This is a genomic window from Streptomyces sp. CNZ287 (genome assembly GCF_007827615.1).
The window spans coordinates 115343-169253 of sequence record NZ_VISV01000006.1 but is presented as its reverse complement, the minus strand read 5'-3'; the positions used below and the strand labels follow the sequence as shown (position 1 = coordinate 169253).

Below are 53911 nucleotides of genomic sequence, written 5' to 3'. Positions count from 1 at the left end.
CCGGCGCTGGCGCGGCTCTTCCCCGACGCGTACGGCGAGCCGGGCAAGGGCCCGGACGACGAGGAGCGGGCCCGCTCGGCGGAGTTCCGCCGCTACACCGAGCCGGAGCTGCGGGAGAGCAAGCGGGAGAACGCGCTGGCGGTCGTCCGCGGGCTCGACCTGCTCTCCGTGCAGGGCGAGGACGGCGCGGTGCTCAAGGTCGGCCCGGAGGAGTCGCGGCAGTGGCTCGCGACGCTGAACGACCTGCGGCTGGCCATAGGCGCGCGGCTCGACATCCGGGACGACGACGACGGCCAGGAGCTGTTCCGGCTGCCGGACGAGGACGAGCGCAAGCCGATGGTGATGGCGTACCTGTGGCTGGGCGGGCTCCAGGAGACCCTGATCGAGACGCTGATGGGCTAGGCCCACGGGCACCCCCGGGCCCGTTCGGGTGAATGTGCACATAATCACCCTTTTCCCGTGGTAAAGCTGCAGACGGGGGACTGCACGGGAAAGGGCACAACTCCACATGACCACTGCGAAGGTGCCGGAGGGCGGCGCGGCTCCGTCCTCCGAAGAGGGCTACGAGCGCGGGCTCGGCAGCCGCCAGATCCAGATGATAGCCATCGGCGGCGCCATCGGGGTGGGCCTCTTCCTGGGCGCCGGCAAGATCATCGAGAAGGCGGGGCCCAGCCTCATCTTCCTCTACGCGCTCGCCGGCGTGGTGATCTTCTTCATCATGCGGGCCCTGGGCGAACTGCTCCTCTACCGCCCCGTCTCCGGCAGCTTCGCCGAGTACGCCCGCGAGTTCCTCGGCCCCTACTTCGGCTACGTCACGGGCTGGACGTACTGGCTGATGTGGGCCGTCACCGGCATGACCGAGCTGACCGCCGCCGCCATCTACATCAACTACTGGTGGCCGGCCATCCCCCAGTGGGTGAGCGCGCTCGGCTTCCTCCTGCTCCTCTTCGGCGTCAACCTGATCTCGGTGAAGATCTTCGGCGAGCTGGAGTTCTGGTTCTCGATGGTCAAGGTCACCGCGATCATCGGCATGATCGTCATCGGCGTCGGCGTCCTCACCCTGGGCTTCTCCGCCGCCGGCAACACCGCCACCACCACGAACCTCTGGAACCACGGCGGCTTCTTCCCCAACGGCATCGGCGACAGCCTCATGACCCTCCAGGGCGTGATGTTCGCCTACCTCGCCGTCGAACTCGTCGGCGTCACCGCGGGCGAGAGCGCGAACCCCGAGAAGACCCTGCCCAAGGCGATCAACACGCTGCCCTGGCGGATCGTCATCTTCTACGTCGGCTCGCTGATCGTCATCCTGTCTGTGGTCCGGTGGACGGAGTTCAGCGAGGGCATCAGCCCGTTCGTCGCCGCCTTCGGGAAGATCGGCATCCCCCTGGCCGCCGGGATCGTCAACTTCGTCGTGCTCACCGCGGCCCTCTCGTCGTGCAACTCCGGCATGTACTCCACCGGCCGCATGCTGCGCGCCCTTGCCGCCAACGCCGAGGCGCCCAAAGTCTTCGGCCGGCTCAGCCCGCGCCGGGTGCCGGCCGCGGGCATCGCCATGTCGGTCGTGGTCATGTCCGTCGGCGTGGTGCTCAACTACCTCGTGCCGGAGAAGGCGTTCGGCTACGTCATGTCCGTGGCCACCGCCGCCGGCATCTGGACCTGGGCGATGATCCTCGTCAGCCACATCCGCTACCGCCGCCGCGTCGCCGCGGGACTCCTGCCCGCCTCGTCGTTCCCGGCGCCGGGCGGGGTGGTGTGCAGTTGGCTGGCGCTGGTGTTCCTCGCCTTCGTCACCGTGCTCACCGCGCTCGACGCCGACGCCCGCGTCTCGCTGTACGTGGGCGCGGGATGGGCGGTGCTGCTCTCCGGCGGGTGGGCGGTGAGCCGGCGGCGGGCCGCGGTCCGGGAGGCGGCACCGGAGTACGTCGCGGGGGCGCAGTAGCCGGCCGCGCCCCCGTTCCCGCCGCGCGCCCGGCGCGTACGCCGGGTGCTACGCCCAGAGCTGGCCGTGCAGCGCGGCGACGGCCTCCTCCGTGGTCTCCGCGGTGTAGATGCCCGTCGACAGGTACTTCCAGCCGCCGTCCGCGACGAGGAACGCGATGTCCGCGCTCTCCCCGGCCCGTACCGCCTTGCGGCCCACGCCGATCGCGGCGTGCAGCGAGGCGCCGGTGGAGACGCCCGCGAAGATGCCCTCCTCGCGCAGGAGTTCGCGGGTACGGGTCACGGCGTCCTCGGAGCCGACGGAGTAGCGGGTGGTGAGCACCGACTCGTCGTACAGCTCGGGCACGAAGCCCTCGTCGAGGTTGCGCAGCCCGTAGACGAGGTCGTCGTAGCGCGGCTCGGCGGCCACGATCTGCACGCCGGGGCGGTGCTCGCGCAGGAACCGGCCGGCGCCCATGAGCGTGCCCGTGGTGCCGAGGCCGGCCACGAAGTGGGTGATCGACGGCAGGTCCGCCAGGATCTCGGGGCCGGTGGTGGCGTAGTGCGCGCCCGCGTTGCCGGGGTTGCCGTACTGGTAGAGCATCACCCAGTCCGGGTGCTCGGCGGCCAGCTCCTTGGCGACCCGTACGGCGGTGTTGGAGCCGCCGGCCGCGGGCGAGGAGATGATCTCCGCGCCCCACATGGCGAGCAGTTGGCGCCGCTCCGCGCTGGTGTTCTCCGGCATCACGCAGACGATGCGGTAGCCCTTGAGCTTCGCCGCCATGGCCAGCGAGATGCCGGTGTTGCCCGAGGTGGGCTCCAGGATCGTGCAGCCGGGGGTGAGCCGGCCGTCCTTCTCCGCCTGCTCGACCATGAAGAGCGCCGGGCGGTCCTTCACGGAGCCGGTGGGGTTGCGGTCCTCGAGCTTCGCCCAGATCCGCACGTCGGGGGCGGGGGAGAGGCGGGGCAGGTGGACCAGGGGCGTGTCCCCGACGGCCGCGAGGGTGCTCTCGTAACGCATCAGACCGAGCCGCCGGCGACGGCGGGCAGGATCGTCACGCTGTCGCCGTCGGTGAGCTTGGTGGCGATGCCGTCGAGGAAGCGGACGTCCTCGTCGTTGAGGTAGACGTTGACGAACCGGCGCAGGTCGTCGCCGTCGACCAGGCGCGCGCGGATCCCGGTGTGCCGGGACTCCAGGTCGTCGATCAGCTCGGCCAGCGTGGTGCCGTCGCCCTCGACGGCCTTCTCGCCGTCGGTGTAGCTGCGGAGGATGGTCGGGATGCGGACCTCGATGGCCATTTCGGGGCTCCTGTGGGATGCGGGGAGTCGGGCTGCGGGCGCTTGCGGACGCGGGCCGGCCGCGCCGCAGGCGGGCGGGGGACATACGCGGACGGGGCCGCCGGACGCCGGGTCGGCGGAGTCAGGCGCGGCCGGCCGCGCGGGGCGGCGCGGTCGTACAGGCGGCGCTGGCGAGACGGCAGAGGTCGACGTGCAGACGGGCGACGAGCAGCACCTGCCTGCCCGGGGGTTTCCGGGTCACGTCGTGGACAACCATGGGCTCATGGTATCGATTCCCCGTCCGCCCGCCGGATCGCCGTTTCATGATGCGGACCGGGGTCTCAGCCCGCGGGGGCGTCGTCGTACGAGGCGATCACGGTGACGTCCTCTTCGGTGATCACACCGTCCACGATGCGGAACGAGCGGAAGGAGACCGGCCCTTCGCCGTCGCCGGACTCGGCGGTGGAGACCAGGACGTAGTGGGCGCCGGGCTCGTTGGCGTAGGAGACGTCGGTGCGGGAGGGGTACGCCTCGGTGGCGGTGTGCGAGTGGTAGATCACCACCGGCTCCTCGTCGCGGTCGTCCATCTCCCGGTAGAGCCGGAGCAGGTCCTGCGAGTCGAACTCGTAGAACGTGGGGGAGCGGGCGGCGTTGAGCATGGGGATGAAGCGCTGCGGCCGGCCGTCGGCGGGCGCCGGCGCCGGGCCCGCGACCACGCCGCACGCCTCGTCGGGGTGGTCCTTGCGGGCGTGGGCGACGATCTGCTCGTACAGCTCCTCCGTGATGGTCAGCATGGGGGAAGGATGGCACGGCCGCGGCGGGCTTACCTCGTACGTTCCGAACACTGAGACGAATCTGCTCGGATGCCGGGAGACTTCCCGGGGCGTCAGGTGTCGGACAGGTGCCGGACCCGGTCCCACACCGCCGGGTCCACGGGACCGGCGCCGCGGCGGAGGTCCCGGAAGGCGACCTCGTGCAGCTCGTCCGTCTCCAGGAACGCCGGGCGGTCCGCCCCGGCGCCGGCGGAGCCGGGCGGCAGCGGAATCCGGTCCGGCCGGCCGCCGTCCGCCCGGGTGGTGATCCAGGCCACCGTCACCGTCTCGCCCGCGGTCCTCAGCACCAGGCAGGGCCGGTCCTCGCCGTCCGCCGTCTCCGCGTTCCCGTACGGCACGGCCGCCCACCACACCTCGCCGGGCTCCGGCGCCCGCGCCGGGCCCGCGCCCGGCTCGCTTTCGCCCTCCGGCCCGGCCGGGCGCCGGTGCGCGCGCCGCACCCGGCCGAAGCTGTCGACGAGCCCGGCGATCACGGCCAGCACCACCACGGCCACGATGGCCGGCCACCACGAGGCGTCCATGCGCCGATCGTAGATGCCGCCCGCCTGCACGGGCGGCATCTGCGCCCGCGTGCCCGGGCGGCGCCGCGCAGGCCGGCACGCGGGCCCTGCTCTGTCGCCATACTGGTGATTCCGCCCACAACCGGGATGGCCGGGGGACCGCTCCGGTCCGTCCCGGCTTACCCTCGGCAGAGCCGGCGGGGCATCGTCGCCCCGTCCCGACCGTGCCGGAGGTCCCTCCCCGATGAAGCTCACCGTCGTCGGTTGCTCGGGCTCGTTCCCGTCCGCGGACTCCGCGTGTTCGAGCTACCTGGTCGAGGCGGAGGGGTACGCGCTCCTGCTCGACATGGGCAACGGCGCGCTGGGGGCACTGCAGCAGCACTGCGGACTGTACGACCTCGACGCCGTCCTCCTGAGCCATTTGCACGCGGACCACTGCATCGACATGTGCGCCTACTTCGTCGCGCGCTACTACCGCCATGACGGCGGCCCCGCGGAAGTGCTCCCCGTCTACGGCCCCAAGGGCACGGAGCAGCGGCTCACCACCGCGTACGCGGACACCCCCTCGGAGACGTCGATGAGCGAGGTCTTCGACTTCCGGGCGCTGGAGCGGGGCGCGTTCGAGATCGGCCCGTTCCGGGTGCACGCGGACCGGGTGAGCCACCCGGTCGAGGCGTACGCCTTCCGCATCGAGCACGACGACCGCAGCCTCGTCTACTCCGGCGACACCGGCCCCTGCGAGGCGCTGACCGAACTGAGCGCGGACGCCGATCTGCTGCTCTGCGAGGCGGCGTTCACCCACGGCCGCGAGCAGATCCCCGACCTGCACCTCAACGGCCGCGAGGCGGGCGAGGCCGCCGCGGCGGCGGGCGTGGGGCGGCTGGTGCTCACGCACATCCCGCCGTGGACCGACCCGCAGGTCAACCTGCGGGACGCGAAGGACATGTACGGGGGTCCGGTCGAACTGGCGCGCGCGGGCGCGGTGTACGAGGTCTGAGGATCGCCCCGCCGGTCTCCCGGCCCGGGGCGGGCGGGCCGAACTCGACGACGGCGAACCGGAAGAGCACGCGGTAGGGGCGCACCCCGGGCGGGGTCCACAGGGGCACCGCGGAACGGTCCGCGGGGCCTTTGGTCCGGGGGCGGGGACGGGGGGCCGGCCTTCATGAAGGGCCTATAGGGTCGGGGGCATGGCTACCTCTGAGACCTCCGCCGGCTTCGGCCGTATCGACGGACGTACCCCCGCCGAGCTGCGCCCCGTGGCGCTGGAACGCGGCTGGAGCATGCACGCCGAGGGGTCCGTGCTGGTGTCCTTCGGCGACACCCGGGTGCTCTGCACCGCCAGCTTCACCGAGGGCGTGCCGCGCTGGCGCAAGGGCAGCGGCGAGGGGTGGGTCACCGCGGAGTACGCGATGCTGCCGCGGTCCACCAACACCCGGGGCGACCGGGAGTCCGTACGCGGCAAGATCGGCGGCCGCACGCACGAGATCTCCCGGCTGATCGGCCGGTCGCTGCGCGCCGTCATCGACTTCAAGGCCCTCGGCGAGAACACCGTCGTCCTCGACTGCGACGTCCTCCAGGCCGACGGCGGCACCCGTACCGCCGCCATCACCGGGGCGTACGTCGCCCTCGCCGACGCCGTCGCGTGGGGCCGGCGGAACAAGCTGATCAAGTCCAGGGCGACACCGCTGACCGGCACCGTGGCCGCCGTCAGCGTCGGCATCGTGGGCTCCGTGCCGCTGCTCGACCTCTGCTACGAGGAGGACGTGCGGGCGGAGACCGACATGAACGTCGTCTGCACCGGCGACGGACGCTTCGTCGAGGTGCAGGGCACCGCGGAGGGCGAGCCGTTCGCCCGCGCCGAACTCGACGCGCTGCTCGACCTCGCGGTCGGCGGCTGCGCGCAGCTCGACGGGCTGCAGCGCACGGCACTGGAGGGAGACCAGTGAGAGGGAAGAGGCTCTGGACCCGCGCGGGCGTCGCGCTGGCGGCGGGCGCCGTCGCGGTGACGCTCACCGGCGCGTGTGACGCCGTGAGCAAGGCCATAGACTGCGGCCAGCTCGCCACCAGGATCGCGGCCGACGTCGACCAGTTGCAGGAAGCCGTCTCCGGCGCGAATGAGAACCCGCAGGCCGCCGCGGACGCCCTCAACGAGATCGACAAGAACCTCGACGACTTCGGCGACCAGGCCGACAACGCCGACGTCGGCAAGGCGGTCGACGACCTCCAGCGGGCGGTCGACAACGCCCAGCAGGCCACCGACCGCGGCGAGGTACCCGACTTCCGGCCGGTCGGCGACGCCGCCGGCGAACTGACGAACGTCTGCACCTCGTGACCGCGCACCGTCTCGTCCTCGCCACCCGCAACGCGGGCAAGATCACCGAGCTGCGCGCCATCCTCGGCGAGGCGGGCGTCGACGCCGAACTCCTCGGCGCCGCCGACTTCCCCGACGTCCCGGACGTGCCCGAGACCGGCGTCACCTTCGCCGGGAACGCGCTCCTCAAGGCGCACGCGCTCGCCCGGGCCACCGGGCTCCCCGCGGTCGCCGACGACTCCGGCCTCTGCGTCGACGTCCTCGGCGGCGCCCCCGGCATCTTCTCCGCCCGCTGGGCGGGCCGGCACGGCGACGACGCCGCGAACCTCGCCCTGCTCCTTGCCCAGCTCTCCGACGTCGGCCCCGGGCACCGTGCCGCGCACTTCGCCTGCGCCGCGGCGCTCGCGCTGCCGGACGGCACGGAGCGGGTCGCGGAGGGGAAGCTGGAGGGCACGCTGCGGTACGAGCCGGCGGGCACCGGGGGCTTCGGGTACGACCCGGTCCTCCAGCCGCTCGGGGAGGACCGCACCTGCGCCGAGCTCACCCCCGAGGAGAAGAACGCCATCAGCCACCGCGGCAAGGCGTTCCGCGCGCTGGCCCCGGCGGTGCGGGAGTTGCTCAAGGGCTGAGCGCCGCATACGGGCCGTCTCGCCCGGCTCGTACGGACGCCGCCGTACGGACACGCCCGTACAGACGCCGAGGGCGCCGCCGGATCCCTCCGGCGGCGCCCTCGGCGTCGTCCTGCGCCTACGCGCCCTTGATCTCCTGCCGCTGCCGGCCGAGGCCGTCGACCTCCAGCTCCACGACGTCGCCCGCGCGCAGATACGGCTTCGGCTCCGCCATGCCCAGCGCGACCCCCGCCGGCGTACCGGTGTTGATCACGTCGCCCGGGTACAGCGTCATGAACCGGCTCAGATACCGCACCACATGGGCCACCGGGAAGATCTGGTCCGCCGTCGTGCCGTCCTGCCGCTTCTCGCCGTTCACCCACAGCCGCAGCCCCAGGGCCTGCGGGTCCGGCACCTCGTCCGCCGTCACCAGCCACGGGCCCAGCGGGTTGAACGTCTCGCAGTTCTTGCCCTTGTCCCACTGCCCGCCGCGCTCCAACTGGAACTCGCGCTCGGAGACGTCGTGCGCCACGGCGTAGCCGGCGACCGCGGCCAGCGCGTCCGCGTCGGACTCCAGGTAGCGGGCCGTACGGCCGATGACCACCGCCAGCTCCACCTCCCAGTCCGTCTTCTCGCTGCCGCGCGGCACGAGGACGGTGTCCTCGGGGCCCACCACCGTGTCCGGGGCCTTCATGAAGAGGATCGGCTCGGCCGGGATGGCCGCGCCGGTCTCGGCCGCGTGGTCGTGGTAGTTCAGCCCGATGCACACGATCTTGCCGATCCCGGCCACCGGCGGCCCCGTGCGCAGCCCCTCGGCGTCGAGCGCCGGCAGGTCGCCGGCCGCGTCGGCGTCCCGTACGCGGGCGAGCGCCGCGTCGTCGGACAGCAGCGCTCCGTCCACGTCGGACACGACTCCGGAGAGGTCCCGCAGGGTCCCTCCGTCGTCGAGCAGGGCCGGGCGCTCGCTCCCCGGCGGTCCGACACGCAGCAGCTTCATGTGATGACTCCCCTCTCCGCGGTCGATCGATCATCCGTTGACGGCTGTTCATTCCGCAATACCCTGTTCAGCCCGTGGACCCGGGCGGCGGTAGAGGAGGGTGCGTTCCGCGGCGGTCCATGCGGCGGTGGTCGCCAGGTAGAGGCCCGCGGCGAGCGGCACGATCGCGGCCGTGACCAGGGTGCCGAAGGAGAGCAGGGGCAGCCAGCGGGTCAGTCCCGCGGCGGGGCCCGGGAGTCCGGGCGGCGGCGCGGCGGCCTGCGCCTTCCCGCCCTTCTTCCCGCCCTTCCCGTTCTTCCCGCTTCCCGCGCCCTTCGCGGTCGCCGCCTTGCGTATCGCCTCCGCCCCGGCCTTGCGCTCGGCCATCATCCGGCGGCTGCGCCAGAACGTGTACGCGGCCACCCCCGCGATCACCGCGAAGAGCCCCGCGTAGACCATGCCGTGCGCTCCGAACACCCCGCCGTCCGCGAGCGCGTCGGACCACCGCCCGCCCAGCGGGGCGCCGAGCAGGGTGTGGGTGAGCAGGTCGTGGTCGTGGCCGGTGAAGAGCCGGTACATCACCATGAACACCGGGATCTGCAGCACCATCGGGCCGCAGCCCGCCAGCGGCGAGGCGCCTGCCTCCGCGTACGTCTCGGTGAGCGCGCGACGCAGCCGCTCGGGGTCGTGGCGGTGCTTGCGCCGGATCTCCGCCACCTGCGGCGCGAGGTCCCTGCGCACCCGGTCGCCGCGCGCGGCGGCGCGCGCGAGGGGGTGCAGGGCGAGGCGTACGCACAGGGTGAAGACGATGATCGCGACGCCGGTGGCGGAGGCGCCGAAAAAGGGGTCGAGGGTGCCGGCGAGGCCGGACAGAAGGGCGGAGAGCGCGCCGAATACGGACATGGAAGGGCTCCACAGGTCTCGTCGTGCCGGAAGAGGGGCGGCGTGACGAGCCGTGCGGGGCGCCCGCGGGCGGCGCGCGGGTAGCGGGCAGCGCACGGCCGGGGGCCATACTGCGGGCTACGGGCGGTGTGCGGCGGGGCGCCTACACGGCCGTCGCGGTGCGACGGCCGGGCGCCCTGGGCCGCGGGCGGCCCGCGGCGTCCGGGTCCCGCTGGGGCAGGAAGGCGGTGCGCCGCGCGCGTTCGCGCAGCGCGGTGCGGATTCCGGCGGCCGACGCGGGCGCCGCGGCGGCGGCGCAGAGCGCGAGCCCGGCGAGCAGCGACAGGGCGGCGGACGCGGCCGAGGCCGCGGCACCGGCGAGGCCGGTGGCGACGCCCGTCTCGTCGAGCACGAGGTCGGCGGCGAGGAGGAGCAGGGCGACGGCGACCATGCGCCAGCGCGTGGCGGCATCGAGGATGCGGAGCATCGGGGCCGTCCTCCCTTCCGTTCACCGTCCCGTACGAGGCGCACGCGGCGTCTGCGCGCATCCTCACGCGGCGCCGCCCCGCCCGGGCCGGGCGGCGAGCGCCCCGCTCAGCCCGCGACCGCCCGGTACACCGTGTAGATGACCAGCCCCGCGAGCGAGCCCACCACCGTGCCGTTGATGCGGATGAACTGCAGGTCCCGGCCGATGTTCGCCTCGATCTTACGCGACGTCTGGTCCGCGTCCCAGCCCGCGACCGTGTCCGAGATCAGCGACGTGATCTGGTGCTGGTACGTCGTCACCACGTGCGTCGCGACGTCCTCCGCCCAGCCGTCGACCTTCGCCTGGAGCCGCTCGTCTGCCGCCATCCGCTGCCCGAACGACAGCAGCGCCGCCCGCGCCCGCAGCCGCAGCTCGCTGCGCTCGTCCTCGGCCGCGCCGACGATCATGCCGCGCAGCGACGTCCACGCCGCGGCGATGAAGTCCTGCAGCTCGTCGCGGGCCAGCAGCTCACCCTTGAGCCGCTCGACGCGCGCCCGGGTCGCGGTGTCGCCCTGGAGGTCGGCGGCGAAGTCGGAGAGGAACCGGTCGAGCGCGCCGCGCGCCGGGTGGTCCGGCGACTCCCGCATCTCGCCGATGAACCGCAGCAGTTCCTTGTAGACCCGCTCGCCGACCCGGCGGTCGACGAACCTCGGGGTCCAGCCGGGGGCGCCGCCGGTGACGGCGCCGACGACCGAGGGGCCGTTGAGGATCAGCCAGGACTCGGCGCGCTCGCAGATCAGGTCGACGACGCGGCGGTGGCCGTCGTCCGCGACGATCCTCTCCAGCAGCTTGCCGAGCCCGGGACCGACCTCCAGGGCGGCGGCCCGGCGGTTGATGGCCTCGCCGACGACGGCCTGCACGTCGTTGTCCCGCAGTACGGTCAGCGCGCCGCGCAGCACGGTCGACGCCTCGGCGGTGACCCGGTCGGCGTTGTCGGGCTCGGCGAGCCAGCCGCCGACGCGGCTGCCGAGGCCGAGCGCGTGCAGCCGGGCGCGTACGACGTCGGCGGAGAGGAAGTTCTCGCCGACGAAGTCGCCGAGACTCTGGCCGAGCTGGTCCTTCTTGGTGGGGATGATCGCGGTGTGCGGGATGGGCAGCCCGAGGGGCCGCTTGAAGAGCGCCGTGACCGCGAACCAGTCCGCCAGCGCGCCGACCATGCCCGCCTCCGCCGCCGCGGCGACGTAGCCCGACCAGGCGCCGGCGCCGTTGTGCTGCGCCCAGCGGGCGAGCGTGAAGACCACGGCGGCCAGCAGCAGCAGGCCGGTCGCGATGGTCTTCATCCGGCGCACGCCGCGCCGCTTCTCCGCGTCGGCGTCCGTGTAGGCAAAGCCCCCCGGTCCTTCCGCTGCCGGCCGATCCATCGCGCTCCGTCCGCTCACACCGTTCCCGAGGGCCATTGTCCCCGGGCCCGGCACCATCTTTCACTCAGAGAACGGATCAGGGGTTCCCGGTGTCCCGGGGATGCCGGGGCTGTGACCGGAACGTCTCCCTCCCCTCGCTAGGATGGCGGACCGCCGAGACGGCGCGTACGACGAACTTCCGGGGGAGCAGGCTGACGTGAGGAACAGGACGGGCTACGCCGTGCTCGCCGCCCTGGTGGCGGTCGTGGCCCTGCTCGTCGCCGGCGTGCACGCCCTCACCGACCGCCCGGGCGTGCCCGCGGCCGCGGGCGCCGGCGGCAGCGCGGACGCCGCCGCCCCCGCCTCCGTCGGCGGCTGGGCCGGCACCTGGGCCGCCGCGCAGGCCGGGGCGGAGCCGGGCACCCGGGACGGCTTCGCCGGGATGTCCCTGCGCAACGTCGTGCACACCTCCATCGGCGGCGCCCGGGCCCGGATACACCTGTCCAACGAGTACGGCGAGACGCCGCTGACCCTCACCCGCTCCAGCGTCGCCGTCGCCGCCGGGGCGGGCGCCCCGGCGGCGCAGCCGGAGACGATGCGGCCGCTGACCTTCGCCGGCGCCGCCGCGGTGACGATCCCCGCCGGCCGGACCGTGACCAGCGACCCCGTACGGCTGCGGGTGCCGGCCGACACCGACCTGCTGGTGACGACGTACGCGCCGGCGCCTGCCGGCCCGGTCACGTACCACCCGCACGCGCTGCAGACCTCCTACCTGGCCGCCGGCGACCACACCCGGGACGCCGAAGGGACGGCGTACGACCGGGAGTTCCGGTCCTGGCGCTACGTCACCGCCGTCGACGTCTGGAGCGAGCACGCCACCGGCGCCGTCGCCGTCCTCGGCGACTCGCTCACCGACGGCACCACCTCCACGCCCGACGCCAACCGCCGCTGGACCGACTACCTCGCCGTCCGCCTGCGCGAGGAGCCCGGCGCCCCGCGCTACGGGGTGCTCAACCTCGGCCTCAGCGGCAACAGGATCCTCACCGACGGCGGCACCGAGTTTCCCGGCAACGGCCCCTCCGGGCGGGGCCGCCTCGACCGCGACGTGCTCTCCCGCACCGGCGTCAAGGCCGTCATCGTCGAACTGGGCATCAACGACATCCTCAAGTCCCCCGCGACCGCCGACGCGGACGCGATCGTCGCCGGCCTGCGCGAGATCGCACGGCAGTCCCGCGACCGGGGCCTCAGGGTGCTCGGCGCGACGCTGATGCCGTTCCGGGGACACCCGGCGTACACGCCGCGGGCGGAGCGCGTACGGCAGGAGGTCAACGAGCTGATACGCGCGGGCGGCGTCTTCGACGCGGTCCTCGACTTCGACGCCGCCCTGCGCGACCCGGACCGGCCCGCGCGCCTGCACCCGGCGTACGACTCGGGCGACCATCTGCACCTGACGGACCTGGGCTTCCACGAGATGGCCCTGACCCTGGACCCCGCGGACCTCAAGCCCCGCGCCCAGGCCGTGCTCTGACCCGCCGGACGCGGCAACGCCCGTACTACTCCAGCCGCTTGCGGCGCTCCTCGCGCGCCAGGCGCCGCTCCTCCCTGGCCAGCCGCCGCTGCTCCCTGGCCGCCTCCGCCTCCGCGCGCCTGGCCGCCTTGGTCTTCTTCCGGCTCGTCCCCACGCCGCCCCAGAAGGCGAAGCCGGTCAGCGTGACGCGCGGGGCGCCCGGGGCGTGGGGGACGCCGGTCTGGGAGTGGTCGAAGCCGCCCATGATGCCGATGCCGCGCACTTCCAGCGCCATGTCGGGCGGCAGGATGACGTGCGCGCCACCCATGATCGAGATGCAGCGGATCTCCACCTCCGCGGCCTCGAAGTCCGCCTCGCGCAGGTCCAGTTCGCCGCCGCCCCAGAACGAGAACATGGTGAACCGCCGCGGCACCGTCCAGGCCCCCTTGCGCTGGAAGCCGCTCATGATCGCGATGCCCCGGCGCGACGTCGCCTCGCCGCCGACGCGGCCGGCCCAGCCGGCCGCGGGCCGGGCCGCGGGGGCCGCCTCACGCGCCGCGGGCGCGGCGCCCGCGGCGGGCAGGTCGCGGGTGAGCGGTTCGAGCTGGGCGTAGGTCTTCGCCCGGTACGTCTCCTCCAGGCGCTCCTCGAACTCGTCCATGGCGAGCCGGCCCTCCGCCAGCGCGTCACGCAGGATGTCGGCGACCCGCTCCCGGTCGGCGTCCGAGGCACGCAGCTCCGGCAGGTGCTCATCGCTCGTCATGGCGTCGAGCTTACGGCCCCGCCCGCGGGAGGACGCGGGCTCCACGTCCTCCCGCGGGCGGGGCCGTCATGCGTACATGCGGGCGATGACGTCCTCGATGTCGGGCTCCCGCACCGAGAGGTCCACCAGCGGCCACCGCGCGGCCACCTCCGCGACGAGCGGCGCCGCGCTGGCCCCCGCCGGGAAGGCGAGCCACTGCCGCGGGCCCTCCACCTTCACCGTGCGGCAGCCGGCGAGGTCGATGGGCGGCAGCTCGCGCTCCAGGTCGACGACGAGCATCCGCTCGCTCTCGCCGACCGCGTGCAGCCCGTCGAGGCCGCCGTCGTACATCAGCCGGCCGTGGTCGATGACCATGACCCGCTTGCAGAGCTGCTCGATGTCGGACAGGTCGTGCGTGGTGAGCAGCACGGTCGTGCCGCGCTCCGCGTTCAGCTCGCGCAGGAACTCCCGCACCTTCGCCTTGCTCAGCACGTCCAGGCCGATCGTCGGCTCGTCCAGATACAGCACCTCGGGGTCGTGCAGCAGGGCGGCGGCGATGTCGCCGCGCATCCGCTGGCCGAGCGAGAGCTGCCGCACCGGCACCTCCAGCAGGTCGCCGAGGCCCAGCAGTTCGGTGCAGCGCTCCAGGTTCTCGCGGTAACGGTCGCCGGGGATGCGGTACATGCGGCGCATCACCCGGTACGAGTCGAGCAGCGGCAGGTCCCACCACAGGGTGGTGCGCTGGCCGAAGACGACGCCGATGCGCCGGGCCAGCTTCGTCCGCTCGCGCGCCGGGTCGATGCCCGCGACGCGCAGCCGGCCGCCGCTGGGGGTGAGGATGCCGGTGAGCATCTTGATAGTGGTGGACTTGCCCGCGCCGTTGGGGCCGATGTAGCCGACCATCTCGCCGCGCGGCACGGAGAAGCTGATGCCGCCGACGGCGCGCACCTCGTGCCGCGTACGGCGCAGCCGGCCCGCCCGGCGGCGTACGACGAAGACCTTCTCCAGGTCCTCGACCTCGATCACGTGCCCCTCCTTCGCGTCGTGTGCACCGTCGCGTCAGCTTCCCGTGCTGCGGTACCCGCGCAGCCCCGTGCGCCACGCCAGCCCGGCCAGCGCGCAGCACACGGCGGCGACCAGCGGCGAGGCGAAGTCGACCCAGCCGGGCAGGCCCAGCGGGTCGTCCCGGCCGAGGATGTGCAGGGCAGGCAGCCAGTTGACGAACGCCAGCGGCACGGCGAACGTCACGCCGCGCACCAGTTCCTTGCTGAAGATCGTCGGCGGGTACTGGGTGAGCGTGTTGCCGCCGTACGTGAAGGAGTTCTGGACCTCGGCCGCGTCCGTGGCCCAGAACTGGAACGCCGCGCCGCACGCGAACACCGCCCCGAAGATCGCCGCCCCGGACAGCACCATCACGGGGACCAGCAGCACCGCGACCGGCGTCCACGCCACGCCTTCCAGCGCGGTCAGCGACCAGACCAGCACGATCAGCCCCTGGAGCACCCGCCCGATCCGGCGCAGCGCGAAGCGGTCGGCGGCTATCTGCGCGAACACCGGCACCGGCCGGACCAGCAGCGTGTCCATCGTGCCGTCGCGGATCCTGCTGCCGATCCGGTCCAGGTTGCCCAGCAGCAGGTCGGCCAGGCCCAGGGAGGTGGAGGTGGTGCCGTAGAGGAGCCCGACCTCGGCGAAGGTAAAGCCGCCGAGCACGTCGGTGTGCGAGAACATGATCGCGATCGCGGCGAAGTCGGCTGCGGTCATCAGCAGGTTGCCGAGCGCGGTCATGGCGAACGACATGCGGTACGTCATCGTCGTACGCACCCACATGGCGACGATCAGCCCGTACCCCCGCACCCCCGCGGCCAGATCAGCCACCCTGCACCACCACCTTGCGGGTCGCGAGCGCCTGCATCGCCCGCCCGGCGGCCAGCAGCGCCGCCGCCCAGGCCGCCTGGAACGCCAGCGCCCCGGCGAGACCCGCGCCGGTGTGCCGGCCGAGCAGCACGTCCGCGGGGACCTGGAGCATCGCCGCCCACGGCAGCGCCTGCGCGAGGTCGCCGGCGGCGCCGGGGAAGACGGTCAGCGGCAGCAGGGTGCCGGACAGGAGCATCGCCACCAGCGAGTTCATCAGGTTGATCCCCTGGCCGTCGAGCAGCCAGAACGCGGCGAGGCCGACCAGGTAGCGGATGGCGAAGCTCACCAGGCGGCCCAGCGTCACGGAGAGGAGGAAGAGCAGCCAGGTGTGCGCCGCCGTGGGCAGCGCCAGCTCGAACGCCAGCGCGCCCACCGCCATCGGCACGATGCCGCGGCCGAGCAGTTGGAACGCGGCCCGGCCCAGGTCGTGGGCCAACCACCAGAGCTGCAGGTCCGCGGGCCGGTAGAGGTCCACGGCCACGTCGCCGGAGCGGATGCGCTCCTGGAGGTCCTCCTGGAAGCCGTAGCCGAGGAGGGCGGCGGGCGCCAGCAGCGCCTGGCCGATCCAGACGAAGGTGAGCGCCTGCGCCTCGTCGTACCCGCCGAGCTGCGGGCGCTCGTGCCAGAGCGCGATGAACGTGTAGGCCAGGATGAAGCCGAAGACGGTGTTGGTGAAGACGCCGGCGGCGGTGGCCGCGCGGTACGTCGAGAAGCGGCGGAAGCCGCCGGCCGCCACCAGCCCGTACAGCCGCAGCGCCTGCACGGCGGGCGCGTCCCGCAGGGCACCGGACCCGCGCATGCTCCCGCCACCCCCGCTCTCCCCGGGGGCCCCGCCGCCGGGCCCCGCACAAAGGACCCGACTCTAGTCCAGTCGGGTTGAGCCCTGCGACTGATTATCCACACCTACCGGATATCTGCATTCTTAATGACAAACTGCTCGCAAGTGTCATATCAGATGGATCGAGCCCACGGACGGCAGATGAGCCACACGGAGATGCGACAGGGCACCCGGAGCTTCGGCCCCCAGGCGGAACCGGAGGACACCGAGCGCACGGACCTCGAACCGGCGCCCCCGCCCGCCCCGCCCGCCGGCCGCCCCGCGAAGGAACGCCGCCGGCGCACGTACCGCAGGACCTGGTGGAAGGTGCTGCTGGGTGCCGCGATGCTGACGGTGGCGCTGGCCTCCGGGGCGTTCGCCGTCGGCTACCTGACCGTCGACATCCCGCGGCCCAACGACATGGCGACCGCGCAGAGCAACCACTACTTCTACGCCGACGGCACCAAGCTCGCCGACAAGGGCGAGGTCGACCGCGAGAGCGTGGAGCTGCAGCGCGTCCCCGACCACGTGCGGATGGCCGTCCTGGCCGCCGAGGACCGCGAGTTCTACTCCGACTCCGCGGTCAACCCGATGGCGATGGTGAGGGCCGGCTTCAACACCCTGACCGGCAAGGGCACCCAGTCGGGCTCGACCATCACCCAGCAGTACGTGAAGAACTACTACCTCGACCAGGAGCAGACGATCAGCCGCAAGCTCCGCGAGGCGTTCATCGCCATCAAGCTGGACCGCGAGGTCACCAAGGACGACGTCCTGGAGGGCTACCTCAACACCAGCTACTTCGGCCGCAACGCCTACGGCGTGCAGGCCGCCGCCCAGGCGTACTACGACAAGGACGTCGAGGAACTGACCGTACCCGAGGGCGCGTTCCTCGCGACGCTGCTCCAGGCCCCGAGCACGTACGACGTGGCCGTGCACCCCGGCAACCGGCCCGCCGCCGAGGCCCGCTGGAACTATGTGCTGGACGGCATGGTCAAGGAGGGCTGGCTCGCACCCGGCAGCCGCGGCAGCCTGGAGTTCCCCGTGCCCGAGCCGTCCCGGCTCGACCCCGGCCTGTCCGGGCAGCGCGGCTATCTCGTCGAGGCCATCAACGGCTACCTCACCGAGCACCGCATCATCGACGAGAAGACCCTCGCCGCCGGCGGCTTCCGCATCGTCACCACGCTCCAGCCCGAGAAGCAGGACGCCTTCGTCGGCGCCGTCGAGGAGCAACTGACGTACCAGCTCGACCCCGAGTCCAACCCGGCCGACGCCTACGTGCGCGTCGGCGGCGCCTCTATCGACGTCGCCAGCGGCAAGGTCGTCGCGCTCTACGGCGGCACCGACTACACCCAGCAGTACGTCTCCAACGCCACCCGCCGCGACTATCAGGCCGGCTCCACCTTCAAGCCGTTCGTCTTCGCCGCCGCCGTGCAGGAGAAGGCGGAGAACTGGGAGGGCAAGCCGATCACGCCGCGGACGATGTACGACGGCGACACCGCCCGCCGGGTGATCGGCAAGAAGGGCAAGGCGCTCCGCTACGCGCCGAGCAACCAGGACGACGTCTCGTACGGCCGCCTCAACGTCGCCGACGCCACCAACGACTCGGTCAACTCCGTCTACGCGCAGATGGCCCAGGACGTCGGGCCCCGGAAGGTCCGCGCCACCGCCGTCCGCCTCGGCCTGCCGTCCGCCACCCCGGAGCTGAAGGCCCACCCCTCGATCGGCCTCGGCACCGCCACCCCCAGCGCGCTCGACCTCGCGCAGGCGTACGCCACGCTCGCCGGCCACGGCGACCACGGCGGGTACCGGCTCGTGGACGAGCTCAGCCGCAACGGCGAGATCTTCCAGCTCCCGCCGCGGCGCCCGCACCCCGTGATCTCCCGCAACGCGGCGGACGCGACGACCGCGATGCTGCAGAACGTCGTCGAGAACGGCTCCGGCGAGGAGGCGCAGAGCGCCGAACGCCCGGCGGCCGGCAAGACCGGCACCGGGGAGCACGACCGCTCGGCGTGGTTCGCGGGCTACACCCCCGAGCTGGCGACCGTGGTCGGCGTGATGGGGCAGGACCCGGAGACGGGCGCGCAGAAGTCGCTGCACGGGGTGCTGGGCGAGGACCGGATCAGCGGCGGCGGGGTGCCGGCGAAGATCTGGGGCGCGTACACCAGGGACGCGCTGTGGGACGTGCCCGCGAGCGACTTCGACCTGGAGGTCAGCCACCGGCAGCGGATGCCGTACGTGCCGCCCCCGGCGCCCGACCCGGCCGAGGTACCGATGCCGGCCCCCGCGGCGTTCCCGGCCCCGCCCGTCCCGGCCCCGCCCGTCCCGGCCGCGCCGCCCGTCCCGGCCCCGCCCGTCCCGGCCGCGCCGCCCGTCCCGGCCCCGCCCGTCCCGGCCGCGCCGCCCGTCCCGGCCCCGCCGCCGGTCCCGGCGGCACCCGCGGGCGCGGCACCGCCGGTGCCGCAGTAGGGAGCGGGCCGGGGGAGAAGGGCGGGGGAGCGGGTCGGGCGCCGGGGGCACGCGGTGGACGTACGGGGATCAGTGCCCCGACGTCGCCCTCAGCCCGACCACGGCGACCAGCAGCAGGGCGACGAAGAACACCCGCGCCACCGTCGCGGGCTCGCCCAGCACCACCATGCCGAGCAGCGCCGCGCCGCCGGCACCGATGCCCACCCACACGCCGTACGCGGTGCCGATGGGCAGCGTCTTCGCGGCCTGCGCGAGCAGCATCATGCTCGCGGCGATGCCGGCGATGGTGAACACGCTGGGCCAGAGGCGGGTGAAGCCTTCGGTGTACTTCATGCCGATTGCCCAGCCCACTTCGAGCAGGCCGGCGGCGAGCAGCAGAATCCAGGCCATGAGACGGACCTCCGTAGTCGGACTGACGGGGGTGCGTCGTCTTTGCGTGACCCGGTACGGCGCGTCTCGTCGGGTTCCTCCCACCGTAGCAAGCCGCGGGAGAAGGCCGCGTGGGTGCCCGTGCCGCCTCTGCCGGAGGCGGTTGAGGGGGGCGTTACAGGTACAGGCCGGTCGAGTCCTCGGTGCCCTCCAGCCGCTCCGAGGCGACCGCGTGCAGGTCGCGCTCGCGCAGCAGCACGTAGCCCACGCCCCGCACCTCGACCTCGCCGCGGTCCTCCGGGTCGAACAGCACCCGGTCCCCCGGCTCGACCGTCCGCACGTTCTGCCCCGTGGCCACCACTTCGGCCCAGGTCAGCCTCCGGCCCACGGCCGCGGTCGCGGGGATGACGATGCCGCCGCTCGACCGGCGCTCGCCCTCCGCGGAGTCGGTACGGACGAGCACCCGGTCGTGGAGCATCCGGATGGGCAGCTTGTCGTCGGGCGTATTCACGGACTCGACGGTACCCGCGCCGCTAACGGCGCCGTCGCCTGCCCCGGTACTTCCCGGGCCGGCGCGATCCCAGCGCCAGCAGCCCGGCCACCGCCACCAGGGTCACCGCGACCGGAACGATGCGCTCCATCCGGGGGCCGCCGTCGGGCGAGACCAGCACGCCGCGGGCGCTGTCGACGGCGCGGTTCGCGACCACGAACGCCTGCCCCGCCGTGCGGTCGACCGCACCCTTCGTCCGGGCCTTGGCCTCGTCCACCAGGTTCTTGGGGCTCACCCGCAGCGAGATCTCGTCGAGCGTCGCGGCGAGATCCTGCCGCCGGCGGGCGATGTCCGCCTCGATCTGCGCGGGAGTCCTGCCGTCCGACACCGCGGTGCCTCCGTCCTCGCCGTCCGTCTGCTTTTCGACAGTCTGTCAGCCGTTACGCTCGGGTGCGACATCCGCCCCGCACCGAGGAGTAGGGAAAGCACCATGAGCGAGCGACTGCAGCCCGGCGACACCGCCCCCGACTTCACCCTGCCCGACGCGGATGGCAAGGATGTGTCCCTCGCCGACCGCCGGGGCCGCAAGGTCATCGTCTACTTCTACCCGGCCGCGCTCACCCCGGGCTGCACCAAGCAGGCGTGCGACTTCACCGACAACCTCGACGTGCTCGCCGCCGCCGGCTACGACGTCATCGGCGTCTCGCCCGACAAGCCGGCCAAGCTGGCGAAGTTCCGGGAGAAGGAGTCGCTGAAGGTGACGCTCGTGGGCGACCCCGACAAGGCGGTGCTGGAGGCGTACGGCGCCTTCGGCGAGAAGAAGCTCTACGGCAAGACGGTGACCGGCGTCATCCGCTCCACCGTCGTCGTCGACGAGCACGGCAAGGTCGAGCGGGCGCTGTACAACGTCAAGGCCACCGGTCATGTCGCGAAGCTCCTCAAGGATCTCGACGTCACTGCGCCTGCGTGAGATAGCCGGAGACCACCAGGTTGCCCGTGTAGCTCCTGGCCGTCGACTCGTACGCGCCGCCGCAGGTGAGCAGGCGGATCTCGGCCCGGCCGCGCTTGTGCTGCCCGTAGACGCGCTGGGCGTCGAAGTCGTCCTTGGCGACGGTCTCCACCCGCTCCACCGTGAACACCGCGGTCCTGCCGTCCGCGCGCGTCACCGTGACCTCCTCGCCGGGGCGCACGTCCCCGAGGCGGTAGAACACCGCCGGCCTGGCGCGGGTGTCCATGTGCCCGACGAAGACCGCGACGCCGGCCGCGCCGGGCCGCGCGCCGCCGCGGTACCAGCCGATCTCGTTCGCGTTCCCGAACGGCGGCGCCGCCACCGCGCCGTCCCCGTCGAGCCCGCGGCTGATCACCGGGCCCTCGACCCCCACCGACGGCACCGCGACGCCCGCGGGCACCGAGCCGGGCAACGGGCGGGCCGCCGGGGGCCCGTCGCGCAGCACCTGCGCGGCGGCGGCGCCGTCGGAGACCGCGCCGCCGCCGTCCCCTTCGCGGAGGTCGCGGCCCCAGAGCGCCAGGCCGAGCAGGAGCACGGCCCAGGCGGCGGCGGTGACGAGACCCGGGCGGCGGGCGGGCCCAGATGAATGACTCCGATCCCCCGCCTGCGCCGCGACGCCTGGCACGCACGCTCGCTGCGTTGTCGGGATCGGCCGAAGAGGCCCCCTATGCGGTCGACCCTCCGCCTTGCGATCGCACGCACCAGACGCCGCAACGCCCGCCCTGCGGGCGAACGACGGGGGATCGGGCTCATTCATCTAGCGGCCCTCGGGGGTGCCGCCGTCCGGGCCGCGGGACGCGGCGGCGCGCGTCCGGCGGCGTACGAAGGAGAGCGCCAGGACCGCCGCGCCGCCGCCGACGAGGGCGAGGGGCAGGACGGGCACGGAGCCGTTCTTTCCCTGCTCCTGTGCCTGCGCCGGGTCTGTCTTCTTCGCCGTGCCGCCGCCGCCCGCGGTCACCGGAGACCAGGGCTCGTGGTGCCAGTTGTTCTTCCAGTGCTCCGGACGCTGGTGCCGTTCCTCCACCACCACTCGGCCGCGCGCGACCCGCTTGCCGCCGTCGCAGTCGACCCACACCGGGAACGTGCCGGCCCGCGCGGTCCACTTGATCTTCCCGCGGCCGGTGAGCCCGCCGAAGTTCTCCGGCCGCAGGTTCACCGGCGCCTCGAACGCCTCCGAGGTCGCCGAGGCGAAGTCGCCGCGGCAGGCGCCGGTGCTCACCTGGACCGGGTCGCCGCGCTGCACGCGGTACGGGGTCACCGTCACCTCGCCCTGCGCGAACGCGTCGGTGGCACAGGAGACGGCGCCGCCGCCCGTCAGCAGAAGCACGGCGGCGAGGCAGACACGGACCGGGCGCATGGGACCTCCGGGAGTTCTCACTCCCAGGGTCGCGACCCGCGCGCCCCGCGCATCCGCACGGCGGCGGCACTACGCCGAACCGGGCGGCGCCCACCCGAACGGCGGGGTGCGGGCCTGCCCGCGGCGGCCGCGCGCGCCGGGTCAGATGAGCGTGACCAGGTCGGCGATCGAGTCGACGATGTGGGACGGCCGGTACGGGAAGCGCTCCACCTGGTCCGCCCGGGTGAGCCCGGTCAGCACCAGATAGGTCTCCATGCCCGCCTCGAGACCGGCCAGCACGTCGGTGTCCATCCGGTCGCCGATCATCGCGGTCGACTCGGAGTGGGCGCCGATCTGGTTGAGCCCGGCGCGCATCATCAGGGGGTTCGGCTTGCCGACGAAGTACGGCTCCTTGCCGGTCGCCTTGGTGATGAGCGCGGCGACGGCGCCGGTCGCGGGCAGCGGGCCCTCGGTGGACGGGCCGGTCTGGTCCGGGTTGGTGGCGATGAAGCGGGCACCGTTCTCGATCAGCCGGATGGCCTTCGTCAGCGCCTCGAAGCTGTACGTGCGGGTCTCGCCGAGGACGACGTAGTCGGGGCGGTGGTCGCTGAGGACGTAGCCGTGGTCGTGCAGCGCGGTGGTGAGGCCGGCCTCGCCGATGACGTACGCGGTGCCGCCGGGGCGCTGGTCGTCGAGGAACTTGGCGGTGGCGAGGGCGGAGGTCCAGATGTTCTGCACGGGCACGTCGAGACCGATGCGGGAGAGGCGGGCGTGCAGGTCGCCGGGGGTGTAGATGGAGTTGTTGGTGAGCACGAGGAAGGGCTTGCCGGAGTCGCGCAGCCGCTTGATGAAGGCGTCGGCGCCGGGGATCGGGATGCCTTCGTGCATGAGCACCCCGTCCATGTCCGTCAGCCACGACTCGACCGGCATGCGCTCCGCCATCTGCTCTCTCCAACCGGTGCCTCGGGAACGGGGTCACCAGCCTAGACGCAGGAGCCGCGGTACTGAGGGGGCGGAGGGAGAAGAGCGGGGGAGGAGGTCAGAGGGCGGGTGGGGTTCTCGGGGGACGGCGTCGGCGGTGGGTGGTGAGGACGAGGGCGGTGCCGAGGAGGAGCGAGCCGGTTGCCGCGGCGGCCGCGGCTGTTGCCCCACCGCCCGTAGCCGCCAGGCTCTCCGGCATGGGGGCCGCACCGGGGAGCCGGGGCGGGGCAGGCGGTGCGCCGTTGGGCCACCGCGGTACGGGGGCGCCCTTCGGTGCCGGGGGCGTGGGCTCCGTACCCGGTGACGGTACGGAGCCCGGCGTACCTGGAGTTACCGTTCCCGGCGGTGTGCCCGGCGCTTCCGGTGCCGCCTGGCTCTCGGGCGCTCCCGGTGTTGCCGGAACGCCAGGTGCCGCCGGGCTCCCGGGCGTTCCCGGTGCTCCCGAAGACCCCGGTGTCCCCGGCGCTCCCGTCCCCGGCGCGCCCCGCGCGCCAGGCGCTTCCGGCGGGCCGGTCTCCGCCCGGGGCTCCCGTCTCTCCGGGCCCCCGCTCTCCCTCGCCCCCGGCGGACCGGCCCGGTGCCGCGGGCGCTCCGGCGTCGCGCCCTCCCGCGGCTCCGCGGGGCGCTTCGTCGCCTCCTCCTCCGGGTTCCCCGTCTCGCCGCAGCACCGCCGTCCCCCCTCGATGCCCGTCTCGTAGTCCTTCGACTGCCCCACCCACTCGCCGTCGTCCCCGCGCCGCTGCACCGTCGTCACGTTCACCGTCACCCGCCCCGTCGGTGCGCCCTTCGCGAAGCCGATCCGCAGCCTCACCTCCCGGCTCTCGCCCGCCCGCAGCGCGAAGCCGCGGGAGCCGCCCGCGAACACCCCCGCGCTCTCGTCCCCGCCCGTCCGCTCGAACGCCACCGACCGCCAGCGCCGCGTCCGCTCGTCGTGGAACTCCAGCCGGACGTCCCCCGGCCGCAGCCGCCCGCCGGCCTCGTGGCCGACCACGGCCACGGGGTGCACGTCGCGGCAGGCCCCGGCCGAGGCGTTGTGCAGCCGCAGCGTCAGCCCACCCCGTGCGCCCCCGGCCCGGAGCGCGGCGCCGTCGCCGTGCAGCTCCGTCCGCACGGGGAAGTGCCCCGCCCCGGGGTCGCCGCAGCGCGGCGCGAACGCCCGTCCCGGCGGCGGCTCCTGCGCCGCCGCGGCAGGGGGCACGGGACAGAGGAAGAGGGCTGCGGCGGCGGCCGTGACGGCGAATGCGGAGCGCGGTCCCATGCTCGCGACCGTGCCACGATCCCCGTACCGGCGAGCGGCGAGGCGGCTCCGAACGGCCCAACGCCCCGGCCGCATGACGCCCGTCCGGGGCAACCCCCGGGCCCGTACGGACAGCGCACGCCAACCCCCCGCCCGCCCCCGGCCCGCCGCGGGCCGTGTGGTTGAGTGACGGCCATGGATGGCACCCCTGGCACCCCCCTGCGCGTCGGTCTCCTCGGTTACGGACTCGCCGGGTCCGTCTTCCACGCCCCGCTGGTCGCGGCCACGGACGGGCTGGTCCTGGACACCGTCGTCACCGGCGACCCCGAGCGGCAGAAGCAGGTGCGCGCCGCGTACCCGGACGCCACCACCGTCGCCACCGCCGACGACCTCCTCGCCCGCGCCGACCGCCTCGACCTCGCCGTCGTCGCCTCCCCCAACCGCACCCACGTGCCGCTGGCCACCGCCGCGCTGGAGGCCGGTCTGCCCGTCGTCGTGGACAAGCCGCTGGCCGCCACCGCCGCCGAGGCCGAGGAACTGGCGACCCTCGCCGACGCCCGCGGGCTGCTCCTCTCCGCCTTCCACAACCGCCGCTGGGACAACGACTTCCGCACCCTCGCCGCGCTCCTCGCCGACGGCTCCCTCGGCGACGTCCACCGCTTCGAGTCCCGCTTCGAGCGCTGGCGCCCCGCGCTGCGCGGCGGCTGGCGCGACTCCGCCGACCCGGCGGACGTCGGCGGGCTGCTGTACGACCTGGGCAGCCACCTCGTCGACCAGGCGCTGACCCTCTTCGGCCCGGTGACCTCCGTCTACGCCGAGTCCGACGCCCGCCGGGCGGGCTCGGTGGTGGACGACGACGACTTCGTCGCGCTGGCGCACGCCGGGGGCGTCCGTACGCACCTGTGGATGACCGCGATGGCCCCGCAGCTCGGGCCGCGCTTCCGGGTGCTGGGCAGCCGGGCGGGTTACGTGAAGTACGGGCTCGACCCGCAGGAGGCGGCGCTGCGCGACGGCCGCCGCCCGGGGGACGGGGACGGGACCTGGGGCGCGGAGCCGGAGTCCGCATGGGGCCGCCTCGGCGCGGGGGAGTCCCCGCTCACCGGCGGCGGCGAACCGGTGCCCACCCTGCCCGGCGCCTACCCCGCGTACTACGCGGGCATCGTCGAGGCCCTGCGCACCGGCACGCCCCCGCCGGTCACCGCCGCGGAGGCCGCGGCGACGCTGCGGGTGCTGGAGGCGGCCCGCCGCTCGGCGGCGGAGGGCCGGGTCGTCCGGCTCGCGGACGGTGCCTGAGCACCCCCGCGGAGCCGGTATGCTTGACGGCGTCGTCCAAGACGACCTGCGCCGCTAGCTCAGTTGGTTAGAGCAGCTGACTCTTAATCAGCGGGTCCGGGGTTCGAGTCCCTGGCGGCGTACGCACCCCGCAGAGCCCGGGCCGGAAGGCCCGGGCTCTGCGCGTGTCCGCGTGTCCGTGTGCCTTCAGCCGAGGCGGTACGTACCGGCCGCGACGGCGTCGCGCACGGCGGCGGCGGTCGCCTCGGGCGGCTGGCCGCCGGTGTCCAGCGCGTGGGTCTCGTACGGGCCGAGGTCGGCGAACTCCCGGTGCATCGCCCGTACCGGCCCGGGGTCGGTCAGCGCGTCGGGTCCCGTGCGGGCGGTGGCGCGGGCCAGGGCCGTCGGCTCGTCGGGGCGCAGGACGACGTAGTGCAGTGGGACGCCGGCGGCGCGGGCGGCGGCGCGGTAGGCGTCGACGAACCAGGGGCCGACGACGCCGTCGAGCACGACGCGGTAGCCGCCGGCGGCGTACCGGGCGGCGGCGCCCGCGGCGACGGCGACGACGGTCTCGTTCTGGCGCCGGGCGGCGGGGAGGTAGGGGGCGATGCCGCCGCGGGCGATGAAGGCCCAGAAGTCGTCGGTGTGGAGGTGGACGCTGGGTTCTGCCTCCCGGGCGAGGAGCCGGGCGACGGTGGTCTTGCCCGCCCCGGGCGGCCCGCTGACGACGAGGACGTCGCCGGGCGGGTGGCCGGGGGCGTCCGCGGCTTCCGCGGGGCCCGCGGCCGGGTCGTCCGCCGCCACCACGCGGTCGCACCGCCCGCGGGACGCCTTCACCAGCTCCGCGTTGGGCGCGTCGTTGGCGTCGATCCAGGCGCGGGAGGCGGCGGCGGTACGGCCGAAGCCCACGTGCCGCGCCATCAGCCGGGCGTCGCGTACCGCGTCGGGGGCGTCGACGTACCAGACCTCGGCCATCAGCTCCCGCGCCGCGCGCCAGCCGGGGAGGTCGCAGGCGAGGTAGTTGCCCTCGGTGACGATCAGCCGGGTGCCGGGCGGGACGTGGTGCCGGGCGGCGACGGGCTCGTCCAGCGCGCGGTCGAAGTCCGGCACGTACACCTCGGCGCCGGGCTCCTCCGCGAGCCGGCGCAGGAGGGCGGCGTAGCCGGCGGCGTCGAAGCTCGGCTCGGAGCCCTTGCGGTCGCGCAGGCCGAGGCGGTCGAGCTGGGCGTTGGAGAGGTGGAAGCCGTCGAGCGGCACGTATGCGGCGGCGCCGGCCCCGTGCCGCGCGCGCAGCGCGGCGACGAGCGCGCGGGCCAGCGTCGACTTCCCGGCCCCGGGCGCGCCCGCCAGCCCCAGCACGGCCCTTCGCCCCCCGCGGAGGAGGGCCCACGCATCGTCGGCCAGCAGTTCGCTACGCATTGCCGCACCCTACGACGCCGGGCCCAACCTGCCGTATCCGGGCCGCGATCGGGGGGCGGGTAACATTCCGGGCGGAGCGGCGGTGGCGCAATGGCTGACGCAGCAGACTTAGGATCTGTGGCCCCTGACCGGGCTTGAGGGTTCGAATCCCTCCCGCCGCACGCAACCCGCTGCGCGGGGAGGGGCGGGGCGGCGGCGCGGGTGCTGGGGCGGTGCCTGCGGCGCGGTGGGCCCAGGGACGAAGGCGGGGCCGACGACGCCGGTCGTCCGTCCGTGCGCCCGGCACCTGGGCCACGTTCCGCCCGCCGGAGGTCCTCTCCCCGGTCGCCCGCGGGCTGCGTGGCCGTGGCTACAGCGACAGCGCCAGCAGCAGGTTCGCCGCCTCTCTGTTCAGTCTTTCCGCCGCCGCGCGCAGGCGGTGGGTCTGGTTCACCGGGAGGGACAGGGCCACGCAGCCTATCTCCAGGCCCGCCGTGAGGGGGACCGCCGCGCAGACCGTGCCGACCGCGTACTCCTGGAGGTCCAGGGTCGGGACCGTGGCCACCTGGCGGTCCAGGGCGGCCAGGACCGCCGCCTCGCCCGTGATCGTGCGGGACGTCAGCCGCGCCGCCCGGTGGCGCGACAGGTGGTCCCGGCGCGCGTCGTGGTCCAGTTGCGTCAGCAGGCACTTGCCCAGCGCCGTCGCGTGCGCCGCCGAGCGGAAGTCCACCCACTCGTTCACCCGCGGCGTCCCCGGCGCGTCCGCGATCTGTGTGACGCGGACCTCCCCGTCCTCGTACCGGCCGAGGTATATCGCCGCCCGCGTCGTCTTCCGCAGCTCGTTCATCTCCCGCCGCAGCTTGTCGTGCACCGCCCGCGTCCTGCTCCCGCCCGCGCCGAGCAGCGCCACGGCCTCGCCGATGGCGTACGAGCCGTCCTCCAGCCGCTCCAGGTACCGCTGCCTGCGCAGCGTCAGCAGCAGGTGCGCCAGTTGTCCCGGTGGCAGGCCGGTCTCGCGGGCGAGGCGGGCGACGGGCACCCCCTCGCCGCCGTGCCGGGCCGCGGACTCCAGCACGCGGAGAGCGTGCCGTACGGAGGGGAAGGGTGCCGCGGGTTCGTCCCTCGGCTCGGGTCGCCGGCCCGGGGGCTGGTCCCCGGGCGGCGGGTGCAGGACCGGCACGTGGTCTCCCTGAAGTGTCTCCTCAGGTGTTCCCCGCTTTCCCCGCCGTCAGGCCCGGACGCCCCCTCCTCCCCATAGTTGTCCATATCTCACTGTTCTCTCCCGAAGCACGCCGGCGGGCGTCCTCGCGACCGGAGGGCGCCCGCCGAACGGCGTCCGCCGCGTCTCAGAGGATCGCGTTCAGGAACTGCTGCGTACGCTCGTTCTCCGGATCGCTGAAGATCTTCTCCGGCGGCCCGGACTCGATGATCTTTCCCTCGTCGAACATGAGCACGTCGTCGGAGATGTCCCGGGCGAAGTTCATCTCGTGGGTGACGCACAGCATCGTGATGTCCGTCGTCCGCGCGATGTCCCGCAGCAGGTCGAGCACGCCCGCCACCAGCTCCGGGTCCAGCGCCGAGGTGACCTCGTCGAGCAGCAGCACCTGCGGCCGCATCGCCAGCGCGCGGGCGATCGCCACGCGCTGCTGCTGGCCGCCGGAGAGCTGGGTCGGGTACTTGTCGATGTGCTCGGTGAGGCCCACCAGCTCCAGCAGCTCCCGCGCCCGCGCCTCCGCCTCGTCCTTCGCCATCCCCAGCACGTGCACCGGGGCCTCGGTGATGTTCCGCATCACCTTCATGTTCGGGAAGAGGTTGAACTGCTGGAACACCATCCCGATGTTCTTGCGCACCTCGCGGACGTGGTTCTCGCCCGCCGGCTCCAGCTTGCCGTTGCGCTCCTCGTGGAAGAGGTAGTCGCCGTTGACCTTGATGGTGCCGCTGTCCGGCTTCACCAGGGTCATCAGCAGCCGCAGGATCGTCGTCTTGCCGGAGCCCGAGGGCCCGATGAGCGTCACGTGCTTGCCCGACGAGACGTCGAAGCACAGGTCGTCCAGGACGACGTTGTCGCCGAACCGCTTGGTCACGTTGTGGAAGCGGATCAGCTCGCTGCCGTCCACGGGCGGGTTCTCGGTGGTGGAGTCAGGTGTTGTTGACAAGGCGACGCTCCAGGACTCGGATCAAGAGGGAAGCGGGGTACGCGATCACAATGAACGCCACGCCCACGATGGTGATGGCCTCGGTGGTGAAGGTCTCGTTGCTGAACTGCCGGGCCTCGCCGAGCATGTCCAGCGCGCCGATGACGGCGATCATCGGCGAGTCCTTGAGCATCGCGACCACGTAATTGCCCAGCGCGGGCACCACCCGGCGGATGGCCTGCGGCAGGATCACGGACGACCACGTCCGGCCGCGCGACAGGCTCAGCGCCTTCGCCGCCTCCCACTGCCCGACCGGCACGCCGTCGATGCCCGCGCGGTACACCTCGGCGGTGTACGTCGAGTAGTGCAGGCCCAGGCCGACGATGCCGGTGGTGAGCGGGGACATGGACGGGCCCCACTGGGGCACCACGTAGAAGAGGAAGAACAACTGCACCAGCAGCGGCGTGTTGCGGATGAACTCGGTGACCGCGGTCACCGGCCAGCGGACCCACCGCTGCGGCGCGCGCTGCGCCATGGCCCAGACCAGGCCGAGCGCGAAGGCGATCAGCGTGCCGAGCGCCAGGGCCTGGAGCGTGACGAGCACGCCGTCCCAGAACCGTGGCATGAAGTCCTCGACGACCTCCCAGTCGAACGTCATCCCAGACCTCCAGCGCCTTGAGTGCTCGCCTGCATGGACTCACCGCTGGGGCTGAGCTTGCGGGAGAGCAAGCCGTTCCTCTTCTCCGGAGCCCGGCCCACCCCCGCTTTGGCCCGGCGCTCCAGCATCCGCATGAGGCGGGTGAGGATGAACGCGAGAATGAAGTACAGGACCAGCAGCAGCGTGTAGATCGGCGCGCTCTCGTTCTTCGCCAGCCGCAGCAGGTTCCCGGCGAACGTCATGTCGGCGACGGCGATGACCGACACCAGCGACGTGCCCTTCAAGAGCTCGATCAGCAGGTTGTTGAACGGCGGGACCATCTCGGGGAACGCCTGCGGCAGCTCTATGCGCCGCAGGCGCTGCCAGCGGGTGAAGCTGAGCGCGATGCCCGCCTCCCGCTGCGCCGCGGGCACCGCCGCCAGCGCGCCGCGGACGATCTCGGAGCCGTACGCGCCGTAGGTGAGGCCGAGCGCCAGGGTGCCGGACCACAGCGGGACGAACTGCCAGCCGAGCATCAGCGGCACCGCGAAGGCCATCCAGAACATGAAGATCAGCGCGGACATGCCGCGGAAGATCTCGAAGTACGCGCCGGCGAGGAACCGCACGATCCAGAACCGCGAGGTCCGCAGCGTGCCGATGACGAACGCCACGACGGCGGAGAGCACCGCGCTGTAGACCAGCACCTGGATCGTGATCCAGATGCCCGGGAGGAACCACTCCCGGAAGAACTCCCAGCTCATCATCAGGGACAGAGCTCCTTCACCGTCAGGTCCGTCATCTCCCGTTCGGTGAAGCCGAAGGGCTTGACGATACGCAGCAGCTCGCCGCTCTCCTTGAGCTTGTGCAGCTCCGCGTTGAAGGCGTCGCGGAGGTTCTTCTCCGAGAGCCGGAACGCGAAGCCGCCGGCGCCGTACGCGGGCTCACCGTCGACGATCGGCTGGAACGGCTTCGTCCCCTCGGCCCGCCTGGAGCCTCTGACCGCGTTGGTCACGGTGACGCTGGTGCCGGCGAAGGCGTCCACGCGGCCCTGCTCGACGGCCTCCAGCCCGGCCACCTGGTCCGGCAGGACCAGGACCTGCTTGACGCCGTTGGCCTTCGCGTAGTCGATCTCCGCGTACGCGGTGCCGCTGGCCAGCTTCAGGCCCTTGTCGGCGATGTCCTTGTAATCCTTGATGCCGTGCGGGTTGCCCTTCTTCACGATGAAGGCGTCCAGCATCAGATAATCGGGGTCCGCAAAGAGCACCTGCGCACACCTGTCCGGGTTGATGTACATTCCCGCGGACACGACGTCGAACAGCGCCACTTTCAGCCCCGGGATCAAGGCGCCGAACTCCACCGGCACCGGTTCGATCTTCGGGATCCCCAGTCGCTTGAAGACCACCTCGGCGATGGCCGGTGCCTCCCCGACGGCGTCGCCGTCCTCGTTGATGTAGCCGAAGGGCACCTCGCCGGCGATGCCGACCTTGACGACGCCGCGGTCCCGCAGCTCTTCGAGCAGGTCACCCCCTTCGACGGTGCCGTCCGCCTCGGCCGTCCGGCTGCAACCGGCGGCCCCGCCGATCGCGCCGGCCGCGCCGACGGCGGCGGCTGATGCGAGCAGCGAGCGGCGCCTCAGCCCGCCCGGCCCGCTTCTCGTCTCGTTCTCACCACGTAGAACCATGGGCGCGCGGCTACCCGTCCCCGCCGAAGTTATGCGGGTCGGTTCCGGCCGGTGATCCTCCCGTTATCGTGGGATACACCGAACGAGGGAGTGGTGCATGTCTGCACGATTTGTCGAAGTCTCTCTGGCCAAGCGGGGCGTCCGCTGCACGGCGAAACTGCTCGACGACAGAGCCCCCATGACCTGCGCCGCGGTCTGGAACGCGCTACCGCTCGGAGGCGACGTCTACCACGCGAAGTACGCCCGCAACGAGATCTACACCCTGCTGCCCGCGTTCGCGCCCGCCGAGCCGCCGCTGGAGAACCCCACGGTCACCCCCATTCCCGGGGACCTGTGCTACTTCAGCTTCACCGACACCGTGCTCGGCACCGCCAGCTACGGCTACGAGGCGGAGGCCAAGCACCAGGGCCGCGCCAGCGTCGTCGACCTCGCGCTCTTCTACGAACGGAACAACCTGCTCATCAACGGAGACTCCGGCTGGGTCCCCGGCATCGTCTGGGGCTCGATCGTGGAGGGTCTTGACGAGATGGCCGCCGCCTGCCAGGACCTCTGGCGCGCCGGCGCGCTCGGCGAGACCCTCAACTTCCGCCGGCTCTGACCCGGACGGCGGTACGGGGCCGCGGACCGCGGCCCCGTACCGCCGTGGCGGCTCAGCCCAGGGCCGGCGGCCGGATGCCGTCCGCGATCCCCGACTCGTACAGCGCCTGCGCCGTGCGCAGCACCAGGGCGTCCCGGTGCCGCGCCGCGACGAGCTGGAGCCCCACCGGCAGCCCCGCCCCGTCCACCCCGCAGGGCAGGCTGACGGCCGGCTGCTGCGTGAGGTTGAAGGGGTACGTGAACGGGGTCCACCCCGTCCACCGGGTGAATCCCGAGTCCTTTGGCACCTCCGCCCCCGCCTCGAAGGCGGTGATCGGCACGGTCGGGGTGACCAGCACGTCGTACGTCTGGTGGAAGCGCCCCATCGACTGCCCGAGCGCCATCCGCACGTCCACAGCGGCCAGGTAGTCCAGCGCGCTGTAGCGCTCGCCCAGCTCGACGATCTCCCTCAGCCCCGGATCCAGCAGCTCCCGCGCGCCGGGACCGTACGGCTGCACCACCCGCGCGGCGCCGCTGAACCACAGCGTGTGGAACGCCTCCTGGCACGCTGCGAGCCCTTCGCACAGCCGCGGGTCGGCCTCCTCCACATACGCACCCAGGTCGGAGAGCCGCTCCACCGCGCCCCGCACCACCGCGGCCACCTGCCGGTCCACCGGCACCTGCCCGCCGAAGGTCGGGCTGTACGCCACCCGCAGCCCCCGCACGCCCTCGGCCGCCCCGTCCAGGGCGTCGACGAAGCCGCCCGCGGGCGGGCCGAGCTGCGACCAGTCCCGCGGGTCCGCGCCGCTGATCACGTCCATCATCAGCGCCGTGTCCCGGACGTCCCGGGTCATCGGCCCGACGTGCGCCAGCGTGCCGAACGGGCTCGCCGGATAGAGCGGCACCCGCCCGTACGTGGCCTTCAGCGCGACGATCCCGCAGAACGCCGCCGGGATCCGCACCGAGCCCCCGCCGTCCGTGCCCAGGCTCAGCGGCCCCGCGCCCAGCGCCACCGCCGCCGCGCTGCCGCCGCTGGAGCCGCCGGTGGTGCGGCCCGCGTCGTACGGGTTGACGGTGACCCCGTTCAGCGGGCTGTCCGTGGTGCCCTTCCAGCCGAACTCCGGCGTCGTGGTCTTGCCCAGGAACACCGCCCCGTGCTCCCGCAGCCGCGCCACCGAGGGGCCGTCCTCGTTCCACTCCCGGTCCGGGTCGACCAGCCTGGAGCCGCGCAGCGTGGGGGCGCCGCGCTCCAGGATCATGTCCTTGACGGTCACCGGCACGCCGTCGAGCAGCCCGGCCGGCTCGCCGCGCTGCCAGCGGCGCGCGGACGCCTCGGCGCGGGCGAGCGCCGCGTCCCGTACCGCGTCGTCGAGGGTGACGAAGGCGTTGGTCAGCTCCTGCGCCCGGGCCGCGCGTGCGAGGGCCGCACGGGTGGCCTCGACGGGCGACAGCTCGCCCGAACGGTAGCGGCGCAGCAGCTCCACCGCCGTGAGATCCGCCGGATCCGTACTCCCCGTCATCCCGCCGCCTCCTGAGGTCTCCGTCACCTTCTCCGCATTCTGCGTCACCGTACGTACCCGAGCTGCTTGTCCACGACGTTGAAGAGCGGCCGGCCCGCCTCCCACAGGTCGAACAACTCCAGGAACTGCTCGGAGAGCGCCCCGCGCCACCCCACGATGTCGCCGCTCATGTGCGGCGAGACGAACAGTCCCGGGACCTCCCACAGCGGGTCCTCGGGCGTCAGCGGCTCGTTCTCGAAGACGTCCAGGGCGGCCGCCGCGATCTCCTGCTGCTCCAGCGCCGCGACCAGCGCCGTGGTGTCGACCAGCGGGCCGCGGCCGACGTTGATGAACCGGGCCCGGTCCGGCATCGCCGCGAACGCGTCGCTGCCGAACATCCCGCGGGTCTCCTCCGTCAGCGGCGCCGCGCAGACCACCCAGTCGGCCTCCACCAGCAGCGCCGGCAGCTCTGCCTGGCCGCGTACGCCCTCGCGCGCGGTCCTGCCCACCAGCTCCGTACGCACGTCCAGGCAACCCAGCGTCTCCGCGATGGCCCGCCCGATCGGCCCGGCGCCCACCACCACCGCCCGGGTCCCCGCGAGCCGCAGCGTCTCGCGGTGCTGCCAGCGGCGCTGCCGCTGCCGCTCCCAGGTGCCCGGCAGGTCCTTGGCCATCGCCAGCACCAGACCGGCCACGTACTCCGCGATGGGCCGGTCGAAGACCCCGCGGGCGTTGGTCAGTACCGTGTCCGAGGCGGCGAACTCGGCGGAGAGCACATGGTCGACCCCGGCGCTCGGGGTGTGCACCCATCCGGGCCGCGGGCCCGGTCCCGGCCAGGCCCTGCGCACCGCGGGCGAGGTGAAGTCCCACACCAGCACCACGTCGGCGGAGGGCAGCAGCTCGGCGAGCCCGTCCTCGTCCGTGCTGATCACGTGGGCCCGGCCGCGGAGCCGGTCCAGGTCGGGCGGCGGGTCGTCGTCGAGGACGAGCACGCGGATTTCGGACATAGGAAGGAAACCGTCCCGCAATGTGGCACTGCTGCAATGGGGTCCGGTGATGGGTCCCGTACTCATTCCGTCACCGGATGTAGCCTGAAAGAGAAGCGGAAAAACGTCGGAGATGCGAGGATTGACCACGCTAGGGGTGTGCCTCTACCTTCGTCAATAACCGCATCTGTCACTGCGTCCCGGTCGCTCACCGGCTGCTCCAGTTGTTTTACCTTCCCCCAGCCCTCCGTACGAACGGGGCATCCTCATGGACGTCTCTTTTCTGGGCGGACCACAGCCACAGCGTGGTGTGGGTGTCGTAGCCCCTTTTGACTTCGCGCTCGACCGCGAACTCTGGCGATGGGTGCCGGACGATGTGTCCCTGCATCTGACGCGCACCCCCTACGTCCCCGTCGAGGTCAGCCTCGACCTGGCCAGACTCGTGAGTGAGCACCAGACCCTGCGCGAGGCGGTCAGGGCCCTGACCGCCGTCTCCCCCGAGGTCATCGCCTACGCGTGTGCGTCCGGCAGCTTCGCCGACGGCCGCATGGGCGAGCGTGCCATGACCGCCGCCATGTCGTCCGCCGCCGCGGTGCCGGCGCTGACGACATCCGGGGCCATGCTCGCGGCGCTGAACGAGATCGGTGCCCGTCGCACCGCCATCGTCACGCCGTATACACCGTCCGTCACCGGAGCCCTGGAGGACTTCCTCGAGGAAGGCGGCATCGAGGTCACCGGGCGGGCCAGCCTCGGCCTGACCCGGCACATCTGGCGGGTGCCGTACCGGGAGGTCGTCGAGATGGCGCGGCTCGCGGTCGCGCAGGGCTCGCCGGACGCGCTCTTCATCAGTTGCACCAACCTGCCGACGTACGACGTCATCCCCCAGCTCGAAGCGGAGCTGCGGATGCCGGTGCTCTCCGCGAACCAGGTCACCGTCTGGGAAGCCCTCCAGCGCATCGGCAAGGATGCCGTGGGTCCCTACCAGGCGCTGCTGGACCCGGCGGCACGGCTCGGCTGGGCGTCCATGCCGCCGCCGGACGCCACGGTACTCCCGGACGTGACGGTGCTGTCGGCGGAGCCGGCGGGAGGGCCGCCCGAGGTCCCCGCGCCGCCCGCGGAGATCGCCGCCCCGCCGCCCCCGCCGGAGGCGGCGCTGGCGGGCTCCGCGCAGGCGCAGGCACAGGACGCCGACGCGGTGGACGCGGCGGAGCCGCTCTGGCCGGACGATCCCGGGCAGTGGCCGGCGTAGGCCGGCGCAGGAAACACACCGAGACCCGGCGTGGGGGAGCGCCCACGCCGGCATACGCACGTTCACGTAGGGAGGCAGTGTGCAGCAGACCGCCAGGGCGACCGCGACCGTCGGTTTCCTCTACCCCGGGTACTCGGCCGAGGACGACTATCCCCGCATCCAGGACATGCTCGGCGGCGAGACGGCGCTGCCGCTCGTCCACACCGACATCGGCGAGGACGCCCACCGCGTCGACGCCCTGCTGGAGATGGGCTCCGCCGCCCGGCTGGCCGCGGGCGTGGACCAGCTCAAGGCCCGGGGAGCGCAGGCGGTCGTCTGGGCGTGCACCAGCGCCAGCTTCGTCTACGGTCCCGAGGGTGCGGCGCGGCAGGTGGCCGAGCTGTCCGAGACCGCGGGGCTGCCGGCCTCCAGCACGTCCTTCGCCTTCGCGCGCGCGGTGGCGGAGCTGGGCGTGCGCCGGGTGGCGGTGGCGGCGACGTACCCGGAGGACGTGGCGGAGCTGTTCGCCGTCTTCCTGAAGGCGGCGAACGCCGAGGTCACGTCGACGCGGGGCAGCGGGATCATCACCGCCGCCGAGGTGGGCACCTGGGCCAGGGACGAGGTGCTGGAGCTGGCCCGCGCGGGCGACCACCCGGACGCGCAGGCGGTGCTGCTGCCGGACACGGCGCTGCACACGGCGGCGTACGTCGCCGAGGTGGAGGCGGCGCTCGGCAAGCCGGTGCTCACGGCGAACCAGGTCACGGTCTGGGAGGGCCTGCGCCTCCTGGGCCGCCGGGCGACGGAGCCGGCGCTGGGGCGGCTCTTCAGCGCCCGGGACTGACGGCGCGCGCCCGGGGGCGTACGCGCCGGTACGACGGGCGCACGAGCCGGGCGCGGGACGTACGCGACGGCCGGAAGGCGGCGCCCTCCGGCCGTCCTACAGCAGCCGCTCCACCCGTTCGGCCGGCACGGCCCGGGAGTAGAACCAGCCCTGCGCCGTGTCGCACCCGATCCGGCGCAGCCGCTCGGCCTGCTCGCCGCTCTCCACGCACTCCGCGGTGACGCTGATGCCCAGCCGGTGCGCGAGGTCGACCAGGGCCTCGACGATCGTCTCGTCCGCCGGGCTCGGGTGCTCCGCGGAGCTGAAGCCGCGGACGAACGATCCGTCGAGCTTCAGCGCGGAGACCGGCAGCCTGCTGAGGTACGCGAGGTTGGAGTAGCCCGTACCGAAGTCGTCGATGGCGATGCCGACGCCCATCTCGCTCAGCTCCTGGAGCGCCTGGAGCGGCCGGCCGGCCGAGCCCATGACCGCCGACTCGGTCAGCTCCAGCTGCAGCAGCCGCGGCGGCAGGCCCGTCTCCTCCAGGATCTGCGCCACGTCGGCGACCAGGTCGGAGTCCCACACCTGCCGCACGGCGACGTTGACGCTGACGAACACCGGGTCGGCGGGGCGCAGTCGGCGCCAGCCGGCCGCGCGGCGGCACGCGGTGGCCAGCACCCAGCGGCCGAGCGGCACGATCGCGCCGTTCTCCTCGGCCAGTCCGATGAACCGATTCGGCGTCAGGGTGCCGAGCTTCGGGTGCTGCCAGCGCACCAGCGCCTCCACGCCGCGCACGCTGCCGTCGCCGAGGTCGATGAGCGGCTGGTAGTCCAGCGTGAACTCGTCGCGCTCGATGGCCGGGCGCAGCGTGGAGGAGAGCGCCTGCCGGGTCATCCGGTGGGCGTTGCGCTCGGGGTCGAAGAGGGTCCAGCGGGCCTTGCCGTCGGCCTTCGCCCAGTACAGCGTGGTGTCGGCGGCCTGCATCAGCGCCGTGGCCGTCTGCCCGCTGGCCGCGCGCTCGACGACGCCGATGCTCGCCGAGACCGCGAGCCGCTGCCCGGCGAGGTCGAACGGCTCCTGGAGCGCGTCGAGCAGCCGCTGCGCCAGCTCGCCGAGCTGTTCCGTACCGGCGGAGCGGGCCACCAGCACCGCGAACTCGTCACCGCCGAGCCGGGCGACCGTGATGCCGTGCTTCTCGGCCTTGCCCGCCTCCGCGGTGCAGGCCACCAGCCGGCGCGCGACGGCGGCGAGCAGCCGGTCGCCCACGCGGTGCCCGAGGGTGTCGTTGACGGCCTTGAAGCCGTCGAGGTCGAGGTAGGCGAGACCGACGCGCCCCGCCGCCCCCGGCGCCGGCGCCGCCGCCCTCGTGCGCGTACGGGATCCGCCCTGCCCGCGGCCCCGGCCGGCGCCGCCGTGCTCGGCCGCGGGCTCCTCCTCCTGCCTGGCCTCCTGGAGCGCGCCGGTGAGCCGCTCGAAGAACAGCTCCCGGTTCGGCAGCCGGGTCACCGGGTCGTGCATCTTCAGATGGCGCAGCTTCGCGCGCAGCTCGCGCTGCTCGGTGACGTCCGAGAGCGACAGCAGCGCCCGCCCGCCGGACAGCGGGGTGAGGGTCATCTCGACCGACAGCGACCGGCCGCCCGCGTCCTTCATCCGCCGCGTACAGCGCAGGGAGGCGCGCCTGCCCTGGAGGACGTCCACGAAGCCGGCCCAGCTCCACGGCTCGTCGCGCAGCCCGGTCAGCTCCGCCGCCGAGGCGCCGGCGAGACCGCTCTCGCCGGCGCCGACCAGCTCCTGCATCCGGCTGTTCGCGGCCCGTACGAGGCCGTCGCCGCCCACGACGGCCATCGCGAGCTGTGCCCCGTCGAAGGCGGCGCGGAAGTCGTCCACGGACGCGCCCGCGGGAAGGTGACGTTCCGTGACCGCCTGGAGTGAGGTCCCGGGCCCGCAGCCCGGCCCTTCGAGAGATACGCTCACCGCTCGCTCCCGCCCGTGGGGACCGCTCGGCTCCGCCGCTGCAGAGCCACAGCGCTGGAAATGTGCCCGATCATAGGGCTACCGGCTGTGTCGATCCAGTGACGCCGCTACGGCGCGGAAAGCGCTGAGCCGGATGGGGCCGGGAGTGATCGCACATGGCCGCCTCCTGCCGGGCGAATGACCAGATGTGACTTTGTGTTACCCGCACATGCTCCTGATCTCCCCTCTCGTCCCGCCCCGGACTCACTCGTGTGGGGCACTGGAACAGGACGGACGGGAACAAACACGAACAAAGTGGGCTGTGTTCTCTACTCTTCCGAGCCGATGAGGTCGATGTGGCCCACCCATCCATACCCCCTGTGGAACAGGACCAGTCGCGCGCGTTGCACCGGGCCGCCGCCGTGGCGACCTCGCTCTCCGCCGTCATGGCCACCTCCCTCATCGCCGACCCGGTCGGCGCCCAGCCGGGACACCCCTGTGCGCTGGAGCGGACCGCCGCCCACCACTCGGAGGGGATCGCCGGCTGGGACCCGGCGTACCCGCGGCCGAAGAAGACCCTCGACGCGGTGATGGTGTATCTCTCCTTCCCCGATTCGGAGCCGCTGACCTCCCCGGACGAGCTGACCGGCGACCACTTCCCGGCCACCGCCGAGTTCTTCGAGCGGGCCTCGTACGGGCAGTTCCGGCTGCGGGTCGACGCGCGCGAGCGGTGGATACGCATGCCGTCGGACTCTCTGTCGTACGGCATCGCCCGCGACTGGGACCCGACGGCGCGCAGCCGTTTCCTGAACGACGCGGTGTCCGCGGCCGATCGGAAAGTGGACTTCCGTGACTACGACGTGGTCTATCTTGTCGCCGACCCGGATGCCCCCGGCGTGGATTCCGACGCCACCAAGGTGGTCAACTTCGAAACCCCGATGCGCGCCGACGGCACCGACCTGCACCGCATCGTCACCGTCTTCGAGCAGCACCCGCCCGACCGCAACGTCCTCGCCCACGAGACCGGCCACGTCTTCGACCTCCCCGACCTCTACCACCGGCCGCTCGACGGCAGGGCCGACTGGGACACCCACGTCGGCGACTGGGACCTCATGGGCAGCCAGTTCGGGCTGGCGCCCGACCCCTTCGGCTGGCACAAGTGGAAACTCGGCTGGCTCGGAGACGACCAGGTCGGCTGCGCCGCGAACCCCGGATCGGACCGCTTCACGCTGCACGCGCTGTCCGCCCCCACGAGCCCGCGGACGCCCCCGCGCGGCACCACGGAGACGCAAGCGGAGAACGGGGCGGGGGAGCTCCGGGAGCAGGGCGGGAACGGGAAGGGGGCGGCGGTCCTGCGGCGCGACACCCGGCTCGTCGTCGTGCCCACCGGCGCCACCACCGCCGTCGCCGTCGAGGCCCGCGGCCGCTACGCCAACGACCGCCACGCCTGCACCGAGGGCGTCCTCGTCTACCGCGTCCACACCGGCACCGACTCCGGCGGCGGCCCCGTCGAGGTCGTCGACGGCCACCCCCGCACCGCCGCCTGCCACGACACCTCCGTCTACCCCCCGCTCGCCGACGCCCCGCTGGGCGAGGGCGAGAGCCTGGAGCTGAAGCGCGAGGGCGTACGCGTGGAGGTCACCGGGCGTATGGCGGACGGGGGCTGGGGCGTACGGGTCGTACGGGGCGCGGCGAAGCGGGGGTGACCGGCGGCGGGGCGCCGGTGCCGCGGCGGGATCCGGCCCGGAACGCGGACCGGGCGCTTTCGGAGATCCGAAAGCGCCCGGGTCGACGGTCTTGCGTGCTGTACGCCGTCAGGGACTCGAACCCCGGACCCGCTGATTAAGAGTCAGCTGCTCTAACCAACTGAGCTAACGGCGCCTGTCGACGTGGACGACCTTAGCACCCGGGCCCCGGAGATCGAAAATCGGTATTCGGGAGCGGCCACCGCGGCCCGTACGCACCCCCACAGCAGCTCCTTCGGGCCCGGCAGCCACGGGAACCGCACCTCCGGCGCGACCAGCCAGCGCGCCGCCCCCGCGCCGGCGCCCTCGCGCCGCCCGTAGACCGGCGGCAGCGTGACCGCGTCGCCCGGCCCGTGGCAGAGCGCCGGGGGCAGCCCGGGGCGCCACTCCTCCCAGGAGAGCAGGGCGGGCAGCCGGGCGGCGGTGCCGGGGGCGGCGAAGAGGAGCGTCCGGTCGCGTACGGCAGCGGCGGGGCCGCTGCCCGCGCCCTGCGTCCACAGCAGCTCCAGCACCCGGCGGCCCGGCAGTGCGGGGAAGCTCACCACGTCGAACGCGCCGCCGCACGGCAGCACGGCGGGCGCCGCGGGGCGCTGCGACCAGAGCGCGTGCACGCTGCGCGGGAAGGGGCTGGCGGAGGCGAGCCAGTCGGCGCCGGCGGGAGTCACGTCGCTGGCGGGAGCGTCCGATGCGTGACGGTTCATGGAAACCACATCTACGCGCGCTGCCGCACACCCCCGCACAGATCAGCGGAACCGGGGACAAGCCGGCGGGGAGGTGAGTATTCTGGGGCGTTTTTGCGTACGTGCCGGCGGCGGACGGCGTTCCCTGTCCGACGGACTCTAGCCCTCCGCCGGAGAGCCCGGGCCGCCGCCGGCGAGGAGGTCGCGGCCGTACTCGACCATCCGCTTCGCGTAGTCCTCGGTCCAGTCCGCCCGCTCCGCGATCGCCTCCGGCGTCAGCCGGTCGAACCGCTGGGGGTCGGCGAGCTGCGCCGCCGCCATCGCCTGGTACTCGATGGCCCGGTCGGTCGCCGCCCGGAAGGCCAGCGTGAGGTCGGTGGCGCGGGCCAGCAGCTCGCCGGGGTCCTCGATCGACTCCAGGCCGAAGAAGTGCTCCGCGTCGGGCTCCGCGAGCGGCGGCTCGAAGAGCAGCGCGGCGGGCCGCCGCGGGGTGCGCGGCTGCTCCGTCCGGCCTGGCCGAGCCGGGTCCGGCTCCGTCATAGGGGTCCTCCACTTGCCTCTGTGCCACCGCCCATTCTCCCCCGCCGCGCAACCCCGCCCCCGCGCGGCGCCGCGGGACCGCCCGTACGGGCGCGTGCCGGGCCGGCGCTCACGCCCGTACGCGATGGTCCGCCAGGTGCGCCAGGACCGCCTGGTGGGCCTCCCAGCCGTCCGGGAACTTGACCACCGCGCCGAGCTGCACCGGCTCCGTCGAGGGGTGCTCGTCCAGCAGCTCGGGCACGCCCGCACGGCACACCACGACGCAGGCGTGCCGGTGCCGCGAGGCGAGCACGCACAGGCGCCCGGTCTCCAGGTGGAACGCCGTCGCGTCCGGGCGTCCCGACAGCGGGTGCAGCACCACCGTGACGTCGAACTCCATGCCCTGCAGCCGGTTGGCCGTGTCCACCGTCACCGCGTCCGCCGACACCGCGGGCAGCGTCCGCGCGAGCGCGGCCCGTACCGCCGCGGCCTGGTCCCGGTGCGCCGCGCCCACCGCGATCCGGTCCGCCGTCAGCTCGCCCTCGCCGCGTTCCGAGGCCGTCGTGCCGCGCCGCTCCAGCAGCCGCCGCACGACCCGCGCCACCGCCGCCACCGCCTCCGGATCGGTCCGCGGCGTGTGCGCCGCGGGCAGCTCCAGCAGCCCCCAGCCGCTCGCCGCCGCCTCGTCCAGCACCCGGTCGGCGCCCGACCCGTCCGACCGCTCCGCGAACGCCAGCCGCCGCTCACCGGGGCCCGTACCGCTGCGGAACGGTGTGAAGGGGTAGAACGCCCGCGACACCAGCGGCGCGGCCGACGCCGGCAGCCGCCAGGACACCGGCAGCCGGTGCTGCGGCAGCCCCGGGTGGTGCGCCAGCAGCGTCGTCACCGCGCTGGCCGCCGGGTCCCAGGCCAGCCCCGACCACTGCTCGGCGCCGACCGCGCTGAACGGGTCGAGCTGCCCGGGATCGCCCACGAAGAGCGCGCGCTCGAAGAGCCCGGCGACGGAGAGCAGCGCGTCGGAGCGCATCTGGTACGCCTCGTCCACGATGGCGTGCTCCCAGCGCTCCGCGCCGTCGCCCTCCTTCGCCCGGGCCGCGGCGACATACGCCCACTTCGCGGCGGTGGAGGCGATGACGCCGAGTCCCGCGAGACCGGCGAGGCTCGTGGCGGTACGCACGTGCTCGTGGCCGTCGAGCACGGGGTCGTAGGGGCGGGGGTCGCTGCTGTGCAGCCGGCCGACGGGCAGGTCGGGTTCCTCCCGGGCGAGGCGGTCGACGAGGTCGTCCACCTGCGCGTTGGTCTGGGCGACGAGGAGCAGCCTGCGGCCGGCGGCGGCCAGCTCGCGGGCGGCGCGGACGACGAGGGTGGACTTGCCGGCGCCGGGCGGGGAGTCGACCAGGACGCCGCGGGAGGTGCCGTCGAGGGTGTCGCGGAGGATGGCCTCGGTGGCGGCCCGGGCGGCGGTGGCGGGGTCGGCGCCGTGGGGCTGGGGTGCGGCCGGACGCGGGGGGCGTGTCGCCGCGGTGCGGGGCTCCGGGGCGTGCGTGCGGGCACGCTGCTCGGCACCGGACGCCTCCGCCGGGCCGGCCGCTTCTGCAACCGTCCCGCCCGCCGCGGGAGTGTCCGCCGCGCTCCGGGTGCTCTCCGCGGGCCCGTGTGCGCCCGTCCTCGGCTCCGTCGTCACAGGAAGTCCTCCGCCGTCACCCGGTCCGGCTCCTCCGCGGCCCGCGCTGCCGGGCTGCCGTGCGTCCACGGGGTGTCCTCCGGCTCCGGCAGGGCGGGGCCGCGGCGGGCCGTGTGCTCGAAGAGCGTCCACACCACTCGGTCGCCCGGCTCCGGCACCGAGCCCTCAGCGGGGGTGCGCGAGCGGCCCATGCCGTCCTGCAACTGCACGGTGACGCGCCCGTCCCCGTACCCGGCGACCAGCGCGCGCTGCGTGCGCCCGCCGGGCAGCTCGCGGTAGACCTTGCCGCCGTCCTCCAGGTGCGGTTCGTCGTCGGTGGCGACGGTGACCAGCGGCCGGGGCATCGGGCGGCGGCCTTCGGAGTACGCCATCTCCACGGATTCCGTACGGCAGACGAACGCCTGCCCTGCGAGCCGCCGCTCGGCCATCGTCAGCGGGTCGTCCAGCGCCTCCTGGGCGTCCAGCTCGGCCAGCGCGCGCTCGCGCTGGGCCAGCTTGCGGGCGGCGGTCACCGCGTCGTCGCGGCGCGGCTGCGGGGGCTCCCCGGCGCGCACCCGGTCGCGGTGGGCGGTGAAGGACCACCTGTCGCCGAGCCACCGGCCGGGCACGTGCGCGCCCCCGGGGAGGGCACGCAGCAGGTCGTACGACCGCCAGACCGCGTCCCACGTGGGCCGGAGCCGGCTCTCCACGAGCCGGGCGACGGCCTCCTCCGCGGCCCGCGTCGCGGCGGGGTCGCCCTCGGCGCGGGCGCGGTCGAAGCGGGCCATGGCGGGGGCGAGGAGCCGGTTGTCGAACGCGGGGTCGGTGGCCGGTCCCGCCGGGGGCACGAGCAACTGGCCCTCGGCGTCGCGGCCGGTCTCCGCGCGCTCCGCGGCCGCCGCGCCGTCCGTGATCCAGGCGAGCAGGGCGCCGAGGTGCTGGTCCTCGACGGTGCTCTGGCCGGTGGCCCAGTGCCGGGCGAGCAGTTCCGTGGCCGACAGCAGCAGCGAGGCGCCGGGCACGCGGGCGCGCTCGCCGTAGTGCGACAGCCAGCGGCCGAGGAGCGGGACGCGCGGTGGCGCGGGGTGCGGGGCGTCCGGGTCGTCCTCGGCGGTCCTGCGGAAGCGCATGGAGCGGCCGAGGAGGCGCACGTACTCGACGCCTGCGCGGCTGGGCACGAGGAGCTGTGCGGCGTCGGCACAGGGCTCCTGGACGGGCTCCGCGGGCTCGTCGCCGCCGCCGGGAGTGTCGCCGGAGCGGCCGGAGCCGCCGGAGCCGCCGGTTTCGCCGGTTTCGCCGTCCTCCGTGTACGACTCGACGTACGGCAGCACCTCCGCCGCCAGCTCGGCCAGGAACGCGAACCGCAGGTCGCGGTCGCGCGGCTGCGGGACGACCAGCAGGCGCGGCCGGTCGCGGGCGCAGCCGACGAGCGCGCCGAGCGGGGCGGCGGCCTCGCCGGCGGCGGTCATCGGGACGAGGACGAGCGGCCGGTCGGACAGATGCCGGTGCCGCACGGTCGCCAGCGGGGTGGCCCGCCCGGCGACCACGGCCTCCGCCCGCGCGAGGGTGACCATGAGACTCATGCGCCGCCGCCCCCTTCGGCGGCGGCCAGCGCCTCCGCGCGCAGCACGGCGGCCCGCCGCAACGCGGCCACCGCGGGATCCTCCGGGGACGGACCCGCCTGGTCCGCCTCCGGCGCCACCGCCCGTGCGGCAGCGGCGGGACCTGCGGCGGGCCGCCCTGCTGCCGCCGCGCCCGCCACGCCCTCCTCGGCGTCCGCGCCGCCCGCCGGCGGCGCCCCGCCCGACGCGGCCGTCACGACCTCCGCCACCGTGCGCAGGCCGCCCAGGTCGCCGCGTACGCCGCGGCCCAGGGCGGTCACGTCGCCCCGCTCGCGGGCCTGCGCGCGGCAGTGGAAGGCCAGCTCGCAGGCCGCCAGGCACTCGGGGGCGTACGCGGCGGGCACCGACTCCACCGCCGTCACCAGCCGGGGCGGGGGCTGGCGGACGTCCAGGGTGAGGTCCGCGGGCAGGGTGGCGGCGATCGCTTCGAGGCGGGTGAGGCGGGCAAGCTGGCGGCGGGTGGCGGCGAGTTGCTTGCGCACGTCGACCGGCTCGGCGACCGGCTGGTTGGAGAAGTCCTTGGGGCACACCAGCAGCACGTCGTGGTGGACCTCGCAGTGCGGCCGGAGCGCCAGCACGTACACCGCCGCCTGCCGGGCCGCCGCGCCGACCTTCGCCGGGTCCGCAGCCCCGTCGAGGATCGGGAAGGACTTGATCTCGACCACCCTGCAGCGCCCGTCGGGGCCGACGACCGCCGCGTCCGGCTCCAGGTAGACCGGCGCGCCCGCGACCTCCAGGCTGACCATCGGGTGCCGCAGCAGCGTCCAGCCGCCCGCCGCCACCGCCTCGGCGATGGCCAGCCGGGTGCGCTCGGTACGCCCGCGGGGGCCGGGGGCGGCCAGGTCGGGGACGCGCACCGCGGCGGGCTCCGGCGGGACCTCGCCGGTGCGCTCCGCGAGGAGGCTCAGCAACTCGGCACCGCCGTCGGCGGTGATACGGGCCTCGAAGGCGTTGCCGCGGGCGAACGCGAACTGCGACTGGCCGAACGGCGCCGGTCTGCCCAGCGCCTCGGCGAGCGCGCCCTTGTCGATCCCGGCGCCGTCCAGCAGCGTCCGGCGGCGGCACCCGGGGTTCGCCGCCAGTGCGGCGAGCGCCCGCGCGTCCAGGGCGCGCGCCTCGACGCCCGCGCCGCGCAGCGCGTCGAGCCGGCGGCGCAGCGCGGGCCCGGGCGCCGATGCTGTCCCGGGCCCGGCGGTGGGGGCGTCGGCGCGGGCGGGGGTCAAGTCGCCCGTAGCGGTCGTACGTTCCACGCGCCGCAGTCTGGCACGCCCCACCGACACCGGGGGTGCCCGCGGGGCGGGAGCGGCGCCGCGGCGGTCCGCCGCGGCCGCGTCGTGATCCCCGTCGGTGCCGGGCGCGCGGCGCGTCCGGCGGATCTCCGCGTACGGGCGTACCGGGCGCGGCACCGTCAGCCGCCGCGCCCGCCGCGCGTCAGTACGCGAGTCTCCTGCACATCACCTGTGCCGCGGCCCCGCGCTGCTCCACCGGCGCCCGTCTGCCGCCCGACGGTGCCGGCGGGTCGCCGGGGCCCGGGTTCTCGTGGGTGGCGCGCGGGCTCGGGATGTGGGGCGCTTCGGGTTCGTCTCCCGGGGCGCCGCCCCCGCCCGTGCGGACCTTCTCCGGGGCGCGGTCGTCCGCCGGTACGTCGCTGCCGTCCGGGTCGTCGGGCCGCGGGCCGCCCGCGGCGACCACGCCGCCGCCCGCGGGGGTGCCGCGGCCGCCGACGAGGGAGGCGAGCCGGTACAACCGGCGGCGGATGCCGTCCGCGGCGCGCAGCGACGGGCGGAGCAGCAGCCAGCCGAGGCCCATGACGGCAGCGCCCGCGACCGCGTCGAGGAAGTAGTGGTTGGCGGTGCCCATGACCACGATGGTGGTCACGAGCGGGTACGCGACGCCCAGCAGCCGGACCGGCGTGTGCGGGGCGTGCCGCCACAGCACCACCGCGCACCAGAGCGCCCAGCCGACGTGGAGGCTGGGCATCGCCGCGTACTGGTTGGTCAGCCCGCCGAGCCCGCGCGGTGCGCTCGCCTCACCGCCCCACCAGCCGTACGACGAGTACTGCGCCATCGTGTCGACGAACCCGTACGCCGGGTCCAGCAGCCGCGGCGGGCAGGTCGGCATGAGGATGAAGCCGACGAGCGCGACGACGGTGGAGAGCAGCAGCCAGGTCCGGTAGCGCCGGTAGTGCACGCGGTGGCGGAGCCAGACCCACCCCAGGACCACGGGCGTGACGACGTAGTGCAGGGACGCGTAGATGAAGTCGGCGGGGACGCCGAGCACCGCGTGAGCGGTGAAGAGTCTGTTGAGCGGGTCCTCGAAGTTGATGTGCAGGGTCTTCTCGATGTCGAGCAGCGCGAGGCCGTTGTCGACCGCCATGGTCACGTCGCCGCGGGCCAGCAGCCGGCCCGCCGAGTACGCCATGTACACCACGACGACGAGCAACAGCTCCGTCCACCAACGCTGCCTCAGTCGCATGGTCCAGGCACTCCGTCTCCGCTTCCCCGCCCCGGGCCGCCCCACGTGGCCCACGGACAACCGTACGGTGTACGTCAGCCCACCGCACGATGTATATCCCTCCACCGGTTGGTGGATGCGACCTCCACCGAAGGTGGAGGGAGCCAGAAAGACGCGGAATGATCCGGAAAGGTTGCCTGCGGTTGCCGGATCAGGCGGAAATCAGCCCCGGGTTCGTCAGGAACGCGTCCACCTCGGACCTGCCTGACCAGCGCCGCAGCCTCTCCGCGGTGGCGTCGAGCATGGCGCGTACGCGCGCGGAACGCACCTCCTCCAGGAGCGGGAGCGCGCCGCCGGCCGCGGCGGCGGCCTCGTCCGGCCGGCCCGCGGCGGCGAGGTCCGCGGCCAGCTCCGCGGTGAACAGGGCGGTGTTGCGGGCGAAGTGCGGGTCCTGGAGGAGCACGGCGCGGCGGGCGCACTCGGCGGCGCGGGTGTGGTCGCCGAGCGCCGCCCAGCACTGGGCCTCCAGGCCGGTCAGCTCGGCCTCGCCGTAGAAGGACATCCACTCCGGGCACCCGTCCGCCGCCCCCCGCGCGAAGAGGTCGCCCGCCGTGGTCAGCGCCTCGCGGGTCGCGGCGGGGTCGCCGAGGAGAGCCCAGCCGCCGGCCTCGCGGACGGCGAGCAGCGAGCGCAGCCGGTCGCAGCCGGCCGCGGCGGCGGCGCGGCGGCCGGCCTGGGCGGCGCGTACGGCCTCGTGGGCGCGGCCGGTGTCGCGGGCCAGGAACGCGGTGTTGGAGAAGGCGTGCGCCTCCAGGGCGGGGTCGTCGGCGAGCCGGGCGGTGGCGAGGGCCTCGGCGTAGTGCGAGCGGGCGTCGGCGTAGCGGCCGGAGTCGTGGGCCAGCCAGCCGACGGAGAGTGCCAGCTCACCGGCCGCGGCGTGCAGCCGCTCGGCGTCGGAGCCGGGGCGCGGGACGGTCTCGGGGAGCAGCGCGCGGGCGGTGCGCAGGGTGCAGCAGGCGCGGGCGTAGAGGTCGTCGGCGCCGTGCCGGTCGTCGTGCAGCCGGATGCGGCGTACCGCCTCCGCCACGGCGGCCTCGGCGAACTCGGGCGTACGGGGCCGGGCGGGCGGCAGCGCCGGGAAGGGCGGGAGCGGCGGCGGCCCGCCGGCCGCGGAGGCGGCGGGGGAGTGCTCCGCCGGCCCCTCCGGAGGCGTGGGGCGCATAGACGTGCGTGGGGGCGCATCTTTGCCGCCGCGCGCCCTTCGGCCCCGTACCGCCGCCCGCGGCTCGAAGCCCAGATCGCCCAGCGAGCGCCCCGGGAACATGTGCAGGAACACGCGCTCGTACGCGTAGTTGGGGCACCGGATCTCGCCGGACTCGACGCGGCCCACGTAGCGCGCGTCACACGAGACCTGTTCGCCGATCTCCCGCGCGGCCCGCCGCACCGAGGCGGCGAACTCGCCCGGTGACCGGCTGCCGCGCAGCGCGCGGAAGGCGGCGTTGGGACGCAATCGGTCGGGTGGGGCGGCCACGTCCGCTGTTCCTCCCTGCTGCTCGACCCTGCTGCTGCTCGGCGACGCCCGTGCCGCGACCGCCGGTCCGCCACCGATGCGCTCCACGGGCGGCGCCGCACGGCGGCCCGCTCGCACCCGCGGTGCGTGCGCCGCCACGCAGAGTCTGCCGACCCGCGGGTCCCCTCGCCCCCGATCCGCTATAAAACGCCATCCTTTGCGGCGACTTCACCCCGTGCCGTTGACACGGCCCTGGCGTTGGATGGGCAGAGGACCGGGGGAACCACGACGGGGACTGGATGAGGAGGGGTTCCTGTGCCGGACACCGGCGGGGAGACCACTGTCGGTACGAGAGCCGCCGCGGACCCGTGTGACCTGGTCACCGTCCCGGCCAGACACGGCCTCGAAGCGGTCGACATCCTCCGGCTGCGCACGGCCGTCGGGCCCGTGCTGCACGACGGCGGCGTCGACACCCTGGGCTTCCTGGTACCGCCGGGGACGGCGGCGCGCTGGGACCTGCCCGGCAGCGCGTGCACCCCGACGCTGCGCCGCGGGCCCGCGGCGCCGCCGGTGGCGGGGACGTACTGGCTGGTGCCGCCGGAGGAGGCGGCGCCGGTGACGGACCCGGTGCTGCTCGCGGCGGCGCTCTGCGAGGCGGCCCGTACGATCGAGGCCGCCGACGGCTTCTGACCCCGGGCCGCCCGCCCCGCACCCCCGCGGAGCGCGCCCGGGACCCGGGCGGGGGATACTGGGCCCGTGGCCAGGCAGAGGTCGCGCGGCGGGCGCAGCCCCGTCGTGGTGGACGTGGACGGCGGCACCGCGGAACTGCGTCCCGACCCGGACCGCCCGCGCGCCTGGATGCTGCTCCTGGACGGCGCCCCGCAGTCGCACGTCGACCTCGACGACCCCGTGCACCTGGCGTTCGAGTACCAGCGCCGCCTCGGCCACGCCGCCGACCTCGTCGCCCCCGCCGGCCGCCCCGTGCAGGTCCTCCACCTCGGTGGCGGCGCGCTGACCCTCCCGCGCTACATAGCCGCCACCCGCCCCCGTTCCGTCCAGCAGGCCGTCGAGATCGACGGCAGGCTCACCGCGCTGGTACGCGCCGAACTGCCGCTGCCCGAGCGGGCGCGGATCCGGGTACGGCACGGGGACGCCCGCGCCGTGCTCGCCAGGATGCCGGACGGCTGGGCGGACCTGATCATCGGCGACGTCTTCCACGTCGCGCGCACGCCCGCGCACCTGACCACCACGGAGTTCCTGGGCGACGTGCGCCGGGTGCTGCGCCCCGGCGGCGTCTACGCCGCCAACCTCGCCGACGGGCCGCCGCTCGCGTATCTGCGGGCGCAGATCGCCACCGCCGCCGCGGTCTTCCCCGAGCTGTGCGTCGTCGCCGCCCCCGCCGTCTGGCGCGGGCGGCGCTTCGGCAACGCCGTGCTCCTCGCCTCCGCCGTCCCGCTGCCGGTCGGCGAGCTGACCCGCAGGGCGGCCACCGACCCGCAGTCCGGCCGCGTCGAACACGGCCGCGCGCTCCGGGACTTCGCCGCGGGCGCCCGGCCGGTGACCGACGCCACGGCGACCGAGTCGCCGGCGCCGCCGCCCGGGGTGTTCACGTAGCCGAGGACGCGTCCGGGTCCTTCAGGTCGCGTACTCGTTCGTCTCCACCCGCGGCGGGCCGTCGTGCCACGTGCAGATCACCGACGTCCGGCCGTTGTCCGCGACGAAGTCGACGCGGATCCACGTCGTCTGCTCCCACGTCTGCATCTGCCACCCGGCGTCCGGCGTCGCCGACACCAACTCCGCGGAGTCCGCGGCCATCTCGAACGTCACCCGCCCGCCGGCCACCGGATACGTCTGCACGTCCCCCGTCGCGGTCTCCGCAGGCTGGTCCTGCCGCCCCTCCCCCGGGCCCTCTTCCGCCCCCACGGTGCCCTCGGGGCTCGCCGTACGCCGCTCGCGCTCCGGCGGATCCTGCGAACTCTCCGGCGCCGACGGGGTTTCCGGCTCCGGCGTCGGCGAGGCCGGCGGGGGCCGCTCCGTCGCCGTGCCGACCAAAGGAGGCGGCGACGACGGCGCCCGGCCCGACAGCGGCACCGTGTGCGGCCGGTCGGACGTGCTGTCCAGCACCAGCCTGACCCCGAACCACGACACGGTCACGGCCGCCAGTGTCGCCAGGGTCCACGCGAGCGCGTGCACAAGCCTTCGACGCATCAGCCCTATCCTGCCGCACCCGCCCCCGCGGTGCCGCACCCCCGGCCGGGACCGCTTGTGGCCGGTTGTCCACAGGCGGCCGGTTGTCCACAGGCGGGCGGAGGCGGGGCGGCGCACACCGCGCTTTTGGCGTACGTTGCCGGACATGGCATGTGTGCTGCTGGTGGAGGACGACCAGTTCGTGCGCTCCGCGCTGATCAGGCATCTCACCGACGCCGCCCACACCGTGCGCAGCGTCGGCACGGCACTGGAGGCGCTCCGCGAGGTCGCGCACCACGGGTTCGACGTCGTGATCCTCGACCTCGGGCTGCCCGACCTCGACGGCGCCGAGGCGCTGAGGATGCTCCGCGGCCTCACCGACGTGCCGGTCATCGTCGCCACCGCCCGGGACGACGAGTCCGAGATCGTCCGCATCCTCAACGACGGCGCCGACGACTATCTCGTCAAGCCCTTCTCCGTCGAGCATCTGCAGGCCCGCCTCGGCGCCGTGCTGCGCCGCGCCGGCGGCCGCACCGCCGCCGCCCCGCCGCCGCGGCAACTGCGCGTCGGCGGCCTCGCCATCGACCTGCGGCGGCGCAGCGCGGAGCTGGACGGCCGCGAGCTGGACCTGACCCGGCGCGAGTTCGACATGCTGGCGTTCCTCGCCGAGCGGCCCGGCGTCGTCGTACCGCGGCGGGAACTGCTCTCCGAGGTGTGGCGGCAGTCGTACGGCGACGACCAGACCATCGACGTCCATCTGTCCTGGCTGCGCCGCAAGCTCGGCGAGACCGCCGCGCGGCCCCGCTATCTGCACACCCTGCGCGGCGTCGGCGTGAAGCTCGACCCGCCGGCCGGGATCCCGCCCGCATGAGGTGGGCGCTGGTCAAGGTGTGCCTGGCGGTCACGGTGATGGTCGTGGTCGCCTTCGCCGTGCCGCTCGGGCTCGTCGTCAAGGAGATGGCCCGCGACCGGGCGCTGACCAACGCCGAGCGGATCGCGGCGGGCATCGGCCCGGCGCTGGCGATCACCACCGACGCCGAGCAACTGGAGCGCGCGGTGGGCAGCACCGAGGCCGGCGCGGGCGGGCGGATCGCGGTGCACGTGCCGCGCGGCAGCGCGGAGGGCATGCCGGCGGTACGGATCGGCGAGCCGCGCGCCGGTGCGGCCGATGTGGAGCGCGCCTCGGGCGCGGGCACCTCGCTGCTGGTCGCCGTCGCCGGCGGGCACGCGCTGCTGCAGCCCATCGCCGTCGAGGGCGACCGGGTCGCCGTCGTCGAGGTGTTCGTGCCCGCGGGGGAGCTGACCGAGGGCGTGGCGCTGGCGTGGCTGGTGCTCGCGGGCGTCGGCCTGGCGCTCATCGCGGGCTCGGTCGCCGTCGCGGACCGGCTCGGCACCCGGATGGTGCGGCCCGCACGCCGGCTCGCGGGCGCCGCCCACGACCTGGGGGAGGGCAAGCTCGGTGTCCGGGTCGAGGAGTCGGGGCCCTCCGAACTCCGCTCGGCGGCCGTGGCGTTCAACTCGATGGCCGACCAGGTCGCGCTGCTGCTGGCCAACGAGCGTGAGCTGGCCGCCGACCTCTCCCACCGGCTGCGCACCCCGCTGACCGTGCTGCGGCTCAACGCCGCCTCCCTGGGCGAGAGCGGCGCCGCCGAGCAGACCCGGCAGGCGGTGGCCCAACTGGAGCGCGAGATCGACCAGATCATCGCCACCGTACGGGAGCAGCGCGGCCGGCCCGCGGGGCCGCAGGCGGCGGCGGTGGCCGGCTGCGACGTGTCGGCGGTCATCAGGGAGCGGATGGAGTTCTGGTCGGCGCTGGCGGAGGACGAGCGCAGGTCCGCCCGGCTGGCGGGGGTCGACCGGCCGGCGCAGGTGCCGGTGGCGCGCGCCGAGTTGGTCGCCGCGATCGACGCGCTCATCGGCAACGTCTTCCGGCACACCCCGGAGGGCACGGACTTCTCCGTCGACGTGCACCACGCGGGCGACGCCGTGATCGTGCTCGCCTCGGACGCGGGACCCGGCATCCGCGATCCGGAGGCGGCGCTCGCCCGCGGGCAGGGGCAGGGCGGTCCCGGGTCGACGGGGCTGGGTCTGGACATCGTGCGGCGGGTCGCGGAGTCCACCGGCGGGGACGTGCGGATCGGCCGGTCGGTGCTGGGCGGCGCGGAGATACGGCTCTGGCTGGCGCTGAGCGCCGGGCCCGCCGCGGCGGACGGCGAGCGGCGCCGGCAGCGGCACCGGGTGGTGCGGCGGCGGCGCGGCCGGGCGGCGGAGGGCCCGGCGGCGGGCGGCGCGGGGGACGGGGACGGGACGGCGGCCGCCGCGGGCGCGGGCGCGGGTGCGCGGCGCGCGTAGCGCGGGCGGCGGCCTCCGCCCCTGAAAGGCGCCGGCCCGTCGCGCCGGCCGCAGGCCACCGCCCGTCACGCGGCGGCCTCCGTCCGGGCCGCGACGGCCCTCGCCCTCCCCATGCGGCGCCCGCCGGTTGCCGGTCCGGCGGACGCCCGTCTCGTCGCCCGGGCCCGGGCGCCGGATTCGCGGTGCCCCGGGCTGCCGAAGCGCCGGTCTGCCGAGCCCCGGTCTGCCGGGCGCCGTCGCGCCTCCGTCAGAGGCCGGGCGCCGGCAGCGCCCCCGTGCGGATCACGTCCGCGTACCAGCGGGCGCTGGACTTCGGCGTGCGCCGCTGCGTCGCGTAGTCCACGTGCACCGCGCCGAACCGCTTGGCGTAGCCGTACGCCCACTCGAAGTTGTCCAGCAGCGACCACAGGAAGTAGCCCCGCACGTCCGCGCCCTCGGCCATCGCGCGGTGCACGGCGCCGATGTGCCCGTGCAGATACGCGATGCGGTCCGGGTCGTGGACCGAGCCGTCCGGCTCCGGCTTGTCGTCGTACGCCGCGCCGTTCTCGGTGATGTACAGCGGCAGGTCCGGCGCGTCGGCGGTGAACCGCAGCAGCAGCTCCGTCAGCCCCGTCGGGTCGACGGTCCAGCCCATCGCGGTGCGCTCGCCCGGTGGCTGGTGGAAGGCGATGTGGTCCGCGGCCGGCCAGGGGGACTGCGCGCCGCCGCCGTGGCCGTCGGCGCGCTCGGGCCTGGCGTCGCCGGAGACGGCGGAGACCACGGTGGGCGTGTAGTAGTTGAGGCCGATCGAGTCCAGCGGCCGGTTGATCAGCGGCAGGTCCCCGTCCCGTACGAAGGACCAGTCCGTCAGCCGCGCCGTGTCGTCCAGCAGATCGGGCGGGTACGCGCCGTCGAGCATCGGCCCGGTGAAGATGCGGGTGGCCAGCGCGTCGACCTGGCGGGCGGCGTCGCGGTC

56 protein-coding genes, 3 tRNA genes and 1 riboswitch (2 of these 60 cut by a window edge) are annotated in these 53911 nt (G+C 74.4%); of the genes, 20 read left to right on the top strand and 39 right to left on the bottom strand.

From position 1 onward, the window contains the following. Together FB457_RS14120 and FB457_RS14115 are read left to right on the top strand one after the other, a co-directional pair. Positions 1 to 402: the 3' portion of a DUF2017 domain-containing protein gene (locus FB457_RS14120; RefSeq protein WP_145782082.1), read on the top strand. It extends 198 nt beyond the left edge of the window; only the last 402 of its 600 coding nucleotides appear in the window; its start codon lies off the left edge, out of view; the stop codon is at positions 400 to 402. 106 nt (positions 403 to 508) lie between these two features. Further along, positions 509 to 1939, top strand: coding sequence for an amino acid permease (locus FB457_RS14115; protein WP_047015963.1), 1431 nt, complete (start codon positions 509 to 511; stop codon positions 1937 to 1939). 48 nt (positions 1940 to 1987) lie between these two features. Here FB457_RS14115 and FB457_RS14110 read toward each other — a convergent pair whose 3' ends face one another. From FB457_RS14110 to FB457_RS14090, 5 genes are all read right to left on the bottom strand, one after another. Beyond that, a complete protein-coding gene (locus tag FB457_RS14110; RefSeq protein WP_145782080.1) occupies positions 1988 to 2938 on the bottom strand; it encodes a cysteine synthase in 951 nt (316 codons plus the stop codon). After that, on the bottom strand, positions 2938 to 3216 hold the full coding sequence (locus FB457_RS14105) for a MoaD/ThiS family protein (protein WP_047015961.1): 279 nt from the start codon (positions 3214 to 3216) through the stop codon (positions 2938 to 2940). Before FB457_RS14105 ends, FB457_RS14110 begins: the two co-directional genes overlap by 1 nt. Positions 3217 to 3337: 121 nt before the next feature. Then, positions 3338 to 3472 carry a putative leader peptide gene (locus FB457_RS14100; RefSeq protein WP_347612336.1) on the bottom strand — a complete coding sequence of 45 codons (135 nt, stop codon included), beginning with the start codon at positions 3470 to 3472 and terminating at the stop codon, positions 3338 to 3340. A gap of 64 nt (positions 3473 to 3536) precedes the next feature. Continuing rightward, on the bottom strand, positions 3537 to 3989 hold the full coding sequence (locus FB457_RS14095) for a M67 family metallopeptidase (protein WP_047015960.1): 453 nt from the start codon (positions 3987 to 3989) through the stop codon (positions 3537 to 3539). A 92-nt stretch (positions 3990 to 4081) separates the two neighbouring features. After that, positions 4082 to 4549, bottom strand: coding sequence for a type II toxin-antitoxin system PemK/MazF family toxin (locus FB457_RS14090; RefSeq protein WP_047019946.1), 468 nt, complete (start codon positions 4547 to 4549; stop codon positions 4082 to 4084). A gap of 223 nt (positions 4550 to 4772) precedes the next feature. On the opposite strand from FB457_RS14090, the gene FB457_RS14085 reads away from it, so the two are divergent. From FB457_RS14085 to rdgB, 4 genes are all read left to right on the top strand, one after another. Further along, complete coding sequence (locus tag FB457_RS14085) at positions 4773 to 5525, top strand: MBL fold metallo-hydrolase (protein WP_047015959.1); 753 nt, start codon at positions 4773 to 4775, stop codon at positions 5523 to 5525. Positions 5526 to 5715: 190 nt separating this feature from the next. Continuing rightward, positions 5716 to 6474 carry a ribonuclease PH gene (gene rph, locus FB457_RS14080; protein ID WP_145782078.1) on the top strand — a complete coding sequence of 253 codons (759 nt, stop codon included), beginning with the start codon at positions 5716 to 5718 and terminating at the stop codon, positions 6472 to 6474. After that, positions 6471 to 6860: a hypothetical protein gene (locus FB457_RS14075; protein ID WP_047015957.1), complete on the top strand. Its 390-nt coding sequence runs from the start codon at positions 6471 to 6473 to the stop codon at positions 6858 to 6860. Before rph ends, FB457_RS14075 begins: the two co-directional genes overlap by 4 nt. Beyond that, a complete protein-coding gene (rdgB, locus tag FB457_RS14070; protein ID WP_047015956.1) occupies positions 6857 to 7468 on the top strand; it encodes an RdgB/HAM1 family non-canonical purine NTP pyrophosphatase in 612 nt (203 codons plus the stop codon). Before FB457_RS14075 ends, rdgB begins: the two co-directional genes overlap by 4 nt. Positions 7469 to 7586: 118 nt before the next feature. Here the strand turns inward: rdgB and FB457_RS14065 are convergent, their stop codons facing one another. The 4 genes from FB457_RS14065 to FB457_RS14050 form a co-directional block, all read right to left on the bottom strand. Next, entirely contained in the window at positions 7587 to 8444 is an 858-nt protein-coding gene (locus tag FB457_RS14065) for a fumarylacetoacetate hydrolase family protein (RefSeq protein WP_047015955.1), read from the bottom strand. 48 nt (positions 8445 to 8492) lie between these two features. Beyond that, entirely contained in the window at positions 8493 to 9326 is an 834-nt protein-coding gene (locus tag FB457_RS14060) for a membrane protein insertase YidC (RefSeq protein ID WP_145782076.1), read from the bottom strand. 142 nt (positions 9327 to 9468) lie between these two features. After that, positions 9469 to 9792 carry a DUF6412 domain-containing protein gene (locus FB457_RS14055; protein ID WP_145782075.1) on the bottom strand — a complete coding sequence of 108 codons (324 nt, stop codon included), beginning with the start codon at positions 9790 to 9792 and terminating at the stop codon, positions 9469 to 9471. 107 nt (positions 9793 to 9899) lie between these two features. After that, positions 9900 to 11192, bottom strand: coding sequence for a DUF445 domain-containing protein (locus FB457_RS14050; protein ID WP_047015953.1), 1293 nt, complete (start codon positions 11190 to 11192; stop codon positions 9900 to 9902). Between the two features lie 196 nt (positions 11193 to 11388). Here FB457_RS14050 and FB457_RS14045 point away from each other — a divergent pair, with 196 nt between their 5' ends. Continuing rightward, the gene (locus tag FB457_RS14045) at positions 11389 to 12699 is read left to right on the top strand and encodes a GDSL-type esterase/lipase family protein (RefSeq protein ID WP_145782160.1); all 1311 of its coding nucleotides are present in this window, start codon (positions 11389 to 11391) and stop codon (positions 12697 to 12699) included. 25 nt (positions 12700 to 12724) lie between these two features. Here the strand turns inward: FB457_RS14045 and FB457_RS14040 are convergent, their stop codons facing one another. The 4 genes from FB457_RS14040 to FB457_RS14025 form a co-directional block, all read right to left on the bottom strand. Further along, positions 12725 to 13441: a DUF1707 SHOCT-like domain-containing protein gene (locus tag FB457_RS14040; protein WP_047019944.1), complete on the bottom strand. Its 717-nt coding sequence runs from the start codon at positions 13439 to 13441 to the stop codon at positions 12725 to 12727. A 66-nt stretch (positions 13442 to 13507) separates the two neighbouring features. Beyond that, positions 13508 to 14446, bottom strand: coding sequence for an ABC transporter ATP-binding protein (locus FB457_RS14035; RefSeq protein WP_047015952.1), 939 nt, complete (start codon positions 14444 to 14446; stop codon positions 13508 to 13510). A gap of 33 nt (positions 14447 to 14479) precedes the next feature. Further along, entirely contained in the window at positions 14480 to 15295 is an 816-nt protein-coding gene (locus tag FB457_RS14030) for an ABC-2 family transporter protein (protein ID WP_145782073.1), read from the bottom strand. Continuing rightward, positions 15288 to 16133, bottom strand: a complete 846-nt coding sequence (locus tag FB457_RS14025; RefSeq protein WP_145782071.1) for an ABC-2 family transporter protein — start codon at positions 16131 to 16133, stop codon at positions 15288 to 15290. Before FB457_RS14025 ends, FB457_RS14030 begins: the two co-directional genes overlap by 8 nt. A gap of 195 nt (positions 16134 to 16328) precedes the next feature. Here FB457_RS14025 and FB457_RS14020 point away from each other — a divergent pair, with 195 nt between their 5' ends. Further along, entirely contained in the window at positions 16329 to 18617 is a 2289-nt protein-coding gene (locus tag FB457_RS14020) for a transglycosylase domain-containing protein (RefSeq protein WP_486589033.1), read from the top strand. Positions 18618 to 18686: 69 nt separating this feature from the next. Here the strand turns inward: FB457_RS14020 and FB457_RS14015 are convergent, their stop codons facing one another. The 3 genes from FB457_RS14015 to FB457_RS14005 form a co-directional block, all read right to left on the bottom strand. Beyond that, positions 18687 to 19007: a DMT family transporter gene (locus tag FB457_RS14015; RefSeq protein WP_047015948.1), complete on the bottom strand. Its 321-nt coding sequence runs from the start codon at positions 19005 to 19007 to the stop codon at positions 18687 to 18689. Positions 19008 to 19037: 30 nt separating this feature from the next. Further along, positions 19038 to 19102, bottom strand: a riboswitch (guanidine-III (ykkC-III) riboswitch). Between the two features lie 59 nt (positions 19103 to 19161). Then, positions 19162 to 19464: a GroES family chaperonin gene (locus FB457_RS14010; protein ID WP_047019943.1), complete on the bottom strand. Its 303-nt coding sequence runs from the start codon at positions 19462 to 19464 to the stop codon at positions 19162 to 19164. Positions 19465 to 19519: 55 nt separating this feature from the next. Then, entirely contained in the window at positions 19520 to 19864 is a 345-nt protein-coding gene (locus FB457_RS14005; RefSeq protein WP_047015947.1) for a DUF3618 domain-containing protein, read from the bottom strand. A gap of 102 nt (positions 19865 to 19966) precedes the next feature. Between FB457_RS14005 and bcp the strand changes: the two genes are divergently transcribed. Beyond that, complete coding sequence (gene bcp, locus FB457_RS14000) at positions 19967 to 20446, top strand: thioredoxin-dependent thiol peroxidase (RefSeq protein WP_047015946.1); 480 nt, start codon at positions 19967 to 19969, stop codon at positions 20444 to 20446. Here the strand turns inward: bcp and FB457_RS13995 are convergent. From FB457_RS13995 to FB457_RS35220, 4 genes are all read right to left on the bottom strand, one after another. Beyond that, entirely contained in the window at positions 20430 to 21110 is a 681-nt protein-coding gene (locus FB457_RS13995; protein ID WP_047015945.1) for a class F sortase, read from the bottom strand. The genes bcp and FB457_RS13995 overlap by 17 nt on opposite strands. A gap of 132 nt (positions 21111 to 21242) precedes the next feature. After that, entirely contained in the window at positions 21243 to 21842 is a 600-nt protein-coding gene (locus tag FB457_RS13990) for a hypothetical protein (RefSeq protein WP_145782066.1), read from the bottom strand. 141 nt (positions 21843 to 21983) lie between these two features. Continuing rightward, a complete protein-coding gene (locus FB457_RS13985) occupies positions 21984 to 22763 on the bottom strand; it encodes an HAD-IIA family hydrolase (protein WP_047015943.1) in 780 nt (259 codons plus the stop codon). Between the two features lie 97 nt (positions 22764 to 22860). Beyond that, the gene (locus tag FB457_RS35220; RefSeq protein WP_186461978.1) at positions 22861 to 24060 is read right to left on the bottom strand and encodes a hypothetical protein; all 1200 of its coding nucleotides are present in this window, start codon (positions 24058 to 24060) and stop codon (positions 22861 to 22863) included. 174 nt (positions 24061 to 24234) lie between these two features. Between FB457_RS35220 and FB457_RS13975 the strand changes: the two genes are divergently transcribed. Next, positions 24235 to 25332, top strand: coding sequence for a Gfo/Idh/MocA family oxidoreductase (locus FB457_RS13975; protein ID WP_047015942.1), 1098 nt, complete (start codon positions 24235 to 24237; stop codon positions 25330 to 25332). A 48-nt stretch (positions 25333 to 25380) separates the two neighbouring features. Next, a tRNA-Lys gene (locus tag FB457_RS13970) sits at positions 25381 to 25454 on the top strand. Positions 25455 to 25518: 64 nt separating this feature from the next. Here FB457_RS13970 and FB457_RS13965 read toward each other — a convergent pair. Further along, the gene (locus tag FB457_RS13965) at positions 25519 to 26730 is read right to left on the bottom strand and encodes a nucleoside/nucleotide kinase family protein (RefSeq protein ID WP_047015941.1); all 1212 of its coding nucleotides are present in this window, start codon (positions 26728 to 26730) and stop codon (positions 25519 to 25521) included. 76 nt (positions 26731 to 26806) lie between these two features. Here FB457_RS13965 and FB457_RS13960 point away from each other — a divergent pair. Beyond that, positions 26807 to 26891, top strand: a tRNA-Leu gene (locus FB457_RS13960). A 188-nt stretch (positions 26892 to 27079) separates the two neighbouring features. Here FB457_RS13960 and FB457_RS13955 read toward each other — a convergent pair. The 5 genes from FB457_RS13955 to ehuB form a co-directional block, all read right to left on the bottom strand. Next, on the bottom strand, positions 27080 to 27889 hold the full coding sequence (locus FB457_RS13955) for an IclR family transcriptional regulator (RefSeq protein WP_047015940.1): 810 nt from the start codon (positions 27887 to 27889) through the stop codon (positions 27080 to 27082). 166 nt (positions 27890 to 28055) lie between these two features. Further along, complete coding sequence (gene ehuA, locus FB457_RS13950; protein WP_047015939.1) at positions 28056 to 28826, bottom strand: ectoine/hydroxyectoine ABC transporter ATP-binding protein EhuA; 771 nt, start codon at positions 28824 to 28826, stop codon at positions 28056 to 28058. 22 nt (positions 28827 to 28848) lie between these two features. Next, on the bottom strand, positions 28849 to 29502 hold the full coding sequence (gene ehuD, locus FB457_RS13945; RefSeq protein ID WP_145782062.1) for an ectoine/hydroxyectoine ABC transporter permease subunit EhuD: 654 nt from the start codon (positions 29500 to 29502) through the stop codon (positions 28849 to 28851). Then, positions 29499 to 30245, bottom strand: a complete 747-nt coding sequence (gene ehuC, locus FB457_RS13940; RefSeq protein WP_047015937.1) for an ectoine/hydroxyectoine ABC transporter permease subunit EhuC — start codon at positions 30243 to 30245, stop codon at positions 29499 to 29501. The genes ehuD and ehuC overlap by 4 nt, the downstream gene beginning before the upstream one ends. Continuing rightward, positions 30245 to 31162 (bottom strand): ectoine/hydroxyectoine ABC transporter substrate-binding protein EhuB, encoded by a 918-nt coding sequence (gene ehuB, locus FB457_RS13935; protein WP_047015936.1) that lies wholly within the window; start codon positions 31160 to 31162, stop codon positions 30245 to 30247. Before ehuB ends, ehuC begins: the two co-directional genes overlap by 1 nt. 97 nt (positions 31163 to 31259) lie before the next feature. On the opposite strand from ehuB, the gene FB457_RS13930 reads away from it, so the two are divergent. After that, the gene (locus FB457_RS13930; RefSeq protein ID WP_047015935.1) at positions 31260 to 31760 is read left to right on the top strand and encodes a DUF3830 family protein; all 501 of its coding nucleotides are present in this window, start codon (positions 31260 to 31262) and stop codon (positions 31758 to 31760) included. A 52-nt stretch (positions 31761 to 31812) separates the two neighbouring features. Here the strand turns inward: FB457_RS13930 and FB457_RS13925 are convergent, their stop codons facing one another. Together FB457_RS13925 and FB457_RS13920 are read right to left on the bottom strand one after the other, a co-directional pair. Beyond that, a complete protein-coding gene (locus tag FB457_RS13925; RefSeq protein ID WP_047015934.1) occupies positions 31813 to 33258 on the bottom strand; it encodes an amidase in 1446 nt (481 codons plus the stop codon). 44 nt (positions 33259 to 33302) lie between these two features. Further along, entirely contained in the window at positions 33303 to 34244 is a 942-nt protein-coding gene (locus FB457_RS13920; protein ID WP_047015933.1) for a D-2-hydroxyacid dehydrogenase, read from the bottom strand. A 247-nt stretch (positions 34245 to 34491) separates the two neighbouring features. Here FB457_RS13920 and FB457_RS13915 point away from each other — a divergent pair, with 247 nt between their 5' ends. Continuing rightward, positions 34492 to 35472 carry a maleate cis-trans isomerase family protein gene (locus FB457_RS13915; RefSeq protein ID WP_047015932.1) on the top strand — a complete coding sequence of 327 codons (981 nt, stop codon included), beginning with the start codon at positions 34492 to 34494 and terminating at the stop codon, positions 35470 to 35472. A gap of 79 nt (positions 35473 to 35551) precedes the next feature. After that, positions 35552 to 36292, top strand: coding sequence for a maleate cis-trans isomerase family protein (locus FB457_RS13910; RefSeq protein WP_047015931.1), 741 nt, complete (start codon positions 35552 to 35554; stop codon positions 36290 to 36292). A 96-nt stretch (positions 36293 to 36388) separates the two neighbouring features. Here the strand turns inward: FB457_RS13910 and FB457_RS13905 are convergent, their stop codons facing one another. Next, positions 36389 to 38158 (bottom strand): putative bifunctional diguanylate cyclase/phosphodiesterase, encoded by a 1770-nt coding sequence (locus tag FB457_RS13905; RefSeq protein ID WP_047015930.1) that lies wholly within the window; start codon positions 38156 to 38158, stop codon positions 36389 to 36391. A 446-nt stretch (positions 38159 to 38604) separates the two neighbouring features. Between FB457_RS13905 and FB457_RS13900 the strand changes: the two genes are divergently transcribed. Further along, complete coding sequence (locus FB457_RS13900; RefSeq protein ID WP_047015929.1) at positions 38605 to 39930, top strand: M6 family metalloprotease domain-containing protein; 1326 nt, start codon at positions 38605 to 38607, stop codon at positions 39928 to 39930. Positions 39931 to 40031: 101 nt separating this feature from the next. On the opposite strand, the gene FB457_RS13895 is transcribed toward FB457_RS13900, so the two are convergent. From FB457_RS13895 to FB457_RS13860, 8 genes are all read right to left on the bottom strand, one after another. Then, positions 40032 to 40105 (bottom strand) — tRNA-Lys (locus tag FB457_RS13895). Next, positions 40083 to 40670, bottom strand: a complete 588-nt coding sequence (locus FB457_RS13890; protein ID WP_107086104.1) for a bifunctional DNA primase/polymerase — start codon at positions 40668 to 40670, stop codon at positions 40083 to 40085. The genes FB457_RS13895 and FB457_RS13890 overlap by 23 nt, the downstream gene beginning before the upstream one ends. 138 nt (positions 40671 to 40808) lie before the next feature. Then, a complete protein-coding gene (locus FB457_RS13885) occupies positions 40809 to 41189 on the bottom strand; it encodes a hypothetical protein (RefSeq protein WP_145782060.1) in 381 nt (126 codons plus the stop codon). Between the two features lie 109 nt (positions 41190 to 41298). Beyond that, complete coding sequence (locus tag FB457_RS13880) at positions 41299 to 42606, bottom strand: DEAD/DEAH box helicase family protein (RefSeq protein WP_486589032.1); 1308 nt, start codon at positions 42604 to 42606, stop codon at positions 41299 to 41301. Positions 42607 to 42848: 242 nt separating this feature from the next. Beyond that, positions 42849 to 44414, bottom strand: a complete 1566-nt coding sequence (locus tag FB457_RS13875; RefSeq protein WP_347612308.1) for a hypothetical protein — start codon at positions 44412 to 44414, stop codon at positions 42849 to 42851. Next, complete coding sequence (locus tag FB457_RS13870; protein ID WP_145782158.1) at positions 44411 to 45676, bottom strand: hypothetical protein; 1266 nt, start codon at positions 45674 to 45676, stop codon at positions 44411 to 44413. Before FB457_RS13870 ends, FB457_RS13875 begins: the two co-directional genes overlap by 4 nt. A gap of 208 nt (positions 45677 to 45884) precedes the next feature. After that, positions 45885 to 46928, bottom strand: a complete 1044-nt coding sequence (locus tag FB457_RS13865; RefSeq protein ID WP_253911220.1) for a phosphatase PAP2 family protein — start codon at positions 46926 to 46928, stop codon at positions 45885 to 45887. A 190-nt stretch (positions 46929 to 47118) separates the two neighbouring features. Then, positions 47119 to 48417: an NsdA family TPR-like regulatory protein gene (locus FB457_RS13860; RefSeq protein WP_145782157.1), complete on the bottom strand. Its 1299-nt coding sequence runs from the start codon at positions 48415 to 48417 to the stop codon at positions 47119 to 47121. A gap of 315 nt (positions 48418 to 48732) precedes the next feature. Between FB457_RS13860 and FB457_RS13855 the strand changes: the two genes are divergently transcribed. Both FB457_RS13855 and FB457_RS13850 read left to right on the top strand, forming a co-directional pair. Further along, entirely contained in the window at positions 48733 to 49107 is a 375-nt protein-coding gene (locus tag FB457_RS13855; protein ID WP_047015924.1) for a hypothetical protein, read from the top strand. A 66-nt stretch (positions 49108 to 49173) separates the two neighbouring features. Then, positions 49174 to 50031, top strand: coding sequence for a spermidine synthase (locus tag FB457_RS13850; protein ID WP_486589029.1), 858 nt, complete (start codon positions 49174 to 49176; stop codon positions 50029 to 50031). A gap of 21 nt (positions 50032 to 50052) precedes the next feature. Here FB457_RS13850 and FB457_RS13845 read toward each other — a convergent pair whose 3' ends face one another. Then, positions 50053 to 50625 carry a hypothetical protein gene (locus tag FB457_RS13845; RefSeq protein WP_347612305.1) on the bottom strand — a complete coding sequence of 191 codons (573 nt, stop codon included), beginning with the start codon at positions 50623 to 50625 and terminating at the stop codon, positions 50053 to 50055. Between the two features lie 145 nt (positions 50626 to 50770). Here FB457_RS13845 and FB457_RS13840 point away from each other — a divergent pair, with 145 nt between their 5' ends. Then, the gene (locus tag FB457_RS13840; protein WP_047019938.1) at positions 50771 to 51475 is read left to right on the top strand and encodes a response regulator transcription factor; all 705 of its coding nucleotides are present in this window, start codon (positions 50771 to 50773) and stop codon (positions 51473 to 51475) included. Further along, a complete protein-coding gene (locus FB457_RS13835) occupies positions 51472 to 52956 on the top strand; it encodes a HAMP domain-containing sensor histidine kinase (protein WP_047015922.1) in 1485 nt (494 codons plus the stop codon). The genes FB457_RS13840 and FB457_RS13835 overlap by 4 nt, the downstream gene beginning before the upstream one ends. Positions 52957 to 53203: 247 nt before the next feature. On the opposite strand, the gene FB457_RS13830 is transcribed toward FB457_RS13835, so the two are convergent. Continuing rightward, positions 53204 to 53911, bottom strand: the final stretch of a protein-coding gene (locus FB457_RS13830; protein ID WP_047015921.1) for a GH1 family beta-glucosidase. The gene runs 711 nt beyond the window's last position; only the last 708 of its 1419 coding nucleotides appear in the window; the start codon falls outside the window, past its right edge; it ends in the stop codon at positions 53204 to 53206.

What these genes read in the sequence shown, in the direction of transcription:
- FB457_RS14115 (WP_047015963.1), top strand. Translation starts at nt 509, where the DNA reads ATGACCACTGCGAAGGTGCCGGAGGGCGGCGCGGCTCCGTCCTCCGAA.
- FB457_RS14110 (WP_145782080.1), bottom strand. Translation starts at nt 2,938, where the DNA reads ATGCGTTACGAGAGCACCCTCGCGGCCGTCGGGGACACGCCCCTGGTC.
- FB457_RS14105 (WP_047015961.1), bottom strand. Translation starts at nt 3,216, where the DNA reads ATGGCCATCGAGGTCCGCATCCCGACCATCCTCCGCAGCTACACCGAC.
- FB457_RS14100 (WP_347612336.1), bottom strand. Translation starts at nt 3,472, where the DNA reads ATGGTTGTCCACGACGTGACCCGGAAACCCCCGGGCAGGCAGGTGCTG.
- FB457_RS14095 (WP_047015960.1), bottom strand. Translation starts at nt 3,989, where the DNA reads ATGCTGACCATCACGGAGGAGCTGTACGAGCAGATCGTCGCCCACGCC.
- FB457_RS14090 (WP_047019946.1), bottom strand. Translation starts at nt 4,549, where the DNA reads ATGGACGCCTCGTGGTGGCCGGCCATCGTGGCCGTGGTGGTGCTGGCC.
- FB457_RS14085 (WP_047015959.1), top strand. Translation starts at nt 4,773, where the DNA reads ATGAAGCTCACCGTCGTCGGTTGCTCGGGCTCGTTCCCGTCCGCGGAC.
- rph (WP_145782078.1), top strand. Translation starts at nt 5,716, where the DNA reads ATGGCTACCTCTGAGACCTCCGCCGGCTTCGGCCGTATCGACGGACGT.
- FB457_RS14065 (WP_047015955.1), bottom strand. Translation starts at nt 8,444, where the DNA reads ATGAAGCTGCTGCGTGTCGGACCGCCGGGGAGCGAGCGCCCGGCCCTG.
- FB457_RS14060 (WP_145782076.1), bottom strand. Translation starts at nt 9,326, where the DNA reads ATGTCCGTATTCGGCGCGCTCTCCGCCCTTCTGTCCGGCCTCGCCGGC.
- FB457_RS14055 (WP_145782075.1), bottom strand. Translation starts at nt 9,792, where the DNA reads ATGCTCCGCATCCTCGATGCCGCCACGCGCTGGCGCATGGTCGCCGTC.
- FB457_RS14050 (WP_047015953.1), bottom strand. Translation starts at nt 11,192, where the DNA reads ATGGATCGGCCGGCAGCGGAAGGACCGGGGGGCTTTGCCTACACGGAC.
- FB457_RS14040 (WP_047019944.1), bottom strand. Translation starts at nt 13,441, where the DNA reads ATGACGAGCGATGAGCACCTGCCGGAGCTGCGTGCCTCGGACGCCGAC.
- FB457_RS14025 (WP_145782071.1), bottom strand. Translation starts at nt 16,133, where the DNA reads ATGCGCGGGTCCGGTGCCCTGCGGGACGCGCCCGCCGTGCAGGCGCTG.
- FB457_RS14020 (WP_486589033.1), top strand. Translation starts at nt 16,329, where the DNA reads ATGCGACAGGGCACCCGGAGCTTCGGCCCCCAGGCGGAACCGGAGGAC.
- FB457_RS14015 (WP_047015948.1), bottom strand. Translation starts at nt 19,007, where the DNA reads ATGGCCTGGATTCTGCTGCTCGCCGCCGGCCTGCTCGAAGTGGGCTGG.
- FB457_RS14010 (WP_047019943.1), bottom strand. Translation starts at nt 19,464, where the DNA reads ATGCTCCACGACCGGGTGCTCGTCCGTACCGACTCCGCGGAGGGCGAG.
- bcp (WP_047015946.1), top strand. Translation starts at nt 19,967, where the DNA reads ATGAGCGAGCGACTGCAGCCCGGCGACACCGCCCCCGACTTCACCCTG.
- FB457_RS13990 (WP_145782066.1), bottom strand. Translation starts at nt 21,842, where the DNA reads ATGCGCCCGGTCCGTGTCTGCCTCGCCGCCGTGCTTCTGCTGACGGGC.
- FB457_RS13985 (WP_047015943.1), bottom strand. Translation starts at nt 22,763, where the DNA reads ATGGCGGAGCGCATGCCGGTCGAGTCGTGGCTGACGGACATGGACGGG.
- FB457_RS35220 (WP_186461978.1), bottom strand. Translation starts at nt 24,060, where the DNA reads ATGGGACCGCGCTCCGCATTCGCCGTCACGGCCGCCGCCGCAGCCCTC.
- FB457_RS13975 (WP_047015942.1), top strand. Translation starts at nt 24,235, where the DNA reads ATGGATGGCACCCCTGGCACCCCCCTGCGCGTCGGTCTCCTCGGTTAC.
- FB457_RS13965 (WP_047015941.1), bottom strand. Translation starts at nt 26,730, where the DNA reads ATGCGTAGCGAACTGCTGGCCGACGATGCGTGGGCCCTCCTCCGCGGG.
- ehuD (WP_145782062.1), bottom strand. Translation starts at nt 29,502, where the DNA reads ATGACGTTCGACTGGGAGGTCGTCGAGGACTTCATGCCACGGTTCTGG.
- ehuC (WP_047015937.1), bottom strand. Translation starts at nt 30,245, where the DNA reads ATGATGAGCTGGGAGTTCTTCCGGGAGTGGTTCCTCCCGGGCATCTGG.
- ehuB (WP_047015936.1), bottom strand. Translation starts at nt 31,162, where the DNA reads ATGGTTCTACGTGGTGAGAACGAGACGAGAAGCGGGCCGGGCGGGCTG.
- FB457_RS13930 (WP_047015935.1), top strand. Translation starts at nt 31,260, where the DNA reads ATGTCTGCACGATTTGTCGAAGTCTCTCTGGCCAAGCGGGGCGTCCGC.
- FB457_RS13925 (WP_047015934.1), bottom strand. Translation starts at nt 33,258, where the DNA reads ATGACGGGGAGTACGGATCCGGCGGATCTCACGGCGGTGGAGCTGCTG.
- FB457_RS13920 (WP_047015933.1), bottom strand. Translation starts at nt 34,244, where the DNA reads ATGTCCGAAATCCGCGTGCTCGTCCTCGACGACGACCCGCCGCCCGAC.
- FB457_RS13915 (WP_047015932.1), top strand. Translation starts at nt 34,492, where the DNA reads ATGGACGTCTCTTTTCTGGGCGGACCACAGCCACAGCGTGGTGTGGGT.
- FB457_RS13890 (WP_107086104.1), bottom strand. Translation starts at nt 40,670, where the DNA reads ATGAACCGTCACGCATCGGACGCTCCCGCCAGCGACGTGACTCCCGCC.
- FB457_RS13885 (WP_145782060.1), bottom strand. Translation starts at nt 41,189, where the DNA reads ATGACGGAGCCGGACCCGGCTCGGCCAGGCCGGACGGAGCAGCCGCGC.
- FB457_RS13875 (WP_347612308.1), bottom strand. Translation starts at nt 44,414, where the DNA reads ATGAGTCTCATGGTCACCCTCGCGCGGGCGGAGGCCGTGGTCGCCGGG.
- FB457_RS13865 (WP_253911220.1), bottom strand. Translation starts at nt 46,928, where the DNA reads ATGCGACTGAGGCAGCGTTGGTGGACGGAGCTGTTGCTCGTCGTCGTG.
- FB457_RS13845 (WP_347612305.1), bottom strand. Translation starts at nt 50,625, where the DNA reads ATGCGTCGAAGGCTTGTGCACGCGCTCGCGTGGACCCTGGCGACACTG.
- FB457_RS13840 (WP_047019938.1), top strand. Translation starts at nt 50,771, where the DNA reads ATGGCATGTGTGCTGCTGGTGGAGGACGACCAGTTCGTGCGCTCCGCG.
- FB457_RS13835 (WP_047015922.1), top strand. Translation starts at nt 51,472, where the DNA reads ATGAGGTGGGCGCTGGTCAAGGTGTGCCTGGCGGTCACGGTGATGGTC.